The 57671-nt window shown below is 48.1% G+C and carries 48 protein-coding genes and 1 pseudogene (1 of these 49 running past the window's edge); 33 read left to right on the forward strand and 16 right to left on the reverse strand.

The genetic code is table 11. The features are described 5' to 3' along the window. The 5 genes and pseudogenes from AC1RVX_RS28895 to AC1RVX_RS28915 form a co-directional block, all read left to right on the forward strand. Window positions 1–1854, forward strand: a 1854-nt coding sequence (locus AC1RVX_RS28895) for a beta strand repeat-containing protein (RefSeq protein WP_493220045.1), incomplete at its 5' end; no start/stop codon positions are given. A gap of 111 nt (window positions 1855–1965) precedes the next feature. Next, window positions 1966–2472, forward strand: coding sequence for a hypothetical protein (locus AC1RVX_RS28900; protein WP_493220046.1), 507 nt, complete (start codon window positions 1966–1968; stop codon window positions 2470–2472). A gap of 462 nt (window positions 2473–2934) precedes the next feature. Next, window positions 2935–4068 (forward strand): annotated as a pseudogene (locus tag AC1RVX_RS28905) (ligand-binding sensor domain-containing protein); the annotation flags it as partial. Between the two features lie 111 nt (window positions 4069–4179). Further along, complete coding sequence (locus AC1RVX_RS28910) at window positions 4180–6951, forward strand: ATP-binding protein (RefSeq protein WP_493220108.1); 2772 nt, start codon at window positions 4180–4182, stop codon at window positions 6949–6951. Window positions 6952–7294: 343 nt separating this feature from the next. After that, window positions 7295–8098 (forward strand): beta/gamma crystallin-related protein, encoded by an 804-nt coding sequence (locus AC1RVX_RS28915; RefSeq protein WP_493220047.1) that lies wholly within the window; start codon window positions 7295–7297, stop codon window positions 8096–8098. Between the two features lie 137 nt (window positions 8099–8235). On the opposite strand, the gene AC1RVX_RS28920 is transcribed toward AC1RVX_RS28915, so the two are convergent. After that, on the reverse strand, window positions 8236–16995 hold the full coding sequence (locus AC1RVX_RS28920; protein ID WP_493220048.1) for a GH36-type glycosyl hydrolase domain-containing protein: 8760 nt from the start codon (window positions 16993–16995) through the stop codon (window positions 8236–8238). Between the two features lie 393 nt (window positions 16996–17388). On the opposite strand from AC1RVX_RS28920, the gene AC1RVX_RS28925 reads away from it, so the two are divergent. The 4 genes from AC1RVX_RS28925 (at window position 17389) to AC1RVX_RS28940 (ending at window position 19589) form a co-directional block, all read left to right on the forward strand. Next, complete coding sequence (locus AC1RVX_RS28925; protein ID WP_493220049.1) at window positions 17389–17724, forward strand: DUF4398 domain-containing protein; 336 nt, start codon at window positions 17389–17391, stop codon at window positions 17722–17724. Between the two features lie 72 nt (window positions 17725–17796). Next, the gene (locus AC1RVX_RS28930) at window positions 17797–18705 is read left to right on the forward strand and encodes an OmpA family protein (protein ID WP_493220050.1); all 909 of its coding nucleotides are present in this window, start codon (window positions 17797–17799) and stop codon (window positions 18703–18705) included. A gap of 101 nt (window positions 18706–18806) precedes the next feature. Further along, window positions 18807–19322, forward strand: a complete 516-nt coding sequence (locus tag AC1RVX_RS28935; protein WP_493220109.1) for a BON domain-containing protein — start codon at window positions 18807–18809, stop codon at window positions 19320–19322. 81 nt (window positions 19323–19403) lie between these two features. After that, window positions 19404–19589 carry a hypothetical protein gene (locus tag AC1RVX_RS28940; protein ID WP_493220051.1) on the forward strand — a complete coding sequence of 62 codons (186 nt, stop codon included), beginning with the start codon at window positions 19404–19406 and terminating at the stop codon, window positions 19587–19589. A 42-nt stretch (window positions 19590–19631) separates the two neighbouring features. Here AC1RVX_RS28940 and cls read toward each other — a convergent pair whose 3' ends face one another. The 6 genes from cls to AC1RVX_RS28970 all read right to left on the reverse strand — a co-directional run bounded on the left by cls (window position 19632) and on the right by AC1RVX_RS28970 (window position 23011). After that, on the reverse strand, window positions 19632–21029 hold the full coding sequence (cls, locus tag AC1RVX_RS28945; RefSeq protein WP_493220052.1) for a cardiolipin synthase: 1398 nt from the start codon (window positions 21027–21029) through the stop codon (window positions 19632–19634). 225 nt (window positions 21030–21254) lie between these two features. Next, window positions 21255–21587: a hypothetical protein gene (locus AC1RVX_RS28950; protein ID WP_493220053.1), complete on the reverse strand. Its 333-nt coding sequence runs from the start codon at window positions 21585–21587 to the stop codon at window positions 21255–21257. 31 nt (window positions 21588–21618) lie between these two features. Further along, window positions 21619–21771 (reverse strand): DUF3309 family protein, encoded by a 153-nt coding sequence (locus AC1RVX_RS28955; RefSeq protein ID WP_493220054.1) that lies wholly within the window; start codon window positions 21769–21771, stop codon window positions 21619–21621. A 114-nt stretch (window positions 21772–21885) separates the two neighbouring features. Further along, complete coding sequence (locus AC1RVX_RS28960; RefSeq protein ID WP_493220055.1) at window positions 21886–22188, reverse strand: sll1863 family stress response protein; 303 nt, start codon at window positions 22186–22188, stop codon at window positions 21886–21888. 70 nt (window positions 22189–22258) lie between these two features. Continuing rightward, window positions 22259–22780 (reverse strand): hypothetical protein, encoded by a 522-nt coding sequence (locus AC1RVX_RS28965; protein WP_493220056.1) that lies wholly within the window; start codon window positions 22778–22780, stop codon window positions 22259–22261. 48 nt (window positions 22781–22828) lie between these two features. Beyond that, complete coding sequence (locus tag AC1RVX_RS28970) at window positions 22829–23011, reverse strand: CsbD family protein (RefSeq protein WP_493220057.1); 183 nt, start codon at window positions 23009–23011, stop codon at window positions 22829–22831. Window positions 23012–23439: 428 nt separating this feature from the next. On the opposite strand from AC1RVX_RS28970, the gene AC1RVX_RS28975 reads away from it, so the two are divergent. Together AC1RVX_RS28975 and AC1RVX_RS28980 are read left to right on the forward strand one after the other, a co-directional pair. Further along, window positions 23440–23982: a hypothetical protein gene (locus AC1RVX_RS28975; protein ID WP_493220058.1), complete on the forward strand. Its 543-nt coding sequence runs from the start codon at window positions 23440–23442 to the stop codon at window positions 23980–23982. 85 nt (window positions 23983–24067) lie between these two features. Beyond that, window positions 24068–24379, forward strand: a complete 312-nt coding sequence (locus tag AC1RVX_RS28980; protein ID WP_493220059.1) for a BON domain-containing protein — start codon at window positions 24068–24070, stop codon at window positions 24377–24379. Window positions 24380–24607: 228 nt separating this feature from the next. Here the strand turns inward: AC1RVX_RS28980 and AC1RVX_RS28985 are convergent, their stop codons facing one another. Next, entirely contained in the window at window positions 24608–25645 is a 1038-nt protein-coding gene (locus AC1RVX_RS28985; protein ID WP_493220060.1) for an OmpA family protein, read from the reverse strand. Window positions 25646–26302: 657 nt separating this feature from the next. Between AC1RVX_RS28985 and AC1RVX_RS28990 the strand changes: the two genes are divergently transcribed. The 3 genes from AC1RVX_RS28990 (at window position 26303) to AC1RVX_RS29000 (ending at window position 28072) form a co-directional block, all read left to right on the forward strand. Next, window positions 26303–26887, forward strand: coding sequence for a Crp/Fnr family transcriptional regulator (locus AC1RVX_RS28990; protein ID WP_493220061.1), 585 nt, complete (start codon window positions 26303–26305; stop codon window positions 26885–26887). 113 nt (window positions 26888–27000) lie between these two features. Continuing rightward, the gene (locus AC1RVX_RS28995; RefSeq protein WP_493220062.1) at window positions 27001–27579 is read left to right on the forward strand and encodes a sterol desaturase family protein; all 579 of its coding nucleotides are present in this window, start codon (window positions 27001–27003) and stop codon (window positions 27577–27579) included. 37 nt (window positions 27580–27616) lie between these two features. Beyond that, on the forward strand, window positions 27617–28072 hold the full coding sequence (locus tag AC1RVX_RS29000; RefSeq protein ID WP_493220063.1) for a BON domain-containing protein: 456 nt from the start codon (window positions 27617–27619) through the stop codon (window positions 28070–28072). Between the two features lie 44 nt (window positions 28073–28116). Here AC1RVX_RS29000 and AC1RVX_RS29005 read toward each other — a convergent pair whose 3' ends face one another. After that, on the reverse strand, window positions 28117–30522 hold the full coding sequence (locus AC1RVX_RS29005) for a tetratricopeptide repeat protein (RefSeq protein WP_493220064.1): 2406 nt from the start codon (window positions 30520–30522) through the stop codon (window positions 28117–28119). Between the two features lie 359 nt (window positions 30523–30881). Next, complete coding sequence (locus tag AC1RVX_RS29010) at window positions 30882–32108, reverse strand: Yip1 family protein (protein ID WP_493220065.1); 1227 nt, start codon at window positions 32106–32108, stop codon at window positions 30882–30884. Between the two features lie 612 nt (window positions 32109–32720). Between AC1RVX_RS29010 and AC1RVX_RS29015 the strand changes: the two genes are divergently transcribed. Further along, the gene (locus tag AC1RVX_RS29015; protein WP_493220066.1) at window positions 32721–33554 is read left to right on the forward strand and encodes a GNAT family N-acetyltransferase; all 834 of its coding nucleotides are present in this window, start codon (window positions 32721–32723) and stop codon (window positions 33552–33554) included. Between the two features lie 129 nt (window positions 33555–33683). Here AC1RVX_RS29015 and rtcR read toward each other — a convergent pair whose 3' ends face one another. Beyond that, the gene (gene rtcR / locus AC1RVX_RS29020) at window positions 33684–35306 is read right to left on the reverse strand and encodes an RNA repair transcriptional activator RtcR (RefSeq protein ID WP_493220067.1); all 1623 of its coding nucleotides are present in this window, start codon (window positions 35304–35306) and stop codon (window positions 33684–33686) included. A gap of 646 nt (window positions 35307–35952) precedes the next feature. On the opposite strand from rtcR, the gene AC1RVX_RS29025 reads away from it, so the two are divergent. The 8 genes from AC1RVX_RS29025 (at window position 35953) to AC1RVX_RS29060 (ending at window position 44749) form a co-directional block, all read left to right on the forward strand. Next, window positions 35953–37479 (forward strand): vWA domain-containing protein, encoded by a 1527-nt coding sequence (locus AC1RVX_RS29025; RefSeq protein WP_493220068.1) that lies wholly within the window; start codon window positions 35953–35955, stop codon window positions 37477–37479. 151 nt (window positions 37480–37630) lie between these two features. Continuing rightward, window positions 37631–38029, forward strand: coding sequence for a hypothetical protein (locus tag AC1RVX_RS29030; RefSeq protein ID WP_493220069.1), 399 nt, complete (start codon window positions 37631–37633; stop codon window positions 38027–38029). Between the two features lie 161 nt (window positions 38030–38190). Beyond that, window positions 38191–38529, forward strand: coding sequence for a zinc-ribbon domain containing protein (locus AC1RVX_RS29035; protein ID WP_493220110.1), 339 nt, complete (start codon window positions 38191–38193; stop codon window positions 38527–38529). Between the two features lie 555 nt (window positions 38530–39084). Further along, window positions 39085–40320, forward strand: a complete 1236-nt coding sequence (locus tag AC1RVX_RS29040) for an RtcB family protein (RefSeq protein ID WP_493220070.1) — start codon at window positions 39085–39087, stop codon at window positions 40318–40320. Window positions 40321–40489: 169 nt separating this feature from the next. After that, window positions 40490–41536: an RNA 3'-terminal phosphate cyclase gene (gene rtcA / locus AC1RVX_RS29045; RefSeq protein ID WP_493220071.1), complete on the forward strand. Its 1047-nt coding sequence runs from the start codon at window positions 40490–40492 to the stop codon at window positions 41534–41536. A 448-nt stretch (window positions 41537–41984) separates the two neighbouring features. Beyond that, window positions 41985–43193, forward strand: coding sequence for an RtcB family protein (locus AC1RVX_RS29050; protein ID WP_493220072.1), 1209 nt, complete (start codon window positions 41985–41987; stop codon window positions 43191–43193). Between the two features lie 3 nt (window positions 43194–43196). Beyond that, on the forward strand, window positions 43197–43370 hold the full coding sequence (locus tag AC1RVX_RS29055; protein ID WP_422986409.1) for a hypothetical protein: 174 nt from the start codon (window positions 43197–43199) through the stop codon (window positions 43368–43370). A gap of 236 nt (window positions 43371–43606) precedes the next feature. After that, window positions 43607–44749, forward strand: coding sequence for an acetyltransferase domain-containing protein (locus tag AC1RVX_RS29060; RefSeq protein WP_493220073.1), 1143 nt, complete (start codon window positions 43607–43609; stop codon window positions 44747–44749). A 39-nt stretch (window positions 44750–44788) separates the two neighbouring features. Here AC1RVX_RS29060 and AC1RVX_RS29065 read toward each other — a convergent pair whose 3' ends face one another. Then, window positions 44789–45262, reverse strand: coding sequence for a YbaK/prolyl-tRNA synthetase associated domain-containing protein (locus AC1RVX_RS29065; RefSeq protein WP_493220074.1), 474 nt, complete (start codon window positions 45260–45262; stop codon window positions 44789–44791). A 434-nt stretch (window positions 45263–45696) separates the two neighbouring features. Here AC1RVX_RS29065 and AC1RVX_RS29070 point away from each other — a divergent pair, with 434 nt between their 5' ends. Together AC1RVX_RS29070 and AC1RVX_RS29075 are read left to right on the forward strand one after the other, a co-directional pair. Beyond that, on the forward strand, window positions 45697–47100 hold the full coding sequence (locus AC1RVX_RS29070; protein ID WP_493220075.1) for an MBOAT family O-acyltransferase: 1404 nt from the start codon (window positions 45697–45699) through the stop codon (window positions 47098–47100). Then, the gene (locus AC1RVX_RS29075; RefSeq protein WP_493220076.1) at window positions 47100–48107 is read left to right on the forward strand and encodes an alginate O-acetyltransferase AlgX-related protein; all 1008 of its coding nucleotides are present in this window, start codon (window positions 47100–47102) and stop codon (window positions 48105–48107) included. The genes AC1RVX_RS29070 and AC1RVX_RS29075 overlap by 1 nt, the downstream gene beginning before the upstream one ends. Before the next feature lie 85 nt (window positions 48108–48192). Here the strand turns inward: AC1RVX_RS29075 and AC1RVX_RS29080 are convergent, their stop codons facing one another. Continuing rightward, window positions 48193–49059, reverse strand: a complete 867-nt coding sequence (locus tag AC1RVX_RS29080) for a LysR substrate-binding domain-containing protein (protein WP_493220077.1) — start codon at window positions 49057–49059, stop codon at window positions 48193–48195. Window positions 49060–49163: 104 nt separating this feature from the next. On the opposite strand from AC1RVX_RS29080, the gene AC1RVX_RS29085 reads away from it, so the two are divergent. The 3 genes from AC1RVX_RS29085 to AC1RVX_RS29095 are packed head-to-tail and all read left to right on the forward strand — an operon-like array spanning window position 49164 to window position 50515. Beyond that, a complete protein-coding gene (locus AC1RVX_RS29085) occupies window positions 49164–49517 on the forward strand; it encodes a carboxymuconolactone decarboxylase family protein (protein ID WP_493220078.1) in 354 nt (117 codons plus the stop codon). Between the two features lie 3 nt (window positions 49518–49520). Next, complete coding sequence (locus tag AC1RVX_RS29090; protein ID WP_493220079.1) at window positions 49521–49925, forward strand: tautomerase family protein; 405 nt, start codon at window positions 49521–49523, stop codon at window positions 49923–49925. An 11-nt stretch (window positions 49926–49936) separates the two neighbouring features. Next, window positions 49937–50515 carry a DUF4865 family protein gene (locus tag AC1RVX_RS29095; RefSeq protein ID WP_493220080.1) on the forward strand — a complete coding sequence of 193 codons (579 nt, stop codon included), beginning with the start codon at window positions 49937–49939 and terminating at the stop codon, window positions 50513–50515. An 82-nt stretch (window positions 50516–50597) separates the two neighbouring features. On the opposite strand, the gene AC1RVX_RS29100 is transcribed toward AC1RVX_RS29095, so the two are convergent. Continuing rightward, window positions 50598–51020 (reverse strand): Ig-like domain-containing protein, encoded by a 423-nt coding sequence (locus AC1RVX_RS29100; RefSeq protein ID WP_493220081.1) that lies wholly within the window; start codon window positions 51018–51020, stop codon window positions 50598–50600. A 282-nt stretch (window positions 51021–51302) separates the two neighbouring features. Here AC1RVX_RS29100 and AC1RVX_RS29105 point away from each other — a divergent pair, with 282 nt between their 5' ends. Beyond that, window positions 51303–51956 carry an SOS response-associated peptidase gene (locus tag AC1RVX_RS29105; protein ID WP_493220082.1) on the forward strand — a complete coding sequence of 218 codons (654 nt, stop codon included), beginning with the start codon at window positions 51303–51305 and terminating at the stop codon, window positions 51954–51956. Between the two features lie 71 nt (window positions 51957–52027). Here AC1RVX_RS29105 and AC1RVX_RS29110 read toward each other — a convergent pair whose 3' ends face one another. Continuing rightward, entirely contained in the window at window positions 52028–52930 is a 903-nt protein-coding gene (locus AC1RVX_RS29110) for a LysR substrate-binding domain-containing protein (protein ID WP_493220083.1), read from the reverse strand. A gap of 103 nt (window positions 52931–53033) precedes the next feature. On the opposite strand from AC1RVX_RS29110, the gene AC1RVX_RS29115 reads away from it, so the two are divergent. From AC1RVX_RS29115 to AC1RVX_RS29130, 4 genes are all read left to right on the forward strand, one after another. Further along, window positions 53034–54269: an MFS transporter gene (locus AC1RVX_RS29115; protein ID WP_493220084.1), complete on the forward strand. Its 1236-nt coding sequence runs from the start codon at window positions 53034–53036 to the stop codon at window positions 54267–54269. A gap of 65 nt (window positions 54270–54334) precedes the next feature. Beyond that, window positions 54335–55168, forward strand: a complete 834-nt coding sequence (locus AC1RVX_RS29120; RefSeq protein ID WP_493220085.1) for a hypothetical protein — start codon at window positions 54335–54337, stop codon at window positions 55166–55168. Window positions 55169–55227: 59 nt separating this feature from the next. Further along, window positions 55228–56115, forward strand: a complete 888-nt coding sequence (locus AC1RVX_RS29125) for an alpha/beta fold hydrolase (protein WP_493220086.1) — start codon at window positions 55228–55230, stop codon at window positions 56113–56115. A gap of 138 nt (window positions 56116–56253) precedes the next feature. Further along, window positions 56254–56709, forward strand: coding sequence for a cache domain-containing protein (locus tag AC1RVX_RS29130; RefSeq protein WP_493220087.1), 456 nt, complete (start codon window positions 56254–56256; stop codon window positions 56707–56709). Between the two features lie 251 nt (window positions 56710–56960). Here AC1RVX_RS29130 and AC1RVX_RS29135 read toward each other — a convergent pair whose 3' ends face one another. Then, window positions 56961–57671: the 3' portion of an NAD-dependent epimerase/dehydratase family protein gene (locus AC1RVX_RS29135; RefSeq protein WP_493220088.1), read on the reverse strand. Its footprint extends 333 nt past the window's final position; the window shows 711 of its 1044 coding nt (coding positions 334–1044); its start codon lies beyond the right edge, outside the window — the gene reads right to left on this strand; the stop codon is at window positions 56961–56963.

Genomic DNA, 57671 nt, shown 5'->3' on the forward strand with positions numbered 1-57671 from the left:
ATCAACCTGGGTGCAGGTAACGATACACTGGTGACTTACGGTGCGATCAACCTGGCTGGTGCACAACTATCTGGTATTGAAGCGATCTCAGCCAATTCAGCATTGGTGATGACGGCGTCTGAATACAATGCCCTGGTGGCGGCACGTGCTGCATTGAGCCTGACTGGTCCTGTATTGACGTTCTCTGGCAATGCATCACATCAGTTGACGATTATTGATGATGTGGGCGGTATCAACAATATTGATCTGTCGCTGATCTCGATTACGGGGGGCAATCTGGTGTTTGATGTGACGTCGGCGTCGAATGCGAATGGTGGTGGCGTCAACAACATGACGACCACGAATGCGATCACCACGTCGGGTGGGGCGGTTGCCACGGCAGGGATTGTGGGTACCAACCCAGTCAATGGTGGGGGTATTGCATTGAATCCGACAGTGTTGACGGCGGGTGGGGTGTTTAACGGGGTGGCCGGGATTAATGAGAACTTTACCGGGACGGCTGCTACGCTGACTGGGACTACTGTTAATGGCAATGCTGGCGATTCGGATACATTGACGCTTAATGGGGGTATTAGTGCGGCACTACTTAATGACGGTGCAAGTGGCGGTACGATCTCGAATATCAAGACTTTAAATTTGACGGGAGGGATAAACAATATCGGTTTTTCGAATGCCACTTCCGGGATTACGACCGTTATTGGCGGCACCGGTAATGACTATGTTGATCTTACGAATTCAGGTTCCAGTTTGTTGGCGGGTAATATCAATCTGGGCACTGGTGTAAATACCCTGATTTTAGAAGGTAAAACATACACTGGTACTTTCATTTCTGGATCGGGCGTAGCAGATTGGTTGAGCTTGGGGTTTGGTGCGAACATTGCTGCCGCTAATGTTAGTGGCTTTGAAAATTTGTATGTTAACTCGAATGCATCTGTCTCCATGACGGCCGCGCAATATAATTCTTTTACCGGAACAGTATTTGCAGCTGGAACAGAAACAATTACCTATACTACGGCAGGTAATATAGTTGGAAATAGCAATATTGAAAACTATGTTTTAGCGAATGGTGCCAATTTTTTTAGTACGGCCAGTAACACTCTTGTATCTGTGACCGGCGGTACAGGAAATGATGTGTTTTACATGTCTACTTTTACTGTTGCTGCTGCTGCCAACAACGGCATCAATGGTGGTCAGGGTTCTGATACATTGAACCTTGCCATATTGGCAGGTGGTTCTATTGATCTGAGCGCCAAAGTTGTTGGTGTAGAAAATATCCTCATTACGGCAAGTACGACCGCGGCCTGGACAATCAAAAATGAAGATGGCATAGGTGCCACTTTATCGGTGACTAAAGATACTGGTAATGCTGATCTCAATAATGTTACCCTGGGTTCTGGTGGTCAAATTCTTTATTTGACAGGCACAGGAGCTGGTAATACTACAATCACTGGTGGCTCTGGTGCCGATACTATCAACCTGTCCACGACAGCGCTTGGCATTGACAATATTGCGTTAGGTTCTGTGATCTCTGCCATCGATACGGTGGTTAACTTCAAAGTTGCTGGTGCTGACGTGTTCAAGACAGGGACTAATGCAACAACATTGAATGCATTGAACATCGCTACCGCAGATACGGCGTCATTTGCAGCTGCTATCGCTACGGCAGCAAATGCCGCTGGTGCGACATTAGCAGCCAATACCCAGGCTTACCTGATTACGGTCAGTGCAGGTACTGCTGCCGGTATCTATGCCTTCCAGAACATTGGTACCGTAAATGGCACGGTGGATTCGACTGACTTTATTGTGAAACTCGTGGGAGCAAGCACCATCCTGGTGAGTGACTTTGTTGCTTAATTTTTTTGTTTGAATATTGAGACTGCAAGTTAGCAGATCCGTGACTGGATCTGCTGATCATTTACCTCAGACGATCAATGTCATCTGCATCATCCCTACCAGGAATTATCTATGGTCCCAATGTTTAAATGCTTGCTGGCAGCTGTCTCTTTTCTTTTTTTTGGTGTACAAGTACAGGCACAAGAGATCACCCATTTGGGTGTTCCTGTAGATCGTATGATTGCCATCACCGGTAATCAGTCTTTTTATGGCGGAGGCGTACCACAGTGGGGAGTGTGGAAGGGAGGGGTGTTGCCACCTGTGTTTTCCAGCACTTATTCTGTCCCAGCAGGTTATTCACTGGTGATACTGGAAGTCGCAACTGCGCATGGTCCATTAGCACTGAAGAGCATTGCTACACTATATCTGAGCCCTCCTGGACTACCAAGCTCAGGTATTGTCCATTTGTTGCGTATTCCCCTTGAGGCAAACACAGATTACGTTGATAAAACCCAGTTGTTGTCTGCAGGCATACGTATACCCGGAGGCTATGGCATGTTTTGGGGGGCGTATGTACCCCAAAATGGCGGGAACCTGAACATGCAATGGACAATACGTGGTTACCTCGTCAAGGAATGATCTGCGATAAAAAGGGATCATTTTGCTGACACTTCATGCCGTATTCACGCGGCGACTTCTCCTCTTATGAAGCACCTTTGTGTGCTATTCACTATCTGAATCACTCAAATCCGGCGCTCTAGATTGTCATGCGTTTGGTTAGTTGTGGTCAATCGACAGGTCAAGCAGGTATTAATCATATATTGGCTATTGATCCTACTAATACATAATTGGTGATAGTATGAATTGACAGGCCTTGCCTGCGAATGTGCTGAGAGTTTTTGCTGCACGCTTACAAATACGGACTGCATCCAGATTTGGATAGCTTCAGGATCTTGTATGGAGCGCGCTTCTTGCAAAAATTTGAATGGCCATTACAAAAACTTTTGACGAATTGTTTGTGCAGCGAAGTGATTTATTGTTAGTGCGTGCAGCAATGAAGCTTGAACATGAAAACAGGTTGTGCTGGTATATAAAGGGAAAATGACCTTAACTCCTGATCTCGCTGATATAACATCGAAGTCGCAAATTCAGCATTTGCTGGTCAAATTACGCCTGCTGATTGGCATATTACCTCTCATATCTGGTACGGTGTTTAGTCTGGTGCTGTGCTTAGGTTCCTCACCAAGTCATGCTACAAACGTATCGTTGTCTGCTGCAAGCGATCACCGCTGGTTATCACTTAATGATAGGGTATTTCAGAATCTGACGACTGACAACGGTTTGCCAGGCGTCGTTACGCAAGCCATAGCAGAAGATACTCAGGGCTTCATCTGGTTTGGAACACAAGGCGGGCTAGCACGTTGGGATGGTTATCGATTTCAAATTTACCAGCAGAACCTGAAGGACGTGAATGCTTTGCCAGAAAGTTTTATTCTGTCTTTGCATATAGACCGTTCTGGTCGTTTGTGGGCAGGTACCAACGGCGGTGGGCTCGTTCGTTATGATGCTGTTCACGACAATTTTGTGCGCGTACCAGTCGGTAAAAATGGTACTGGTGATGGCACAATTTACGATATCAAAGATGATGGCAAAGACGGATTATGGATAGCAACGACGCATGGGGTTGATCACTATTTTCCAGATGCCGGGAAGGTGTCACATTTCCGGCATGATAAAAAAGACCCGGGCAGTTTACCCAGCGATGTAGTTCGCTCCGTATTGCAGGACAATAATGGCACACTCTGGGTTGGCACACAGGAGGGGCTAAGCTATTTCGATGGGAAAACCAAAAATCTGAACCATATTTCTTTTTCGGCTGTGCTTGCGGAAAACCCCAATGTCAGATACCTGGAACAAAGCATTGACGGGAATATCTGGGTGGGAACGGCAAATCATGGTGTGTATATTATTGACCCCCATGTAGGTATTCCCATATCGATACAGGCAGCGGGATATCGTGGTGATGAATTGCTCAATGATATGGTTACCTTTATCAAGGAAGTGGCACCGGGACAGATGTGGATAGGCTCGGTCAATCATGGCATTGTCGTGCTGGACACAAAGCTTTTACAGGCGCGACGCCTGATTCATGATGCAGCTATATCTGGCAGCCTGATCGACAATACCCCAGAATCTATCCTGCGAGATCGTTCTGGCACGATCTGGATCGGTACTGATGATGGGGTGAGCCACCATAATCTGAATCAATCAGCGATACTGGTAATCAATGGAGGGCCCGCAGATATCAATCACATTAAGGATAAAAATATCACTACGGTATTTGAAATGAATGATGGAACGGTCTGGCTTGGTCTCAAGGGCAACGGCATTCATATTATTGATCCTGATGCGGCAACAGTAAGCTGGGTACGGCCGGATGCTCGACAAATCGGCGGTGCGCCATCTGACACGGTGATCACTGCGTTTACCAATCCGGTCAATCAAGTGATCTATATTGGCTCGCAGACGGGCTTGTATAGCACAGACCAACACGGGCAGCAGATGCAGCGATTGCATTTCCCCCCACTTGATGTGGTGATGCCGATTAATGCCGTCAGTCAGGACGGAAATCTGCTCTGGATTGGGGCAGAGGACGGGCTTTGGCGCATAGACTTGTCAGGTGACTTGCGCGTTACGACGGGAAGGGCGAAGAAAGTTATCAGCGACGGACCTGTCGAAGCGCTGGCCTTTGATGCGGAAAATATTCTGTGGGTCGGTACCCGTGGTAGTGGCCTTTACCGGCTCAATAGAGCTACGCTGACTCATACACATTTTTTGGCCGACAAGGCGAATGTTGTTGGTTTATCGTCCAACATTATCACTACGCTTTTAATTGACGCACGCAAGCGTCTTTGGGTTGGTACTTTGGGAGGTGGTATCAATATCAGTGTATTGCCAACTACCAGTAGCCAACTGGAATTCAGCCAATTGCAATCAATACATGGAATGCCCAGTGATCTGGTGGATACACTGATTGAAGACAAGTCAGGAAAAATATGGGGTAGCACTGATGGCGGCATCGTGCTGATAGATCCTGTCAATTTCAAGATCAAATCTTTGCAACGTGCCGACGGCGTGGCAAGTTCAACTTACTGGGCGCATTCCGGTGTGATTACTTCTCGCGGAGAAGTATTATTTGGTGGCGTTGGTGGCTTGACGATCGTGCGCCCGGAATTGCTGAAGCAGTGGGACTATGACCCGCAAATTGTGATAACCCATATTGACATAGGTGGAAAATCTGGACTGGTGCCACAACGATTGAGCTCGAATTTTAAGAACGAAATTTTGATAAATCCAGAAGGGAATAATATTTCCGTTGAGTTTTCTGCGTTAGATTATTCTGCGCCCGTGCGTAACAAGTATGCTTACCGGTTGGAAGGTTATGATACGTCCTGGGTGGAAGTGGATTCAAATCACCGCATCGCTAGTTATACCAATTTACCACCTGGTCAATACCGTTTGCATATCAAGGGGACAAATCGCGAAGGGCAGTGGGCGAAGCAGGAATTGTCCTTGCCAATTCGGGTTTTACCAGCATGGTATCAGACCTGGTGGTTTGCGCTGTTGGTTTTGTTTGTCATTGCCGTAGCGATATTTGGATTGATACAAAAGAAAACCAGTACCTTGCGGCGGCGCCAACGGCAACTTGAAATGCAGGTCTTGTTGCGAACGGCTGATCTGAATATCAAACAGAGTGAATTAAGCGTAGCGAACGGCGAATTGTTGGCAGTGAATGCCGATCTGAGTATCGCCAACGCCCAACTCGCCCAGACTAATGAAACAATGCGTCTTCTTGGCGATATTGGCAGAGGAATCACTGCCATTCTGGATGTTGAACTTTTGTATCGATCCTTCCATCAACATGTAAAAGATTTGCTGGATGTCAACCGCTTTTCAATATATAGAAAAGACAATGCAGGTGAATTTAAATTGGCATTTGAGAATGAAAATATTGCCGATGAGCAGGACCTGGTCCCATCCACAGAAGAATCCTATGTCGCAAGAGTTGCTTTGAATGGACAAGATTTGTTATTGGACACGACACCAAATTTTGTGTCTGAGCACATGCCAGGTCACATGCAAACGGTCTGTCTGGTGCCACTATTTGCATCAAATGCGATGCTGGGTGTTGCTTGCCTGTATTCAACTAAAGCAGATGCTTATGGTGAGCGTGAAAAGTTGATGTTTTCCACTATCTGCTCTTTTGCCGCAGTTGCTTTGGATAATGCTGAAGCCCACCAGCAATTGGCCCTCGCGATTGAAACCTTAAAAGACGCGCAGCAGCAATTGATTTTTCAGGAAAAAATGACGGCTCTGGGAACCTTGACCGCTGGAGTTGCCCACGAGTTTAATAATGCAGTTAATTTTTCCCATGTAGGCGCACAAAATTTGGAACATGATTTGCAGCGTTTTTATGTGCTGCTATTAAACATGGCTGGAAACGATGCCGATCAAACCGTCATCAAGCAATTTGAGGATAGTTTCACCGGCTTGCAGGCGCACGTGAAGAGCGTACTGGATGGCACCAGTCAAATTCGGCAAGTAGTGCGAGATCTATTGACGTTTAGTCGTGTTGACGTGACATTGAGGAAACCAGTATTGATTGTTAATAATCTGTTGACTTCAATTAAGCTGTTACACAGCCAGATCAATGAGACGATAGATGTTCAATGCGAACTGAAGTCTAACCCAATGATAGATTGTGCACCTGGTCAACTCAATCAGGTATTCATGAACCTGATTTTGAATGCCTACCACGCAGTCAGAGAAAAACAGCTTCAGACGGAAAATGTCACTGGCCTTCTGAAGATTCGCAGTTCGTCTGATTCACATTGGCTGCAGATTGAATTTGAAGACAATGGAATAGGCATTAAAGCGGAAAATATAGAACGTATTTTTGATCCCTTTTTTACTACGAGAGAAGAAGGCGTGGGCCTGGGGCTCTCAACATCCTACAGCATCATACGAGCGCATGGCGGTGAGATTTCAGTGCAGTCTGAATATGGAAACGGCAGTTGCTTCATCATTCGTCTTCCAATAAAAGCACAGCCCTTTTAGCGCTTCATTTGTATCTTATCAGAATCCGTTTCTACAACGGCAACGAATCAAAGTAGTCACCAGCGTCGCATTTTACCCTTGTCAGACACGGTTTTATTCTTGAATTCTCTGTAACCGCCCGCCGCTTCTCCCCAGCCATTACACACATAGACAGTGTAGCTGCCTGGCGTCTATGGCCAATGTTCGTCAGCGAACAGACTATAATATAATTTCAGTGGATTCTGATTACTATGGCGTTTGGGTGTGGACAATTTTCCATGTCGAAAAGGCTTACTTTAAGCCTGGCGAGGGAAGCGCTTTCATAGCGTCATTTCGCGCCTGGATTTCTACTCTGGAGAAATATATGAAACAGCAAATAAAATTGATATGTGGCTTGTCTGGCTTGCTTCTGGCTGCTCACGCGAGCGCCCAGATCACTTTTTATGAAGGCGAGGGTTTCCGTGGCCGCACTTTCAGCGTCAATGGACAACAGTCCAATTTTCGCAACAGTGGCTTCAATGATCTGGCCTCGTCTGTGGTTGTGACGCGTGGACGCTGGGAAGTCTGTGATGATGCCAATTTTGGTGGTCGCTGCATGGTACTGGGCAAAGGCAGCTACGATACGCTGTCAGGTATGGGCATGAATAATCGCATCTCGTCTGTACGCCCCATTAATTCGAATCGTCGTTATGACAACGAAACTGCGGCACCCATGGACGCGCCTAACTATGAATATCGTCGCCGTCCGAATGAAAGTATGTATGATGCTCCCGTTACATCGGCACATGCCGTTGTTGGCCCACCAAGTGAGCGTTGTTGGATAGAGCGCCAACAAGTTGGCCAGGAACGTAGTGAACCGAACGTTGGCGGTGCCATTGCCGGTGCATTAATAGGCGGTATTCTTGGTCACCAGGTAGGTGGGGGCACAGGGCGGGATCTGGCAACAGCTGGCGGTGCTGTCGCTGGTGGTGCACTGGGTGCAAATGTGGGACGCAACAGTGGTAACACCTATGAGCGTGACGTGCGCCGCTGTCAGACTACGGCCAATACCACGCCAGAATACTGGGATGTCACTTACAACTACCGTGGTGTAGAACATCGCGTGCAAATGAGTTCTCCTCCGGGATCAACCATTGCGGTCAATCGCAACGGCGAACCAAGGCAGTAATATTGCCGGATTATTGATCATGGCTCATTGTGCAAGATGGGCTGCAACATGCAAGGCCATATGCTGTTACCAGCATATGGCTTTTTTGTGTCAGGAAAAGAGGTAGTTCAGATTTGGCACAAATGTGCATTTCCAGGTTAGTTTGTTTTGACCACGGCTTTGGCAATGGGGCGTACATAATCCAGTTCCACCCTGTGTTCCAAGCCGTCATCCAACAAGGTCAGTGATAGATTCGCTGAGGCGACACCATCGATATACAACATGCTTTGTCCATATGCTGCTTCCCGCAGCCTGATGCTGATCTGGTAAAAACTGTTCATGTATTGATAGCGCATACTGAATTCTTTCCAGTCCGCCGGTACACAGGGTGTGAAGGAAAGATGATCGCCTTCACGCTTGAGTCCTAATAGCGATTCCATGATGAAGGTGTACATCCAGCCAGCCGAGCCTGTGTACCAGGTCCAGCCGCCGCGACCTATATGTGGATCAGCTGCATACACGTCGGCCGCAATGACATAGGGTTCAACCTTGTAGCGGCTGATAGCCTGCACAGAATTCCCATGGTTGATGGGATTAATGATTTGAAATGCGTCCCAGGCTCGTTCTGCATCCCCTATTTTGGCAAATGCCATGGCTGTCCAGATGGCAGCGTGGGTGTACTGTCCTCCATTCTCGCGCACACCAGGGACGTAACCACGGATGTAGCCTGGATTTTGGCCAGAATGATCAAAGGCGGGTTGCAGCAATTGTATGATCTGGTCCTGGCGACGTATCAATCGTTGATCAACCGCTTGCATGGCATGCAAGGCGCGCTGCGGATCAGCGGCTTCTGACATGACAGCCCAGCTTTGCGAAATTGAATCGATCTGGCATTCTATGTTTTGGGCTGAGCCCAAGGCGCTGCCATCATCGAAATAAGCACGCCTGTACCAATCACCGTCCCAAGCTTGCTCGTCAATATTTTTTGATAGCTGCTTGGCCTGAGTAAGGCACACTGTCGCAAAGTCATGATCTTGCTGCAGTCGTGCAATGCCGGCAAAGCGTGTCAATACCTGATGCAGGAAGAAAGCCAGCCAGACGCTTTCACCTTTTCCGAGATGACCTACCTTATCCATGCCATCGTTCCAGTCGCATGAGCCCATCAATGGCAGTCCGTGATTGCCAAAGCGCAACCCATGTTGTATCGCTTTTACGCAATGCGCGTACAGGCTGGCAGATTGTTCGGACCTGGCGGGTAAATCGTAGTAGGAATCTTCATCCTGATTGACTGCACGCGCTTCGATGTAAGAAATCTGCTCGCTCAAAATACCACGATCGCCACTGGAGCTTACATAACGTGCCACCGCCAGCGGCAGCCACAGATAATCGTCCGAGCAATGGGTACGCACGCCACGGTCAGATGGTGGATGCCACCAGTGCTGGACATCGCCTTCAATGAATTGATGGGCGGCTGATAACAGCAGTTGCTCTCTTGCCAGTTTTTGTTGTGTATGTACCAGAGCCATGCTGTCTTGTAGCTGGTCACGGAAACCAAATGCGCCACCAGACTGGTAATAGCCACTGCGTGCCCATAAACGGCACGCGATGGTTTGATACAGCAACCAGCCGTTGGCCAGCATGTTCAAGCCCTGATCTGGTGTGTTGACTTGCACTGCATTCAGCGTGTCGCGCCAATACTGATGTACTTTGGCAAGAGCATGTTCTGCCGCCACGATGCCGCGTCGTTCGAGTATCAGTGGTGCAATGTTACCCAATGAGACATTCGTCACGCCCAGCATGAAAACCATGACTTTTTCCTGGCCAGGGTTTAATTCGAAGGCAAGTTGTAGCGCTCCGCAGGGGTCGAGACCTGCGCCAGTTTTACCCGACAAACGAGTTCTTTCCAGCGCGGCTGGCTGTTGCAGATTGCCATTACGCCCAATGAATTCATTGCGGTCACCGGTGTAGCTGCGATTATTGCTGTCGATATCAAAGAAAGCAGTTCGGCCATGGAATTCAGTGTTGTAGGGATTACGTGCCACCAGGCATCCACTGGCAGGATCAATGCCGGTCACGATGTGCATGGCTGATTTCGGTCGCAGGTCACCCAGGACCCATTCGACATATCCAGTTACTGACAGATTTCTTTGTTCTTCAGATGCATTGTGCATACGCAAGATACTGTATTTTATTGCACAATCGAGAGCAACAAAGACGGTCAATTCAGTTTGTATATTATTTTCTTCGTGGGTGAAAATGCTGTATCCAAAGCCATGACGTGTAGTGTATTCACCATTGCCGCGACAAGGCAGTGCCGTTGGTGACCAGATCACTCCGGTATCTTCGTCGCGGACATAAAAGACTTCACCACTGCTGTCACTGACAGGGTCGTTGTTCCAGGGAGTGAGGCGGAACTCATGCGCGTTTTCAGCCCAGGTGTAAGCCTGGCCGCTTTCAGAGATGACACTGCCAAAATGTGGGTTAGCCAGTACATTCACCCAGGGGGCCGGTGTGACCTTTGCTGCACTGGTGGTGATGACATATTCCCTGCCATCTTTAGAAAAGCCACCAAGGCCGTTATCAGCATGCAATTGCTCTCTCGGCAGGACATTGTTGACTATCGTATTGCCATAGGGGACTGAGCGGGTCGGTATCAGTTTGGGTACTTTCACTTCCAGCAGGTCACGGCGATTCAGTTGTTCGGCCAGCGTGCCACGGTTGTCACTGAGTATGACGCGGGCGACAGATTGAAACAGTATTTTGTCTTCATTGGAAATTTGCTCGACCAGACGCACAAAGATGCCCCCTGGCCTCTCTATGGCATGTGTACCGATGACAGAAGAGATTAAACCAATAATCTGCTCTTGCAATGCCTGCCTGTAGTTGGCATGGTCTTCATTCCAGATCACCAGGTCAACTGCCAGGCCCTTGGAGCGCCAATAGGCATGTGCCTGCACCAGTTGCCGTACCAGTTCTATGTGATCCTGGTGGTTGATTTGCAGTAGTACGATAGGTAAGTCACCTGAGATGGCATAACTCCATAAACCTGACTGGCCACGATGATTGCGTATCAATATGCTGGCATCCGCACGTAATAATGGATTGACATAAATGACGGAGTTGGCCAGTCTGCCGTATAACTGGGCGTCAGTTTCTGTCGCATTCAACTGCCGCAACACAACCTGGCTGTGAGTCCATGACAGTTCTATCACACGATCAGCCAGATGCTGATCCTGATATTTTTCTATCAGTGCCAGACAGAGATCGCGATTTTCGGCAATACCTGTGACCACATCAATGGTAATAATCTGTTCGGCCTCCAACGTGACCTGGCAGCGTATGGCAACTATGGGGTCCAGAACCGAACCCTGGCTACCAGATAGCCTGCCGACACCCATTGCATCGGGTTTTTCCAGAGTGTTACCACGGCCTATGAATTTTGCTCTGTCCGTTTCATACGATAGTCTGTCCATGCTTGCTCCATGCAGCGCTATCAGATGGAACATGCTGGGTATTTTCTCATCTATCGAACGTGGCCGTCGGGTACATAAAATGGCATGTTGAGCAGGGAGGATTTCAGTTTCTACAAATAGTTTGCTAAAGGCTGGGTGCATGGCATCTGCCGCTGCGGGTGCCAGCACTACTTCAGCGTAGGTAGTGAAGTCTATGGTCCGACGGCTGCGCGAACGATTGATGATGCGGGTGCGGCGCAATTCGATATCATCTTCCGGTGACACCACAATTTCAGTGTGCATGTCGAGATTGTTGTCACTGCGACGGAATTCTGCCCGTCCTTCTGAAAAGATCACTTCATAATTGGGTGATGCAACCAGGCATGGCTGGAATGCTGTTGACCAGTAGCGCCCGCTTTCCACATCCCTGACATAACAGAACGTACCCCAGTGATCACGGGTACTGTCTTCTGCCCAGCGGGTAACGGCAAGATCATTCCAGCGGCTGTAACTGCCACCTGTGTTGCTGATCATGACGTGATAGCGACCATTCGACAAGAGTTGCACTTCAGGCGTTCTTGTGTTGACGTGATGCAGTATCCGTAGAGGCATTTCCTGACCCGCATGACCAGTGCGGATGTCAGCTAGCTCGGTGGTATTGGAATAGGTGGCACTGGCTTTCGGCACTCTTTCATGCAACAGAGACATGGTTGCCTGGAAAAAAGGATCTGATTCAAAACGCCTTTGTAGTGGCCGGTCCAGCAGCAAGTAAGCCAGTGATAATAATCCCATGCCCTGATGATGGGCCATGAAAGAACGGATGACCGTATATGTCTGGCCGCGTGGCTGGCGTGAAGGGGTGTAGTCTATTGCTTCAAAAAAGCCAAATTTACCTTCAAATCCTTGAGCAGATAATTGTTCCAGATTGCTGCATGCCTGTTCCGGCACGACCATCAGTGCCATCATCGATGCATAAGGTGCAATCACCAGATCATCACCAAGCCCGCGCTTGAAACCTAACCCCGGTACACCGAAGGCGCGATATTGATAATTTAGATGCGCATCAAAAGTGTTGTAGCCCGATTCGGAAATACCCCAAGGAACATTGCGCTGCTGTCCATATTCCACCTGTCGCTGGACAACAGAGCGGTAGGTTTGCTCCAGCAGTGTATTCTGGAAATTAGGCATGACCAGCAGTGGCATCAGGTATTCAAACATTGAGCCGCTCCACGACAACAGAATAGGCTCGCCGCCGGCGATGGTTAATTGTCTTCCCAATGCAAACCAGCTTTCCTGTGGAATTTGTCCTTGCGCAATGGCGACGAAAGTTGCCAGCCTGGCTTCTGAAGCCAGCAAATCGTAGCAACCAGCATCACGTCTGCGTTCATGCACGTTGTAACCTATGGTGAGCAAATGCGTTGGCGCGTCGTACAGGAATTCATATTCCATTCTTGCAAATTCACCAGCTTGTAATATCAATTGCTGAATTTGCAAGATACGCATGGTGGCGCGCTGACTGGCTTCGCTGACCAGTAAAGCCAGGCTTTTGTGTGAGCGCTCCATATTGCTACGCTGATCGACTGCAAGGCAGTCCTCTTCCAGAGGCGACAAAGTGTTGACCAGTGCCGTCAGGGTCTGCAAGCTGGGAATGATATCCAGGTCAGGATACGCCTGCATCCATTTTGCCGGATCAGGCAAGCTGACCCAGGGTGCGAGGTAGACGATTTCATCCAGTTGCGCATGGCATTGTCTGCTCAATGCAGATGCCCAGGTGTAAGTGGGTGTGTCGCTGACCAAGTTCAGGTGACTAAGATAGCAGTCAGCATGATGCGTCAATCTTTGCAGGCAATCATGAATGACGGTCAAAGAATGGGCAGAGGTCAGGCAAAGGGTGTGAAGATCTGCTGCAAAACTGCTCAACTGGTCAGGCAATTCATGATTGAGTTGTTGGCTTAAAATATGGAAAGTATCTTTCAAGCCGCAAAACAGTTTCGGATGGCAGATGGGGTCATCAATCAGCTCTCGCAGACCAGGGCGCAGTGTTAACAAATGGCCTGCAAGATTACCGCTATCTACAGTAGATATATAAAGTGGCAGAAGAGGGGTCAAGGTTTTGGTGTCATACCAGTTATAAAAATGGCCTTGAAAACGCTCCAGCTTAGCCAGGCTGCCAAAGGTGTTTTGTGTACGCGATAAAAGCTGCCCGGCAGGAATGTAAGCGAAGTCGTACGCGACCAAATTGGCCAGCAATGACAATCCTATATTGGTGGGCGACGTGCGGTGTGCGGTGACTGCGACGGGTTGAAATTGTACGTTGTCAGGCGGTAGCCAGTTATCTTCGGCATCGACGTGTGTTTCAAAAAAGAGCCAGGTTTTGCGTGACAAGGCATGCAGGAAGTTTGTTTGAGAAACTGATAACCGGGTATCACGTCTGATCTGAGCCAGGCTGATACGATAGGCCAGAATGGGCGACCCTGCCCAAAGTAACAAGATAGGCAATGCAGCTGACAATGCTGTACTTTTTTCCAGTATCAGCCCACCGAACATCAGCAGGGACAATACCGGTGCCACCCACATGCGGCGCATACAGTTCCATGCACCGTTTCCGTTCTGGTGATTGCTGACTACTGAAGGAGTCCATTCCAGCAAACGACGATGACTGACCACTACCCGCCATTGTGTGCGGATAATCGCATCTGCGTTACTCCAGGCTTCAAAAGGCAAAAAGATGAGGCTCAACGAGGCATGGATGAAGTGTTGGGTAGTAGAACGCAGCAGCGATAACAGATGCTGGCGGAAAAATACATCTTCAGGTTGCTGAAATAAACTCAACAGAAATGCACTGAATGAAGGCAAGAACAGGAAACCGATGATGGCAATATTCCAAAGCCATGCCTGGCTTAATCCACTCCACCCTAGTATCAAAAATATGGTGAGAGCAATCGGTACCAGGCTGCGTCTCAGATTGTCCAGCAATTTCCAGCGCGAAAGCAAAGACAGCGAATTGGGGCGGCGGTTATTCTTTCCTCCCGTCAGGTCTTTGCCAGCACCGGGTACTTTGGGCAGTAACCACGAGGCAATCTGCCAGTCACCGCGTATCCAGCGATGCCGGCGCCTGATATCTGCCAGGTAGGAGGACGGGTATTCTTCATACAGTTGCACATCGCTTAGCAAGCCAGCGCGTGCATAACAGCCTTCCAGCAAGTCATGACTAAGAATGCGGTTTTCAGGCATGCGATCTTTAAGTGCCTGTTCAAAGATATCGATGTCGTAAATACCCTTTCCTATGAATGAACCTTCACCAAATACATCTTGATAGACATCAGAAACACTGCGGGTATATGGATCTATGCCGGCTTCACCGCTACACAGTAATTCGTAGAAAGAGGCATCTTTTTCAGGCAGGCTGACTGCGACTCGTGGTTGCAAAATTCCGTAGCCTTCAATAACCCTTTGTTTTTCCTCATCATAGTTGGCACGGTTAAGTGGATGCGCCATGGCAGCCGCGAACTTGCGTGCGGTATCGCGGGGCAGTTCAGTATCAGTGTCGAGGGTGATGACATATTTCATTTTCTCCAGGCCATTGGCGTTGCCTGTGATGCATGTGAAATCCTTATCTCCGCCGCCGCGCAGATAGCCATTCAAGGCACTTAGTTTGCCACGCTTTCTTTCGTATGCCATCCACGTTTTTTCTTGCGCATTCCATACCCTGGGCCTATGCATTGCCAGAAAATGATCGCCATTCGGGCGAGGATATTTTCTGTTCAACTCAGCAGTGTTTTGAGTTATACGGGCCAGTAAACTATCGTCGTCAGGCATGTGCTCCTGACTGGCGTCGGTAAAATCGGTAAGCAAACAAAAACGCAGATTGGCATCACTGTTTGCCAAAAAACGTATTTCCATGGCATCACATAAATGATCAATATCCTGAATATCAATAAGCAACGATGGAACTACCACCAAAGTACTTGATTCTACTGGAATGCCTTTTGAGAAATCCATCCGGGGCAAAGGGCGAGGTAATGCAATCAGCGTCACTATCCAGTTCACCATGCTCAAGGCAAACTGGCTACTGGCCAGCAGGCTGACCAGGGTAAACACTATCAAAATGTAGACATTGGCAGCATACTGCCTGGCCAAACCAAATAGCAAGCTGGTGGTCAGCAAACTCACAATGGTGATACTGCCTATGTAAATACTGAATGCTGATTCTCGCCCTGCATGTTGAATCAACTCTGATAAAGGCAGATGAACGTTAGCTGAACGTTCCAGCTCGGCTACGCCTTTTCCGATCAAAAAATATCCCACATGGGCGGTCCGGTCAGTATTCCCATTTTTTACCGCGCATTCATGCGCATAACGTATGGCGTTGTGAGCGATATCTGATTCGGACATGGTACTGCGCTTAGCTATTTTTTCGACAGCGTGCCGGTACAGATCACGGGTGGCAAAATCCATCTTGCCATAGACACCCGCGGGGTCGTCATGCAGGCAGCGGTCAACGACACTCATATTTTCTACAAATTCACGCCAATCCATGGCGGTAAGGAAGCGCAGGCTGCCTATGCTATTGCTGATGGATATCTGGTCGGCAGCTTGTTGTTGCGATTCCAGATGAACCAACTGTTCTATTGTCTGACCAGTTTCTGCCAAACGCTGTGACAACCAATTCAAAGGCAGTGCCAAAGCAGGCCCCTGGCCTTGCAGACGCCTCACTATCTCCGCAATAAATGAGCTTTCCAACGGTGGATGTGAACGTGACATGTCAGCTACCAGCAATATCAGATTGCTGGGATCATTGTCGGCAGTTTCAGTCATCCGGTCTGCCCACGAGGCAGCCAGATCCCGGTTTTTGTGGGTATTGGCAAGGCGGGTGGCTACGCGCCGCAGATTTTCTATCAATGCCAGGCGCAACATGATGGGAATGGCCCATAACTCACCCAGCTTCAGGACAGAAACCAGTTGGTAGGCGTTGATGAAGCGACTCAGGTTTTCCGGATCAACCCGGCCATCACCATGTGAAATGGTCTCCAGAGCAATATCATATACCCGTGGTCTGCCGGCGGAACTGCCGCGCAGTAAACGCGGTAGTTCCTTGCTGTAATTTTTGGGAAGATGGCGTTTTGCCGTACGTATCTGCTCTTCAATCAGGTAAAAATTATCGAGCAGCCATGCGGCTGCGGGTGTGACCTGTTGGCCGTCTTTGATGGCTTCTGTCAACAGGCTGCAGGTGTTCATGATAATGAACTGATTGTCTGCCAGTCGCGATAGCAACTGATCTTGCCCGAACACTGAGCTCAGCTTGTGACTATTGGCAAGTATGCGTCCATGCTGTTCCATTTGCAGGGCGCTGTACAGATCTGCCCGCAATGGCAGTTCTGCCGCGCCCGAAGCGATGTAGGAATTCAGGCGTAACTGACCATTTTTCCAGCTATTTCTCAAGTAGCGCAGGCTACCCGAAAGCATTGTTTTTGCTGATTTCAAATCGCACACTTCTTTCTGTTTTGCAGAAGCTTCAGTTATTCAGACGATGTACGTCTTTTGTGCGATATACCTGATCTTCCTGCTTGTTTGATATTGCAGTCAGCTTTGGGTAAGTGAGCGGAAGGAAGGTGCTCTTGCTGTGCATAGGTGTTATCTACATGCTACAACTGACGACTATTTTTGTACGTGCGCTACCGTACATTACATAGCATTACTAACCCTTGGCCAGAATGTGTGTCAGCGCACAGACCGGAACCTGACCCAAGTTTATAAAGACAGTGCTGAAAGCCCAGAACGCATAAATGCGTATGTCCATATTTACGGGAGAAAATAATGAATAAAAATTTCAAATACTGCATAAGTGGTGCACTTGTAATGACAGCATTGCTTGGCTGTAGCAGCATGAAAACACCAGCCACTGCAGAGGTGGCAGTTGGCAAAGAAGCGGTGAATAACGCAGATGTGGCAGGCGGCACTGAATTTGCGCCAGCCGAGATGAAATCCGCGCGTGAAAAGATGGCATTGGCAAATAAAGCCATGCAAGCCAAAGACTACAAACTGGCAAGCGATCTTGCCGCACAGGCACAGGCTGATGCCAAGTTGGCGCAAGGCAAGGCGAATTCTGCCAAGGCAGAAAAGACAGCCAATGCTTTGCAGGACGATATACGTATTTTGCAGGAAGAGCTGAATCGCGCCAATAACAGCAAATAGTAAGCAGCAAGCAGTTTGGCGACGCAGAAATTAATCTCAGTTTTTCACTATTGAATTTTTCAGGAAACCATCATGAAAAAAATATTCTTGCCAGCAGTGTTGCTGACTACCCTTGTACTCGCTGCATGTAGCAGCATGCCAAAAACAACCAGCTTGCTGGAACAGACACGCATGGATTATCAGGCAGCACAAAATAATCCTAACGTAATTACTTTGGCACCGTTAGAGATGCGACAGGCAACTGTAGCGATGGACGATGCCAATACGGCTGCAAAGAACAATGAAAGCTCCGAGAAGATAGATCGCTTGGCTTACTTGGCAAAGCAAAAGATAGGACTGGCACAGGAATTGAGCAAACAAAAAATGGCAGAAGCCAGTGCCGCATCTGCAGAAAAGACACGTGATCAGATACGCCTGGATCAACGCACCAATGAAGCCGATCAGGCGAAAACGCAAGCAGAGCAAGCCAAACTGGCGGCGCAAATAGCACAGGCAGAAGCCAGCGATGCGCAAAAGCGCAGCATGGATGAGCAGGCCAAAGCCAATGAGATACAAAGCCGTAATGCTGCCCTGGAGGCACAGTTGGCAGATCTCCAGGCCAAGACGACTGACCGCGGCATAATCATTACTCTGGGTGACGTATTGTTTGGTATCGACCAGGCTAAATTGACGCCAGCTGGTATGCGTACGACACAGAAGTTAGCCGATATTTTGCAAAGTAATATGCAAAGAACAGTGTTAATTGAAGGCTACACCGATAACACCGGCTCAAAACCCCATAACCAGGATTTGTCTGAACGACGCGCCGGTGCTGTGCGCAGCGCACTGCTATTGATGGGTGTTGCGCGTGATCGTATTGCCATACGTGGTTACGGTGAAGCTTATCCGGCGGTAGACAACGACAGTGCGCAAAACCGCCAATTGAATCGTCGCGTCGAAATTGTTTTGTCAGATGCCAACGGCAAGACTACACCGCGCTAATTTGTAACTAATCCGAATACTCTGAATGTTAAGGAAGAATGATGACAAACTTTCGCCAAATCAGGTATATCCTGCCCGCCATTTCTATCAGCCTGCTGTTGATGTTAATGGCATGTAATAAAGGCGCAGATACCAATGGACCAAACGCAGCGACCACCATAGGTGCTGAAATTGATGATTCGGTCATTACTACCAAAGTCAAGACGGCCATGATGGCCGACCCCACAATTAAAAGTATGGACGTGAAAATAGAAACTCGCAAAGGTGAAGTACTACTCAGCGGATTTGCAGATAATCAGGCGCAAATCGATCACAGCATGGTAGTAGCGATGACAGTTGAAGGCGTAAAAAAAGTTGATAACAAATTGATGCTAAAAGAAGGTACACAGACTGTAGGCAACAAAATTGATGACAGCGTTATTACCGCTGGCGTTAAAGCGGCAATGCTGAGTGACGCCCAGATGAAAAGTATGGATGTGTCTGTTGTCACCCGCAAAGGCGAAGTTCAGCTCAGTGGTTTTGTTGATAGTGATACACAATCCCGGCGTGCCATTGATATTGCCAAAGCAGTGTCAGGGGTAAGCAGCGTTGTCAACAATTTATCCATCAAAAAATAAATGTAGCGGCCCGGTGCTTGTGACCGGGCCATTGTCAGAGAAGACTTGAATTTTTGAAAATTGACATGTGAAGGATAAAAAATGACTGATCAAAAAATGATGACGCCTGAAGAGAAAGAAAAATCTCACCAGCAGCCAACCCTTAGCCCTAAACACAAAGAAAAGAAAGAGGACGCCCTGGATGAAGCATTGGATGAAAGTTTTCCTGCCAGTGATCCAGTGGCCATCTCGATTACACCGTCTTTACCTGCAACCAATAAAATCTGATTTACTCTTGTATTTCGCCTGTAGTATGGAGGTAAGCCATTGTTAAAGCCAGTACTCAAGGCGTCTCGCCAGCCATTCCTTTAGCTTGTCTGCCATTGGCCGTTGTTGCCATTGTTCCATACGTATCTCGCGAGATAAGCGCAGGTCTTCGTTGAATGCATTTTCCATGGACAGCGCAAATTCCGTATCAATGACCACGACATTGATTTCCTTGTTATGTAAAAAACTGCGTGTATCAATATTGGTAGAGCCGACTGTCGACCATATCTGATCAATCACAGCAGTTTTTGCGTGCAGTACAGCAATCTGCAATTCATAAATCTTTATTCCTGCAGCCAGCATTTCAGTATAAAAAGACTGTCCCGCATGGAATACAAGTCCGCTGTCAGTGACGCCAGGCATAATAATTTTAACGTCAACACCGCGCTTTGCTGCGGCGATCAATGCCTGTAGAATTTGAGCATCGGGAACAAAGTAGGCTGAAGTTATGTGAATTGACGTGCTGGCCTCCTGTATTGCCAGCATATAGGCTTTATAAATTGCTGGATTGCTCTCAGGATCGCTGGCCAGCACCCTTACCATCTTGTTGCCATGGTTTTGTAATGGTGGGAAATAGGATTTATCCGGCAAGGCTGTGTCACTGGCATTTGTCCACGTATCCAGAAACACCCATTGCAATGCCGCTACCGCAGGGCCTTCTATCTTGATATGGGTATCACGCCATCCTACCGTGGCCTGATTTTTGTTTTTTGATCGGAACAGTGAGCTATTGGCATAGCTGGCACTGATATTGACACCGCCTGTGAAGGCAACTTCACCATCAACGATCAGAACTTTTCTGTGATCACGCCGGTTAGGTTCCCAGGTGCCACGCAATTTTCCTGGATTGACTGGGTTGAAGGCCAGCATTTGTATGCCGGCAGCCTGCATTTTGTCAAAGAAGGCTTGCGGTGTACCTATCGTGCCTACGCTGTCATAGATGATACTGACCTGTACGCCGGCTTTTTTCTGCGCAATGAGCAGGTCGGAAAATGCTGTTCCCAATTCATCCTGATCAAAAATATAGGTTTCCAGATGAATATGGTTTTTTGCCTTTTTAATGGCGTCCATCATCGCGGCCATGGTTTGCGGTCCGTCGAACAATAATGTAACCTGGTTGCCAGCTATTAAAGGGCTGCCGGTCACGGACTCTTCCATTGCAGCGAGTGCCGCCTGATCAAGGTTGAAGTTTTTCCAGCGCTGGTGCATCAGGGCGGACGTTTTTCTGTTGCTTAATACTCCTGTTGCATTTTTAATAGTGGGGGATGTTTTACCACTAATGGTCGCATCAACTGGCGATGTGTCCAGGTAATTGATTTCCGGTAAGGTCGAACAGGCATTCAGAGCGAGCGCCACAGTCAGGGTTACAGTGAACCGCGTATAGTTGATTTGATGCGCCATGCTGTTCGCCTGCCGTAAAAGGGAGATCAGGCATCCGCTTCACCTGAATGGAGTGAGCGGGTCTTCTGCAGTTGAATCTGCTTCAATTGGTTACATTTTGATTTATACCAGAACGTATCTGGTCTCCATGCATGATTTCACACAACGAGTTTCTTCCTTTTCTGCCACTTATGTCAAGGAGACCAAATGCGATCAGGGAGCGGTAAACTTCCCGTTTATGAGGCATCAACGCATCTTGATACCAGATTTGCTATATGCGTCTGCCATATCTTGCTGCAAGGTTTCCTTGGCAGCGCGCAGACACGGACCAGCCTGGCTTTTCCCCATTTTTTTGCACGCGATGGAAGATTCCTGATACACGGCTTCGGCCTCTTTTTTCAGTGTCTTGAAATAGGCCATAGGTGTCATTTCTTCCTGGTACCAGCGAACTGGGTCACCTTGCTGTGCGACAGCCTCATTTGGTTCTGCCCCGTGTGCTGTGCTCACTAATATTGCGGTACTGATCAGTGCCATAAAAATCAGTACACGCATAGCATTGATTTTTGTCGTCGTTTCCATACAAGCTCCATTAAGTGAAGATTCGATCAAATTACAAACGGCCAGTCAGCAGCAGTATGATAAGTACGACGACTATCAGGCTGGTAATGCCACTGGGACCATAACCCCAGGATTTGCTATGCGGCCAGGCAGGAAAAAGGCCGATCAAGACCAGGATTAATACGACAAGAAGAATGGTGCTCATCAAGGACTCCGTGTTGACCAGAAAGCTCGATCAATAAAATTAGTAATGCTTACAATGTCGGCTGATTGATATCCTTACGATTGCATTTTTCTGCCCGTCGAATGGATAGGGATATCATTCCTTCTTGTTTTTCAATTGTTCCTGAAAGAAATGGAATGAGTTGATAAAGGCATCTCTTATTTTTTCTGTTGTGCTTATCATGTCTTCCCACGTGTCTTCGCTAGCGGCTTTGATCTCATCCAATTGTTCACGAAGTTGTTGCGATTGGGTGTGGAGCTTCGCCATTTCTTCCTTGTACTGCAAATAAGCAGCTTCTTTGGTATTCGCAACTTTAATTTCTACTGCCGCGAGGTTGATGTTCAGCTCATCAAGCTGGGCTTTAATATTAGCTATATATGCTTCTCGTTTGGCTTTCATGGCTTCTCTCTTTCTTTTTTTAGTCAGGGTTCGTCGGAATAAAACGGCTTGTCTTATTTGTCTTGAAGCGTTAAATGCGGCTATATTTTCCGTGCTGCTCTTTCCACGCCGCAGCACGAAGTTCATCATTGAGATAGTTGGCTGACGGTTGCTCATGCTCTTGATTTGACTTGAGGTCCTGCTCAAATTTTTGGATTCTGGTACCGGAAATACACCAACCCAACAATGTGCCCGCCAGACCACCGCAAGCTATACCAAGTGCCGCACCTATGAGTGCCGCCTCCAGAGGTTGAGTGATGAGTAAATCTATTCCAGGGAAAAAGAAAGGGGATATCAATACAGCCAGCGTGGCATTGATTACACCCAGAGTGCCGCCTACGGCCATGCCAATACAGCTACCGCTTATCATATTCGATAACAGTTCAATTTCCCGATACTTGGTACCCGGTTGTTTGTACTGATCATCGACCATGCTGATGCTTGTTTGGATATCACCACGCCTGGTAGAAGGGCGTTTCAGCAGCATTGATGGCTCAGTCAAATTTTTTGGCTTGTCATTGATCGGCTGCAGATTTTCAATTGTTGTGGCCATGATCGCTTCTCCGTTGAGAGATTTGGTAAGCTTATTCAGTTTATTGGTTCATTTTTTGACGATATGCTTAATAGTTTCTTGTGCATCGCCCATATTTTTTTCAAATTTCCCAGCGCTTTGTTTCAATTTCCCTTTCATTTCCTGCTCTTTATTTCCCATCATTTTTCCGGTGCTTTCTTGCACTTTACCTGCAATATTTTTTGTGATGCCCTTGATTTGATCTTTGTTCATGACATGTTTCCTTGGTTGATAGCGTGCCGCCACTTCTCGAAAAGAAATGAATGGCAGTTTTTTAAAAAATAATGCGACTGCGGAAAAAATCAATCCGTATTAATGATGAGGCCATCATGGATATAAGGGCGATCTGCTTGCATTTCCATATCTGTTTTTACATGTATCTAAGTTATGGTTTTTCTTTTTTCTGGTCTGTGCGTTGCCGTACAAAACCTCAAATATCGACACGGGAAAACAATCCTGTTTTGGAAATATAAACATATTTATGTTCGATACCGCACGGAAGCAAACTATGGCCTATAGCACAATTCGACATCGGGCTTCTCCGACGCTTTATCAGGATCCATTTCGTTTTTATTGGTGAAATGAGTTCTACTATCCGGTAAGTTATTTTTTTTCGGATATTTACTCTTAAGAGGAAAAAAATGAACAAGAAATTGGCCATGTTAATGGTATGTTCGGCGGCTTTCTCCAGTGCCGCCTGGTCTGCTACGTCTGAAAAATCTGCTACTTATACAGCAGCGAAAGATGCTGCCGCCACTGAGTACAAACTCGCCAGAGCCAAGTGCGACACTATTACCGGTAATCCTAAAGATGTGTGTATTGCGGAAGCAAAGTCAGTGCGCATACATACAGAATCGAATGCCAAAGCAGAATATAAGAACTCTCTGGCCGCACGCACCAGCGCCACTAAAGACAACGCTGATGCCGACTATGATGTAGAGAAAACCAAGTGCGGCAGTATGACGGGTAATGACAAAGATGTCTGTGTCAAACAAGCCAAATCAAACAAGATTGCCGCGGTAGCAAATGCCAAGGCAGATAAGAAAGTCATTGATGCACGTGTTGATGCCAATGATGATAAGCGCAATGCTGAATACAAAGTTGCTATTGAAAAATGTGATGCCTTGGCAGGCGCAGTGAAAGACAATTGCGTTATGGAAGCAAAAACAAAATTTGGTAAGTAAATTGACCTGAAGGACAGGTACTGATTACTTGCCCTTCATTCTTTGTTATTTTTTTAATTCACTTTATTCATCCTGAAAGCACAAAATGAAAATCGCTCAACGCATCATTACATTAATATTCTCTGCATCTTTGCTGGCTATCGCTGGCTGTGCAGCCACTCCTACTCATGAAGGTACGGGAGAATATGTCGATGACTCTGTCATCACCACCAAAGTTAAAGCTGAAATATTTAACGAACCTACCCTGAAATCAATGGAGATCAATGTCGAAACTTTCAAAGGTATAGTGCAACTCAGCGGCTTTGTTAGTTCTAATGCCAACATTGATAAGGCGGTCAGCATTGCCCGTAATGTCAAAGGTGTTCGTTCCGTCAAGAACGATATGCGCCTGAAATAAGCTGTGAGTAGTATCCCGTTATTCATGCATAAGGAATAGCGGGATTTGCTTGAAGCGGAAGCAAGCAGCCATAAGGCTGCTTTTTTTTTGTTACTTCATGGCTTCGGATCATTGACAGAGCTAAATCTGAGCTGGTCTGCATCATTTACTCCTGTTTCATATAGACAAGAAAAGGAGCCTGAGCTCCTCTCGTTACTGCATGACGCTGTGCCAGATGGCCGGACAGTCTTACCTGGTACGCTGATCAAATGAAAATTGTTCAATTTCAACCCGACGATTAGGTTCCAGGCAGATAATCAAATCAGCTCTTTTCTTGTTGCTGCATTCGACCACTGGATTGCTTTCACCCTTACCGTTAGCACTCATGCGTTCGCTCGCGACACCTTTACCGAGCAAATAATCCTTGACTGAAACGGCACGTCTTTCTGACAGTTTCTGATTGTATTGATTTGATCCTATGCGGTCGGCATAACCGGTGATGACAATCTGATTGATCTGCATATTACTGTTGAGCGCGGTAGCAATATTATCCAGTTTTGGTTGCGGCGTACTTAATTGCGCACTGTTGAAAGCGAATAATTCGGTCGCAGACAGGGTAATTTTTTCATAGCGTGGCGCTGGTGGTGGTACCTGTGCTGCCGCAGGAGCCTGTACCACCACAGGGGCAGGTTCGTACGGTGCTGGCGCTGTATAGGATGCCACACGGGCCGGTGCTGCGGGCTTGTCAAAACTATAGTTCAAGCCGACGGATAATTGTGAGTTGCTGGCCTGACTGAAACCAAAATCATTACCGCGCAGATAGCCGTGAACCTTGCGCCATTCAGCCAATGCAGTCCACTGGTCATTTAATGCCAGTTGAACACCAAGCCCGGCGCTGACCGAAGGAGAGGTGCTATCTGCTTGCCTGAAGCGATTATTTGTCCTGTCACGTTCTGCTGCCACACCCATAACGAGATAAGGGCGCACGGTATTGCGAGAGAACAGATATAGTAAATCGGCACCCAATGTATTTTGCTGATAACGTCTGTCACCATCGCTGGCACGGGTATAGCTGGCACCCAATTGTATATCCCACATTTCATCAAGTGGTTTTCCTACGCGCAGACTGGCACCGTAACCGCGATTGCCGGCGCCAAAGGTTTCATCAGTTTCAGCAGCGTGGAGACTGCCACCGATGTACCAGGATGGATTATAGTCTGCCGCGATGGCGCTGCTCGTACAGAAAATGCTGGCGATGGCGAGAGGTAAGATACGTAAGTGGTTCATTGTTATTCTTTCTAAGGTAGGAAAAGAAAAGCGGGTAAATATCCGGACGGAACGTAAACGGAATACAGGAAGTGATTGATCTATACGAGATTAGAGGTATTGCAAACGGAAGAAATAAAATGCTCAGCTTGCTGACATAAATACTCTTTAAACTGCGGGTAAGAGTAGGTGAAAGCTAATTGCTCATCAGTGCGCCAGCACACGTAAAAATGCACTGTTGTTGAAGTGGGACAGTCAGAATCCACATCTGACGTGAAATTGAATTCCGCTGACACTGATGCATCTACAGCGGATTTTCCATGCAATAAATTAAACTTGTTTTTGCGTGGTGCAGCGTACATACATTTTCGCTGACAGCGTTTACTTTCACTTGAAGCACGTTTTAATTTCAGATGTGAAACGTATTTCGCAACAGAGAGAATGATGTGTATTCAGGCCTTGTTATGAAATGAGATCTAAGCATATTGATCCTGTGGCAGAGGAAACATTTTCTTATGTTATGCAGGTTTATAGAAACTGAACGGAAGAACCGTGGTGATGGCTGTTAAAAATCGCTTGCTAGCCCGCTTGCCTTTGGCGGAGCAACAACAACTTGCAGAAAAAATGTGCACACAGCCATTAGCACTTGGCCGTGTGTTGTATCAGCATGGAGAAAAAATGGACATAGTATATTTCCCTACTGATTGCCTGTTGTCTCTCATGGCGGAGGTCAAAGAGCACCATGTACTGGAAATTGCTTTATTGGGACGTGAAGGCATGATCGGGTACTCGGGGCAGATAAGCCAGCAGCAATCCAGCTTGCGTGTGATCGTGCAACAATCCGGTTGTGCTGAATGTATTAGTGCGGTGGATTTTAACCGGATTCGAACACAAAGTTGTGCAATACAGGAAATGTGCTTTTCTTATGCTGAAATGCTATATGCCGAAGCTAGTCAGATAGCAGTTTGCAGTCATTTTCATTTGCTGGAAGCACGCTTAGCCAGGTCTTTGTTGACCATGCGTGAACGGCTACAGTCAGATCATTTTTTCATTACCCACGAGTATCTGGCGTTAGCATTGGGCGTGCGACGTGTAGGCGTAACCAAGGCCGCCAGCGTCTTGCAAAAGCTTGAACTGATTTCATACAGCAGGGGCAAGGTATGTGTGCTTGATGCAGCTGGTTTGCTATCGGCATCTTGCTCGTGTTTTCAACGTATTATCGGACACACTGCATCCAAATCTTTTGCACATTCCGGGCGTTGACAGTGAACTCGTTTTCCTTACACGCAGTTTATGTACGCCAGCGTACTGACCATATTTTCTAATGAGACTATCCTGCCAGACATGAATCAATTTCTGAAGCGGATGGTATAAGTATGGCGTTTTTCTCTTTGGAACATAGCAAGGCAGCTTACCTGACTGATTTTATTTTATACGGTGTAGCAGTATCTGGTCTGATGCTTTTTCTGGGATGGTCTGCGCCTTTTATACATCCCTGGCAGATGCTGGCATTGCTTGGCGTCGGGTTGATCGCCGCTTCGTTGATTGAATATCTCTTGCATCGTTTTATACTGCATGGTTTGCAGCCTTTCAGGCGCTGGCATCAAACTCATCATGCGCGTCCAACCGCCCTGATAGGTACACCTACCATTTTAAGTATTACTTTGATTGTTTTTTTTGTCTTTTTCCCCGCAGTGTTATTGGGTAACGTGTTGCAGGCAAGTGCCTTGACACTGGGGCTGACTACGGGCTATCTGTTTTATACCATTACTCATCATGCGACACATCATTGGCAAGCAAATTTTTCGTGGCTGAAGCAAAGAAAAATACAGCATGCGCGCCACCATCATCTGGATGCACATCCCGTTTTCTTTGGTGTTACCACCAGTTTTTGGGACTATGTTTTTCGCAGCAATATCAATGATTGCACGAAGATTAATCAGAGCAGGAAGTAGTGCAGCTTTTCATTGAATGTAACCCGGAGAGCGGAGTATGAGACCGAATAATGAAATACAACTGAATATCTTATCCGAACTGGCTTGGGAAACGAGCCTCACTGCAAAGGACTTCAACGTTGAAGTGATCGATGGCGTGGTAAGTCTTAGCGGCAAGGTCACTAGTTTTTCCGAGAAGCGATACGCAGAAGCAGCGATCATGCGTGTTTTTGATGTGGTCGCATTGAATACTGTAGTAGAAGTACATCTGCCATTTTGTGATGCAAGGACTGACAAAGATATTGGTCAGGCACTCGAACAATTGATCCAGACCACAGATTATCTGAACCAGCACAAGATCAGCTTTGTTGTTGAAAATGGAGATGTGACTTTAACGGGTGAGCTGGAATGGGAATTCCAGCGCAACGCATTGGTGCATGGGGTTGCTGGTTTGCTTGGTGTGCGCGGTCTATGTAATCAGCTAAAAATAAGCTCCGAAATACGCACAATATGAAGTGAGTTGCAGAGCTTGTCCTGATGAGCGAAAACCTGATTACTTTAAGATATCGTAGTTTTTCTTGCGAGCAGATCTTCCAGCTGAATTTGAATACGACTGACAACGCTATCCCAGTCGCCATGTTCAGTTTGCCGGAACAGTCGCATGGTATTGGGATACCATGGTGTATCTTCACGATGGCGCATCCAGCGCCAGTCACTGCCAATTCTTGGCAGTAATACCCAGCACGGCTTGCCAAGCGCACCAGCGATATGGGCAACAGCTGTATCGACGCAAATGACCAGATCCAATTCATTGACAATGGCTGCTGTATCGGCAAAATCTGCTATATCCGTACCCAGTGGCAGGATAGGCTGATTGGCCGCTGGCTGTAGTGCTTCTGCCTCACCCTGACCTTTTTGGAGGCTGATAAAGCTGATTTGGGACAGCTTCCATAGCGGCGCCAGTGTTGTCAGACCTGGCAGTGAGCGATTGCTGTCATTTTTATGACCTTCACTTCCTTTCCATACCAGACCAAGCTTGAAACCAGCATCTGGTAGGCGACTACGCCACTTTGCCGTCCTGTCGGGCAAAACCTTCAGGTAGGGGACGGTGGAAGGGATGGTCTCCAGCGTGGTATCAAAATGGAAGGGCAGACTGAGTGCAAAACACCAGTAATCATGCGCTGGCAAGGTGTCACCATCAGTCAAAATACTGTCAATACCATCTGCGGTTTCCAATAATGCCTTGAGTGGCAGCTTGCAGAAGACGCTGATTTTGGCGACGCCGCTTTGTTTTAGCAATGTGACGTAACGGATAAACTGGATGTAATCACCAAAACCTTGTTCCGGCCAGATTATCAGTGATTTCCCGGACAGGGGCTCGCCCTTCCATTGAGGAAACGGGACATCCGGCATCATCGTGTTGGATTGTCTGGTGCGATTATCATAGCGATATTCGTGATAAGGCCAGGCATCTTTATAATGCCCCTTGGCCAATAACAATAGTCCGAGATTAAATGTGGCATTGGTCATACCAGGATCAAACTTTAGAGCCTGTAAATAACACTCTTGCGCTTCGTCCAACTGTTCGCTGTCATTCAATGCCATGCCGAGGTTATTGTAGGCCTCTGGCATATCTGGTTTGAGTGCCAGCGCACGTCGGCAGTTGACTATTGCTTCGTCAAGTTGGCCAAGTGCGTGCAGGGTGCTGCCAAGCGTATTGTAGGTTGCTGGCAATTCTGGATTGATTGCGAGTGCCTGGCGGCAGCAAGCAATGGCTTCTTCCGGTTTTCCAATATCTTTCAATACGATGGCCAAATTGTTCAACGTGTCCGTTGAGTGAGGATCGAGAGCCAGCGCTTTACGATAACTGCGAATGGCTTCTTCGTATTGCCCCAGTTTATGTTGGACGTTGCCGAGGTTATAAAGGGCGTCGGAAAAATCTGGTTGAATCCTTATCGCTTCAAGGCAGCTCAGCAATGAGGCATCAGGTTTTCCGGTTTCCAGTAAGGCAGTACCAATATTATTGTGTATGTGCGCCAGGCCAGGATTCAGTACCAATATTTTTCGCCAGGTGTCAATGGCTTTTTCAGGCCAGCCTTGGGCGATATAGTTCAAGGCCAGACTTTCATATGCCTCGATATTCTGGGGATGCATTGAAATCAAGTGTTCATAGCTGTCTGCTGCTTCGGTAAACATACCCTGGCTGTGCAACGCATTACCCAGGCAAAGATAAGCTTGGGGTAAATTGGGATTGAGCGTGACGGCTTTCCTGAGTGTCACAACCGCCTGCTCCAGATCATTCATCTTGAACAAGGCGTGACCAAGATTGCTCAGAATATCGGCATTGTCTGGCTGAATGCGCAGCGCGTTTTTAAAATTTTCTGCTGCCGACGCAAATTGATTGCTTTCGTAATCAATGTTGCCCAGATAATAATGTAGTTCAAGAGACTGTGGATTGACGGCAAGTGCCTTGACGATGACCTGCCTTGCTTCTTCTATCTGACCTGTCTGGAAAAGCAAGAGACATAATTCCCGGTAAACAAGTTCGAAGTCCGGTGCCAGTTCAATCACCTTTTCGTAGCTGATTTTTGCAAGCTCCACTTTCCCCTGTGCCTGATATAGCCCGCCCAGAAAATAATGGGCATCTGAGATGCCTGGGTCAAGGCTCAGCGCCGTTTGCAGGTGTGGTTCTGCTTCATCTATGCGGCCCTGTTCTTTAATCGCAAAGCCGAGATTACTGTGTGCCTTGGCCATACCTGGATCAAGGGTAATTGCGTGACGGTAGCTGGCTTCGGCGGCAGCAAGGTTTCCCTCTGCAAGATAAAGATCACCTTGCTTTTTGTGTTCCGACGCGTCTGTTCCTTGCCTTGCTGAAGACGGGCTGGCAGGTACCTGTGCCGGTAACGGTGCTGAATCAGGAATTGTCTTTTTGCCGGAAAAAAGTTGTTTGATCTTGTTCAGCATCGTCTTTGTCAATATATGCAAGATTAATGTGGGATCACGTCTGGGTGATTCGATTATGGTATTTTGTATCCGGGGCCTGGCAAACTCCTGTTCGGAACTCCGGGCCTTGTCGACGAGCAGTATAACCTGCGCAGATGTTATTTCGTTCTTTGGAAGGTCTGTATGGAGTATTTGATGCTGAAAACGAACCCATACGGGATTACGTTAGCAAATTCGGGGATGCGTTTCTTATGGTGAGATAAGCACAGCATTTGCGACGTGGGAGAATTGGGGGGATATTCTGATTCTCCGGAACGTCAGGAGGTTTTTTCTTTGTTGAGGGCGACACCTGCAGGTGTCGCCATGGGCGCAATCAAGGATTATTTCGCACCGTCGTTCTTCATCGCTTCCAGCTTGTCGTAACCGACTGCGGCAGATGCAGTCTTGATTGTAGCCATATCGACATTCTGGCCCCGGGTTTCGACAAGAAAGCGGCCTGCTACCAACAAGCTGTATTCGCCGGATGAGCCGTCTTTTTGAAATCTTTCATGGGTAGGTCGACCGTTAACCTTACCCATTTTTTCGTAACCACCATCGGTTTCCTTGTCTTGTTCCATCATCCCCCAGGCAAACATGGCACCGAACATCTTGCTGCCGCCGGTATCGGTAACGGTAACCTGAATCTGGCGGTTACTATCGTCGGTATAGCGTGCGTCTGCTTTGGAAATTTTGAATTCGCCCATGGCAGATTTTTCGCCCTCGATGCTGCTGCGTTTCAAACCAGCGATAGCATCAGGGAGCAAGGCTTTCAGTTTGTCCTTGTCCACCACTTCAGCTTGGGTGCCAGCACCCATGACAGTACCCAGCACTTCGGTAGCGGCTTTCATTTCAGCTTGTTGGTCGCCAGATTTTTTTGCAGCCTCCATTTTTTTATTGGCTTCTTCCATTTGCTGGCCCATTTTCGCCAGTTCGCCCAGCGCGCCGTTGGCTTCGCTGGATTTGGATACGGAATGCAAAGCACCTGAACCAAAAAATGAGGCTCCCCCTATGGAACTAACTACGGTAGATATCACCACCATGAGTATGATGGAACAAACAACAGAAACGGCTGTATAGGCAGCGGCTTTTTCCTTGGGCGCTTTCATCAATACAGGCAGCCCCAGGTATAAGACGTAAAAGCTGTAGAACGCGGCTATCAAGCCTATCATCCCTAATGAGGGAATGATGTTGAGTATGCCCGCCAGCCATGCTGGTGTAAATGCATAGGCAGTCACCTTCAGTGCTTGCATGGGATTTTTTTCACCACCGAAATTCGGGGCCAATGCATTGATGATGAGGGAGATCAGATAGGTAGCGACCAAACCCAGTACAAAACCCAATATCAGTGTTGTGATACCAGCCACGATAGGAGTGCGTATCGTACCGACAAAGGGAAGACTCATGCCTATGAAAGTCATACCGATGAAACTGGCCACTGCAGGTATGGCAGACAGTGGGGCAATATAGTTTTGGTAAAGATTTGCCGTACTGGTGCTTTCTTCCGCAATGACTGGCCATTCTGTTTGCGGAGTCAGTGTAATGTTTTTCGCACGTTCAATCAGGTTCATGGATTTTCCTTCGATAAGTAGGTTGCTGCGCTGGTACTTGTAGTGGAAAACAATAAAACGAAACGGATGCTACTTAGCTTTTGACTAACTGGCAAATTTTATTACAGTTTTTTGCAAGTTAGCCATTAAACGTGGGAAGATTGTGGCAGTTATCATGATTTAGATGTGAAATACAAGTTATAAGCCGCCATAAATATTAAAATAACAATAGAAATTGATCAAGAACTGATATTTTTAACGGGGGGACTTGCTGTGTATGATTCCCGGAAGTCAATCTGTCCCAGGAAGGGATGAAATCGCATGCTGGTTTTGTTTGTCAGACGCAAAAGAGACAGGTTTTTTTTTCGCATCTGGCAGTTCGATAAGCAAGCGAGGCACAAGATAGTATATTGGCCAGTTCTCTTGTTTTGGCGGTAACAAATTGAAACGTCTTTATTTAAGGAAATATGGCATATTTTCCGTCGTCTGCAGTGCTAGTCGTACGTAATTCGTATGTACGCATTCTTGCGACAAATTTCCCTTTTTTAAAGCGTCATGTCACCTCAGCTTTTCCTTACGGTTGTAAAAAACAGAGTTATCACACTAGATAAACGATGGGTGATACTGTGTCTGTTGTTAGTCGTCAGCCTGATTTATTGGCTGGATGAATATACAGGGCAGCTGACTTTCTTTGCACCGTTCTATATTTTCCCGGTAGCGACGAGCGCCAGCCTGCTGTCGCGCCGATGGACAATTTTCTTCGTGGTGTTATGTAGTCTGGCCAGAGTGCAGGTTTTCAGTCAAACCTTTCCTGTAGGTAGTTTTGGGTTGATGGCCTTTGACATTGCACAGAGTTTTGTGCTGTTCGCATCCATCGCCACACTGGTCATCATCATTCAAAAAATAAGTCAGCGTCAATCGAGATATGCTGATTTCCTGGAAACCCATCTGCGTCGGCAAAAGCGTATCAAAGCCAGCATCAGACGTGCCCTGCCAGAGGACGCGGACGAGATCGTTCAGGTCGCTGTCTGCGGTGCCAGAAGTGGGGGCTTATCAGAGGAACTGTCAAACACAGTGCTGCAAAAAAATCTGGCCCAGGCATTCAGGCAAGGCATTGTCGAGGGAAAAACGATACGGGATGTCTGGATAGGTGGGAAGCAAAAAGTGTCAGTTGAATTTTGGGTATCCATCATCAACGGGCGTGTTGCCGGGTTTTTCATGTTGTATGGTTTGGACAGTATGAATGGGGCAGAACGCGAATTGCATGCAATGGTGGTGAGGGATGACTACTTGGGCTTGGGCATAGGGTCAGCCATGACGGATTTTTTCTGTATGCATTTCAAAAATCGCCGCTTGTTTGCCGCCTGCAAGCCAGATTCCAAGATGATGAAAATGCTGAAACGCAGGGGCTTCAGTTTTTTCTGCACTACTGACAATGAATACATCATCATTGAGCGCCATAATTAGTAGGACTTACGCAAACTGCCCCAGCTGCGTTGCAGCTCCTCTCCTGGGAGCCGCGTACTATTCGTACTGTCTTCGTCGCTATACCTTGTTATGGCAATTGCGTGAGCGCCGATAAAAGAACAATTGCTTTTATGATTTGTCGGTTACTGGATGTAGCGCTGCCCAGCTTAAATCAAATTTGTTCAAATACTTTTTCAGCCTGTCAGCATCATTTGGATTCGCTTTATTGCTGCGTGAGGCGGCAAATAATTTTCTGCCTGCCTCTGACAGCGATTTACTATGCAGGCAGATACCGAGCACTGCCTTGAGCTGCAAGACATCGAATAAATCCAGTCCGGCGATTTGCTGTGTGTCCAGATAGGTGTGAAGGTCAGTCTCTGAAGCTACATTGCCCTTATCACCGGCATGCGACCATAAGCGTTGCAGGCGTTTGATTTCATCCTCGACGATGTCATCATTGATACGACCCGCATCTGCCAGGGTTGCCATGCGAGTGACGGATGCCGACAAGTCGCGGAAGTTGCCTGTCCATACGGCTTGCGCAGATGTGGCAAAGGCCATGTAGCGATCCCGGGCTTCTTTATTGAAGCGCACCATTTGTCCGTATTCGCTACTGAACTGTGCCAACTGATAATCCATGTTTGGTGCTATGTCCTCTGCGCGTTCACTCAAACCTGGCAATTCATAGGTCCATAAGTTGATACGGGCAAACAGGTCTTCGCGAAAGCGACCGGCTGCGACTTCCTTGCCCAAGTCGCGGTTGGTACCGGCCACCAGTTGGAAATCACTTTGCACTTCATGGTCACCACCAACCGGCAAAAAGCGTTTCTCTTCCACGGCCTTTAGCAGCATGGCCTGTTCATCCAGACCCAGTTCACCGATCTCATCCAGAAATAACAGGCCCTTGTTGGCCGCTCGTAGCAAGCCAGGCCTGTCTGACATGGCACCGGTAAACGCACCCTTGATATGGCCAAACAAGGTAGAGCCAGCGCCATCACCGCGCAGGGTGGCGCAATTGACTTCAACAAATTTTCCTTCCAGTTTGTGCCTGGCTTTCTTCAATTCAAATACCCGCTTCGCCAGAAATGACTTGCCAGCACCAGTTGGGCCCATCAGCAAGATAGGTGCGCGGGATTTGATGGCGACGCGCTCAATCTCATCAATCATGCTATTGAAGCGTGCATTGCGGGTGGCGATGCCAGACTTTAAAAAGGCTACGCCATCTTCCTTTTCGCGGGTAAAACGCTGGGCGATCTGGTTATAGCGTGACAGGTCCAGGTCAATCAGGGCAATTTCGCCAGTATTCCCCTTGATCTGCCGACGCGGTGGCGAGGTTTGCAATAACTTGCCAGGCAGGTAGTTAGCCTCTGTCATCAGAAACAGGCAGATTTGCGCCACATGCGTGCCAGTGGTGATGTGTATCCAGTATTCCTCAGTATCGGTATCGAAGCGGTATGACCTGGCAAAGTCAAACAGGCCGGCATACACCTCTTCAAAATCCCAGGGATCTTGAATTGCCAACTGATGTGTGCGCAATGCCGTGGTCGGCGAGGTGGCGGCGATATCGCTTCTTAATTGCTCTATCAATCCATCATGCTGACCGCTGTGCAGCAACTCTATGCGATCGATGACCATATCGTCGCGCTGCGTCAGCGCCACTGTAGGCCGCCACTTTTCCCAGCGGCCACTGCCTTTGCCATTGTCCAGTTGGGTACCGATAAATCCTATAACTACCTTGCTTTTGGGTTTCATATTTTGGATAAATATTTATCTATAAAGATAATTATAGTTTATTTTGAATTGGAAGGAAAAATTTACAAAACTTGGTCGTTAATAAAAATACTCATATGAATCAAAAACTTAAATAAATTTGGTAGTGATTTTTCGAAGCTGGCACGGCCATTGCAATACATTGGTGGAAGGGCATGCAGGCATGAAGGGAGTGCCACCACCGAAAACGATGATGACTGGGTGGGCTGGATAAAACCAGATGTGGTCTAAGTGTTGTGATGAGCAAGGTTGCAGATGCAGGTTGCCGCTCCCCGTAAGGGTGTCAACTGGCGCGCGTTTCCAATCATCACAGCGGCCGGAAGTAATGCTCTGGTTGCCACGTTTTGCGGGTTCGAATCCCGTCGTGTCCACCGGGAGATAGTTACAGGGCTTACACAAAATTGTCCCAGCAAGGCTAACGCTTTTGGTAAGCCGCCCTTGCAGGGGCGGCTCGTTAAGTTGGCAGACAACGTGTTGTCTGAAACCCCAACTACACCGCTGCGACGAAGACAGTACGAAAGTACGGCTAGGAGCTGCAACGCAGCTGGGGCAGTTTTGTGCAAGTCCTGAAAAAAAAAGGGAAATGAAAATGGTTAATACTCAATTGTTCCAAACTTTAAAAACATCCTTGGCAAACACATTTTTTCCAGCGACGGATACAGGAAATTTTTCAGGTGCACCTGCTTACAAGTTCACACCTGAACACAAACTGGCGCAATACGCAGCAACGGGTTGCCTGAACGCGACTTACTATGCAAGCGCAGAAGCGCAGTTGGCAACCGTGCTGGATTTGACAAAAGAAGTGTCACCGCTGTTTGTCGCACAGACCGCTATCTACTGCCGTGAACGTGGCTACATGAAAGATATGCCGGCTTTGCTGGTCGCAGCGCTGACCATGCGCAATGCGGTTGAATTGCCACGCACCTTTAAAAGGGTGATGAACAACGGCAAGATGTTGCGTAACTTTGTGCAGATCTTGCGTTCTGGTGCTATCGGTCGCAAGTCTTTGGGTTCACGTCCAAAGAAACTGGTACAAACCTGGTTGAACACCGCAAGCGAAAAAGAATTGCTGGCGGCAGCCGTAGGTACGACACCTTCTTTGGCCGATGTGGTGAAGATGGTGCATCCAAAACCAGTCGAAGCCTGGCGTGAAGCTTTCTTTGCCTGGTTGATCGGCAAGCCATATAAGGCTGAAGCTTTGTCTCCAGTGGTGGCAGCGTTTGAAGCCTACAAGAAAGACCGCAGCCTGGCTTTGCCGGATGTGCCTTTCCAGATGCTGACAGCGATGGATCTGACAACAGAAGACTGGGCACAAATCGCCCGTCAGGCTGGCTGGCAGATGTTGCGTATGAACCTGAACACCTTTGGTCGTCATGGTGTGTATGAATTGCCAGGCATGGTTGACTTGATTGCAGACAAATTGCGTAATGCCGAGGCAATTGCCAAAGCAAAGGTGTTTCCTTACCAGTTGATGGCAGCATACAAGGCAGCCAATGAAGGTGTACCGTTGCCAATCAAGAATGCCTTGCAGGATGCGATGGAAATCGCCCTGAGCAATGTGCCAGAAATTTTTGGAAAAGTCGTGGTGTGTGCTGACGTGTCTGGTTCCATGTCATCACCAGTCAGCGGTCATCGTGGTTCTGCAACAACGGCTGTCCGTTGTATAGACGTGGCAGCCCTGGTTGCTGCGGCGATGTTACGCAAGAATCCATCCACGCTGGTGTTGCCGTTTGAAAACCAGGTCGTGAAATGTGATTTGAATCCGCGTGACAGTGTGATGACGAATGCACAAAAACTGGCAGCGATAGGTGGTGGCGGAACTAATTGCAGTGCGCCACTGGTGAAGTTGAACAAGGACAACGCCAAGGCTGATCTGGTGATTTTTGTGTCAGACAATGAATCATGGATGGATGCAGGTCGTAGCCGTTCAACGGCAACCATGGTTGAATGGAATGCGTTTAAAAAACGTAATCCACAAGCGAAACTGGTTTGTATAGACATTGCGCCATATGGCACAAGCCAGGCAGCTGAGAGAGATGATGTATTGAACGTCGGTGGTTTTTCTGATGCAGTCTTCAAGATCATCGCCTCATTCGCTGCGGGTCAGTTGAGTGCAGAGCACTGGGTAGGTGAAGTAAAAGCAATTGATATTTAGAGAGCCGCTGGCAGGGCAAATGCTGTAAGTGCCTTACCAGTCCAGGTAGTAAAAGTTTTTGAACACGGCATGAATGCAAACGTGATTACATCTCAAAACTGTAAAATCACTTTTGATTTTTGTCATGCCGTGCTTCAAAGACCATTTGAACATGGGTTTGAGTTTTAAATGCTTTACGAATGCGCAGGCGATTACACCTAAATCAATCGCAGGCAAACCTTGTCGTATAGTATTTATCAATACCGTAATCAAATGTCGCAGTACAGGTTTTGAATACGGCATGAATGCTGACGTGATTACATTGAAACGTAACATCACTTTCTATTCTTGTTATGCCGCATTCAATAAATATCGTTGCTGTAGTTTTTTTGAATGCCATGTGAATGCTCATGTGACTACATTTGCAATGATCACATTAAATTTTGTCACTTGGTGGTTCAAAGAGATTTTTAGTAGCAAAGGTTTTGAACAGTGTAAGAATGCAGATGCGACTACATTTTGCGAAAATGAAGCGGTCGCTTCAAACTCTTGTCTTACACTTGTTCAATGAGGTTTTACCCGAATGCGATCAGGATTACATTGGTAAAAATTGGTTCGATTCCAATCTTGTTTGCTGTGTAGGTGAACAAGTAAATTCTGGTAACACTTGTCGGGGTTTTATTTAAAAGTATTGACGTAATGAAAAGCGTTAAACAAAGACGAGCAGAGATCATGGAAAGGCGGCGTGCCCGCATACCTGTGAAAGAAAGTTTTGATATCCATACTTTGCCAGCACCGCCTGGAGCAGTGTTAGCGGACAAGGATGTGCTGAGGCACAATAATACTTATGGTTTACTACCATCGTTTTATGTGGATTATGCCTTCAAATGCAGGGATTGCGGATGTGCGCAGATATGGACGGCCAAGCAACAAAAGTGGTGGTACGAGATTATGCGGGGCAACATCAATAGCATAGCCGTTCGATGCCATCCTTGCAGGAAGAAAGAGCAGCAAAGAAAGAAATCAGCCAGGGAAACTCATTTGAGTGGTCTGGCAGAAAAGCACAAATAGTGAAGTTTTCAGGCGAATGCTGGTGAACATTCAACGGTCCTAAGGTGGTGAACAGATGCATGAATGGTCTGGTGTAGCCTGGGTACTGACTCTTACAAGGGTCTCCTGGCCGTGCCGTTTCACGACTCCTTGTCGCCGCAAGTAATTGGAAGTGATGCAGTATCGTGTTGTGAGTAAAAGTTTTGGCGAATGCAGGTGAAATTACATCCAGATGGCGCTGGTCACGGGTTCAATTCCCGTTGCGGTATCTTTGGTATCGTATAGCTCAGTGGATAGAGCAGCGCTTTTATGTTTCATCGTTCCTTGTCGCCACGCAATAGAAAGGTGCGGGTTCTTCAGCCAGGATGTAAAGGCTGAAATTAATAACATTAGAAGTAATAAAGTTTAGGCGAATGCTGATGAAACTACATCGCTAAGGACGAAGAGGTCGTGGGTTCGATTCCCATCACGGTGTCATTGATGTCGTGTAGCTCAGTGGTAGAGCGCTTGTGGGCAACCACAGACGTTTCATCATCCCTTGTCGCCACCAAAAAATTGAAAATAAAAAGAGAAAATATGAAACACGAAGATTACGATGTAGTGCAATACGAAGGCGGTCGTCCTATCAAAATGTGGACCAAAGGGGTTCCGGTTGAGGATGAAGCCAAAAAACAATTGGCGAATACTGCACGTATGCCTTTCATCTATAAACATATCGCCGTGATGCCGGATGTACATTTGGGTAAAGGTTCCACCATCGGTAGCGTGATTCCTACCCTGGGTGCCGTGATCCCTGCTGCTGTCGGTGTGGATATCGGTTGCGGGATGATGGCTGCGAAAACCACTTTGCATGCCAATGATTTGCCAGATAACCTGGGCCCTTTGCGTACTGCGATAGAAAAAGCTATACCACATGGTATGTCGCCCAAGACCCGTAGCTTCAAAGGCCGTGATAAAGGTGCATGGGAAAGCCCACCAAGTGCCGTGGATGCTGCCTGGGCACAGTTGAAAGAGGGTTTTGATGAAATCTGCTTGAAAACTCCGCGTTTGAAAAACACCAATAACTACCGTCATTTGGGAACCTTGGGTAGCGGTAACCACTTTGTTGAAGTATGCCTGGATGAGGGCAATGCCGTATGGTTTATGCTGCATTCCGGCTCACGTGGTGTAGGTAATGCGATTGGTAGCCATTTCATTGAAATGGCCAAGCAAGATATGCGTACCCATTTCATTAATTTGCCTGATCAGGATCTGGCTTATTTGCCGGAAGGTACCCAGCATTACAATGATTACATCGAAGCCGTAGGGTGGGCGCAAAAATTTGCCCGCTTGAATCGTGAAGTAATGATGCAGAATTTGATTGCTGCCGTACGTACCGTGATCAGCAAACCGTTTGAAACCCACGTGGAGGCGGTGAACTGTCACCATAACTATGTGCAGAAAGAGCATCACTTTGGTAAAGATGTGCTGGTAACCCGTAAGGGCGCAGTATCTGCCCGTGCCGGTGAATTGGGGATTATCCCTGGTTCCATGGGAGCAAAAAGCTTCATCGTGCGTGGTAAAGGGAATGAAGAAAGTTTTAACAGCTGCAGCCACGGTGCAGGTCGTACCATGAGCCGTACCGCAGCCAAAAAACTATATACCGTTGCCGATCAGATCGCCGCAACCGAAGGTGTGGAGTGCCGTAAAGATGCCGATGTGATTGATGAAATCCCTATGGCATATAAAGACATCGACGCCGTAATGTTGGCCCAAAGCGCATTGGTAGAAGTAGTACATACCTTGAAGCAGGTTGTGTGCGTTAAGGGGTGATTTTGTAAGGTCAAGACCTCTCAACACAGAGACACAGAGAAATTCAAGAGAGAATCTATGCCTAGGAACTGCTTACGGAAATACAAAATGACCTAGCCCTTCTCTGCTTTTCTCTGTGTCTCTGTGCCTCTGTGTTGAGAGGTCTTGAACTTGATTTGAATTGAAAAAAATGAATAAGAAAATGATAGAGCTGGATGGCTCTTTGGGTGAAGGTGGTGGTCAGATTTTGCGCACTTCTCTCAGCCTGTCCATGATTACCGGTCAACCTTTCCGTATCGTAAATATCCGTGCCGGACGTGCCAAGCCTGGCCTGTTGCGTCAGCATCTGGTGGCCGTGCAGGCTGCAGTTGCCGTCAGTGGTGCCCTGGTGACGGGTGCGCAACTGGGTTCGACAATGCTGGAATTTATTCCATCCACCATCCGTGGCGGTGAATATCAGTTTGCCATAGGCAGTGCCGGTAGCTGTACTCTGGTGTTGCAGACCCTGGTGCCGGCCTTGCTGTATGCCGATGCACCAAGCACTATCCGTATCACAGGCGGTACCCATAACGACATGGCACCCCCCGCACAGTTCTTGCAAAAGGCGTATGGCCGTGTACTGGAACAGATGGGCGCTGAAGTCAGTTTTGAATTGAAACGTTATGGTTTTTTTCCTGCAGGTGGTGGTGAAATCATCGCCAGAATCTCGCCTTGTGTACAGTTAAAAAAACTGGATATTCTGGAGCGTGGTGAAAGGCTCAAAGGGTACGCAGAAAGTTTTATTGCTGGCGTACCAGCAGATGTAGCCAAGCGTGAATTGCAATGTGTAGGCAGTGACATGGGCTGGTCGCAAGATCAGTTGCTGATACGTGGCTTGAGCAATGATCAGGGACCAGGCAATGTGCTGCTGATTACGCTTGAACATCAGCATGTCACCGAGGTGTTTTGTGGCTTTGGTGAAAAAGCTGTCAAGGCAGAACATGTCGCCAAAAGAGCAGTGCAGGAACTGCGTGAATATGTCGCGTCCGGTGCCGCCGTAGGTGAGCATTTGGCAGATCAGATCATGTTGTTGTTTGCCTTGGCTGGTGGCGGTAGTTTTACGGCCAGCACAGTGTCTGAACATGCAAAGACTAACGCTGAGGTAATCGGCAAGTTTTTATCGATGAGCACCGAATTCGCTGCTCAGGAAAGAGCTTTCTTGTGCAGCATGCATTCGCCATCTTTGATGGTGGCATGAAAAAACATGAAATGCAAAAAACATGAAATGCAAAAAACATGATCTGAATTAATTGTATTGACACAGCGATTTCTTTTCATGCAGAATAGAAGTTCTTCGAGTTGCAGCAGTTTCACAATTCGATTTTTCATCAACCCCAATTCAAAGAAAGGAACGACCATGCCACGGAATACGGCTAACAACAATCAAGATTCTTAGCCCCGTGCGCGACGCTCGGGGTTAAGGCACAGCCTACCCGAGCCGGTCGTTTTTTTCGAAAACCCCGGTGAGGAAACTCGTCGGGGTTTTTCATTTTCCAGACCTGTATGGCGGTTTGAACAAGCAGCACTGTCATGGAATGATTCCATGACGGGGCGGGCCTCGCTCATCCCAAAGAAAACCATATCGGCGTCAGAAAATATTGCTAGATATAGCAAAGAGAAACACCGGCATCATAGAAAGAAAATGTATGCCTATAGCAAAGAGCCTGCACAAGGGACGTGTCCCAGTGCATATTTTTACGGACGATATAGATCACACTGCCTTGCAGCAGTTGCTCAATATCGCCAACCTGCCCATCGTTCACCCCCATGTGGCGGCTATGCCTGACGTGCATGCCGGTATAGGGGCGACGGTGGGGAGTGTGATACCAACCCGCTCAGCAATTATTCCTGCTGCTGTCGGTGTGGATATCGGTTGTGGCATGAATGCCGTGCGCACGACTTTGACCGCGAGCCAGTTGCCTGACAATCTGGCCAAACTGCGCAGTGCACTGGAAGCTTCCATTCCTGTAGGGTTTGAACAGCATGAATGGAACAAGGTACGTGGTTCTGCCCATGCCCGTGTCGGTCGTCCCCTGAACGACAGACTGGACCGGATAGTGGCCAGACACAAGGGCATCATGAAAATGCAACACAAGTTTGCCCAAACCTGGATCTGTCAGTTGGGTACGCTAGGTGGTGGCAATCACTTCATCGAAATCTGTATAGATGAAGAACAACGCGTCTGGATCATGCTGCATTCCGGTTCGCGCGGCATAGGAAATGTCATAGGACGCTATTTCATCTCTGCCGCAAAGAAGGATATGCTAAGACACCAGATACATTTGCCGGACAAGGATTTATCCTACTTCAGCGAAGGTTCTGAACTGTTTGACGATTATGTCGAAGCAGTTGACTGGGCGCAAGATTATGCTCTCGTCAATCGCAGCGAAATGATGCGTCGTGCGCTGGATGTGTTGGCGCAGCAGGTGATCAGCTTCAAGCTGGATGGTGAGGCGATCAATTGCCATCACAATTATGTGTCACAGGAAACCCATGCGAATGAGAAGCTGTTTATCACACGCAAGGGTGCCATTTCTGCCCGCGCAGGTGAGATGGGCATTATTCCTGGCAGCATGGGCGCACGCAGTTATATTGTCCGGGGCAAGGGTAATCCTGAATCCTTCTGTTCATGTTCTCACGGGGCAGGGCGCAGGATGAGCCGTTCTGAAGCCAAGCGAAAATTCAACCGTTTCGATCTGGCAGAACAAACTGCTGGTATAGAATGTCGTAAGGATGGTGGCGTGGTGGATGAAATTCCGGCAGCGTATAAAGACATCGATCAGGTGATGGCGCATCAGTATGATCTGGTCGAAGTTGTACATACGTTACGCCAGGTCGTTTGTGTGAAAGGGTAGAAGATGAAAATCCGTATTAAATTACCCAAACCCAGGAACCCCCTAGCCGTATTGGCAAAACAACGCCAGGCCGGTGCCCATGGCAGCTACCGTGTTGAACGTGCAGAACGTCGAAAAGCGAAGCAGAGTCTGCACAAGGTATTGAGTGGCCGCGCGAAGGATGTGGATGGCGACTGATTGGTTTGCCATACACTGATTTTATAGTTGATTGAATCAGCCCTCTGCCTGAACAGGATAGGGGGCTTTTTCTTTTCGGCAATCTTTCTTGCTGTAGCGAGGATATGCATAAAAGGAACAATACGGCCTGATTTGGCATGGCAGAACTGGAAATTCTTTGCAGTCTGGAGTCATACATCGGTAGAATCTCTGCACCAAAAAGCATAACTCTGCATTCAGTAAACGGGAAATCTCTCATGAATAAGCAATCTCGCTTGCAGGCAATCGATTTATTGCGTGGTTTGGTGATTGTGCTGATGGCACTGGATCATACCCGCGATTTTTTTGCACCCACGGCTTTCGACCCCCTGAACCTGCAACTCGGTTCACCGGGATGGTTCTGGACGCGCTGGATCACGCATTTGTGCGCCCCGATTTTTGTCATGCTGGCTGGTATGTCGGCGTTTTTGCGCAGCCAGCACAGGGACAAGAAAGACATGTCACGTTACCTGTTAAGCCGTGGTGCCCTACTGGTATTGCTGGAATGGACCTGGGTCAGCTTTAGCTGGCAATTCGGTTTTAATACATTCGTTCTGCAAGTGATCTGGGCCATTGGTGTCGCCATGATAGTATTGGCCGGGCTGATCTGGCTGCCACGCTGGGCCTTGATTGCCTGTGCTTTGGCGCTGATCCTTCCGCATAACCTGCTGGATGTCTTGCATGGCAAGGACAGCAGTGTGCTCTTTATGGCCTGGCATCAGGGTGGGTATTACCACCTGTGGGGGGATGTCGGTATTTATTTTGCCTACCCTCTGATGCCCTGGATAGGCTTGATGGCTGGTGGTTATGCCATCGGCCCGGTCATGTTGTGGGATGCAAGGCGCAGACAGCAATTCCTGTTTGCCGCAGCGGCGGTCTTGCTGATAAGTTTTATCATTTTACGTAGCGGCAATTTTTACGGTGACCCTGACCCTTGGAGTGTGCAGGGAAAAAACTTCTTTTTTGACCTGATGTCCTTTGTGAAGGTGCATAAATACCCACCTTCATTGCTGTATCTTTGCATTACCCTGAGCATAGGGCTGGGTGCACTGGCGCTGCTGGAACGTTACGTACAACGCCCCTGGTCAGTGCTGATGTTGTTTGGCAAGTCACCCATGTTTTTCTACCTTGTACATATTGCCCTGATCCATGCACTGGGCTGGGTATATATGCAGGTGCGCTATGGACAGCAGATTGATTTTCGCAGCAAAGGCGTAGTTATTCCTGATTATGAACCGTCTTTGCTGGTCTGTTATGCAGCCTGGATGTTGGTGCTGGTAATAATGTGGGTACTGACTAGTTGGTGGAACAGGAATCGTCAGAAGACCGGTCCAGGCATACATGCAGCATCCGCACAATGAGGCTTGTCTGCCAAAGTTGATTGGCTGTGGGATGCCGCGTCAGACGGTAGCACAAATATCACACAACATCGGTTTGGCTATGCGCAAATAGTCATCTGTGTTCAAAATAATGGACGTATCCAGACGACCGGCATTGAAGGCAATTTCTGTATAGCGTGCCACCAGTGACGGGTCCAATACCAACTGTATGTCTTCAGAAAACACAAATGGCGGTATCGCGCCGATCACGCAGCCAGTTTTTTGCATCGCTGCTTCTGGTGCTGCAAAGCTGGTCTTTTTCACTTGTACGGCTGCGGCTAGTTTTTTGAAATCTATCTTTTGGTCACCGGGTAAGATTGCCAATATCAAATTGCTGGGCTGCTCCTTGCTCTGGCATAGCATGGCTTTTGCACCCTGGCCAACTTCCGTGCCACGGATAGCCGCTACTTTTTCAGACTGTCCTTCAGCAGGATGTTCCACCACACGGAAGCGAGCATTGTGGGTTTGCAACAGTGCTTTCAATTGTTCGAACATCGTGGTCCTCAAAAAATAGTTGATTCTTAAAAGACGGGTGTAAATTCAAACTGCTGGCGTTACTCTGTCATGTCAAATTAATGCTGAACATGATAGCCAAGTTTGTGCAATACGTGTACGTCTCGTGCCGTTTTATCAAAATCACCTGTGTGGATAAAATGAATTCAGGTATGTTACGGGAATTTTGATACCGAAACATTGTTCATGCTTCTATGGAGTGATGTTAGACGGTAAAATGTATTTCTTTGCAAAGCGGATGTGATTTCGGTATCGCTCTACGTTTTAGCAAAAAAAATTGATGATCGCGCCAGCATGTTGAATTATTTTTGCACTTTTAAAAAGTAACTATGCTTTTTAACTCTTACGAATTCATTTTTGTTTATTTGCCCTGTGTCTTGGGTGGTTTTTTTCTTGCTGCTAAAAAGTCCCACTCAATGGCGATTTTTTTCCTCGCCATTGCCTCCCTGATATTTTACGGTTGGCTGACGCCGCAGCTGGTCCTGCTGTTGCTGGCCTCTATCATCTTGAATTATGGATTCGCCCGTTTTCTGATGGGGATAAAAAATCAGCGCACGGCCAAATTTCTTTTGATATTTGCTATTGGCTTAAACCTGGCGAACATAGGTGTTTTTAAATATGCAAAATTCTTTTTGCAGACAATTAATGTAGTTTCAGGCATAGACGTGCCTGTACCCGATATTGCGCTGCCACTGGGTATTTCATTTTTCACGTTCACCCAGATTGCTTTTCTGGTGGATGTCTACAGAGGCAAAGCACAAGAGGTCGATTTTATTCATTACCTGCTGTTTGTGAGCTATTTCCCTCATCTGATTGCCGGCCCCATCATTCATCATGCGCAAGTGATGCCACAGTTGTTGGATCCTGAGACTGGACGCCTGAAGTGGAATAATGTCGTGTTGGGTCTCAGCATTTTTACTGTTGGTTTGGCCAAGAAAGTTTTACTGGCAGATAATTTTTCTGCTTATGCTGATGCAGTATTTCAGTCAGCCAAAGATGGCGATGTGCTGGGACTGCAAACCAGCTGGATTGGTGTTTTGTCTTATACCTTGCAATTGTATTTTGACTTTTCTGGCTATTCAGATATGGCGGTCGGCTTGTCGCTGCTATTTGGCGTGCGCCTTCCGGTGAATTTCGCATCACCCTATAAGGCAGAAAGCATCATTGATTTCTGGCGGCGGTGGCATATAACTTTGTCGCAATTCTTGCAGCAATACTTGTATATTCCATTGGGCGGTAACCGTAAAGGATCAGGGCGACGTTATCTTAATCTGGGTATCACCATGTTGCTGGGTGGACTATGGCATGGCGCAAACTGGACTTTTTTAGTGTGGGGCGGTTTGCACGGGATATTCCTGATGGTGAACCATCTTTGGCGCTCCGTCGTAGCGAAATATGTGTCTGCTAACATTTTCTCGCCCTTGACTTCACGTGTATTGAGTTGTGGGCTGACCTTTATCTGTGTGATATTTGCCTGGATATTCTTCCGGGCCGACAATCTGTCTGCTGCGCTGGTTCTGTTAAAAGGCTGTATTGGCGAAGGTAATTCCTTTATTGTCACGCCCAGCATATCCATGCTGTTTTGGGATGTACCATATTTTTCTTTTCTGGCTTTCGGTTGCATCCTGATCTGGTGTGCGCCCAATACGCAAGAAATATTTTCTTATTCTGATCAGCATGACTTGCCTTGCAATACAGGAAAGAGATGGAATATTCGATGGCTTCCCCATCCTCTTGTAGGGCTGTTTCTTGGTTGTGTTTTTTGTCTGTCGCTGAGTAACTTTTATAAAGTAAGCACTTTTCTGTATTACCAATTCTGATGGAATCTGATCTGAAAACAAGACAATACCTGGTCGCCTTTCTGGCTCCAATATGCTTATTTTCGTTTGTGCTTTTGTCCCTGTCCTGGTACTTTGAATTCCCAGTCGATGATTTGTCCAGGATAGGTTTTTGGGCGCAAAAAGATTTTGGCGAGCATTCACAGCAACCAGTCATTTATCGCCGGGGAAATGGAAAAGGCATCGTTGATCCCGCCATTTTAGTATTGGGAGATTCTTTTTCACAAGCCAATAGCTGGCAATCGTTCTTACCGGACGATACGCAATTCAGGACGTTGACTTTTCATTACAAGAATGTTGTTTGCCCAAAAAACTGGATACGCTGGAATGTGCAGCAAGCATTTCCGACAGTGAAGACAGTTATTATTCAGGTGGTTGAACGTGATTTCGTCGAACGCTTTCGCCAGGTTGAATGTGCTGATGAAGTACCGAAGGCCGTAGAAATTTCATCGGATGTCGTCGCTGGACACGATGCATCGTTTGCCTTGATCAAGGATGTTGGTTTTTTACTCCGGGTGGCAAAAAATTCCTGGGAAATGAACCAGGTCCACGGGCGGATTGCCAGCAAAGATGTGGCTAACGTTCCACTTAACACAAGGAAGTTATTCTCGAACCAGAAACCTGATCGCTTGCTGTATTTTCGCAATGATGAGCGTAAAAGGAACTGGAACAAAACTGCTATTTCATCGAGCATTGCCAACTTGAAATTGTTGCAGGATACCGTGTTGCAACGGGGATGGAAATTTTTAATGGTCGTTGTTCCGGATAAATCGACTGTGTATAAACAGTTCATGCGCGATGCTGAAGACAGGATTGATTACCCGGACATCTTTGCCGACATGGATGCCGCAGGGATAAACCAGGTCAGGCTATTGCCTTATTTTGAACAACAGGCCAGCTTGGTAACGGACTTGTACAGTCCCGGTGATACGCATCTCAGTCATCAGGGATACCAACTTCTGGCAAAGAAGATTCAGGAGAAACTTTAGTCTTGTTGAGCGTCGCAAAAACTGAAGGGGCGATACATGCAATTGGGCTCCTGCTTCTTGTTTATCAGTGTTAACTCAAAATAATTCATGCCAGCGCCTCCACAATAATCTCCCGCAATCTTTGTATTGCCGCGTCTGGTTCTGCTTCCATACGATGTAAGGTCAGGCCCAGCATCGGCAATTCAGGTAGTGCCGGGTTGTCGATGATGCGCAGCTTGGCTGGCAGGCCGATTTCTGTACGTACTGTGATTCCCAAACCAGCCGCGACAGCGGCCCAGATGCCGCTGAGACTGGGACTGCTGAAGGCCAGACGCCAGGGAATGTGGGCGTGATCCAGTGCCGCCGTCGCGCAGCTGCGCATCAGGCAGGGTGCTTCAAAAGCGACCAGGGGCAAAGGATCGTCAGCCGTATTTATTGGTTGAAGTTGCACATCTGCAGCGCCTATCCAATGCATGGGATAACTACGCAAGTGCTCACTATACGGGGTGGTGATGCCACCATCCCACGTCAGCGCCAGGTCCAGCTGGCCACTGATAATGAGGTCCAGCAGTGTGACATTACGGGCGATTTTGGCTTCTATTCTGACCTTGGGGTGGGCACGGGCAAAGCGGCCTAATACCTCGGTGAGTATGCGCTCACCAAAGTCTTCCGGCATGCCCAGCCTGATCCAGCCTTCCAGTTCGACCCCTCGCACAGCAGCAGCAGCTTCGTCATTCAGTTCCAGCAAGCGGCGTCCGTAAGCCAGCAAGGTTTCGCCAGCCGCAGTAGGCAGCATGCCACGCCCGGCTTTGCGCAAGATGGGACTGCCGACCTGGTCTTCCAATTTCTTGAGTTGTGCGCTGACGGCAGATGTTGACCGCCCCAGTCTTTCTGCCGCCTTGGCAAAGCTGCCCAGCTCTATACCAGTCACGAAGGTGCGCATGACATCCAGGTCAAAAGTGATCTTGCTCATACAATCATCCTGTTTTTCTGAACTATTGGTTTGAAATTATCTGATTTTCAGGATGAAGATAGTCCGGTATCGTGACGTTGTCAATCACTCTCCAGGAGTCCAGCATGCAAGCAGCAAGTACTATCGCCCGTGAATTGATGGGCGACATCGCTCCCAAACTGGCTGAGCTGACCGACCAGGTCTTGTTTGATGATGTCTGGCAAAGGCCGGGTTTGCCCAGTCGTGAACGCAGTCTGATCACTGTCGCCAGCTTGATCGCCTTGAACCGTAGTGAGCAATTACCTTTTCATCTTGGTCGTGCCATAGACAATGGTGTGACCCATGCAGAACTGGCGGAAGTAATCACTCACCTTGCATTTTATGCAGGCTGGCCATGTGCAGCATCTGCCGTCACTGCGCTACGCCAGTTGTCCCCTGCTCAATCTGTCTTATCTGTCTCACTTGCCACGAAGGATTAAATCATGCCCATGAGCCGCCTGTCTTTGTTAAAAGGAAAATCGCCTGCGTATCTGCAAGCCCTGTCCGATGGCTTGCATCAAGCCCTGGTTGACGCGTTTGAAGTGCCACCCACTGACCGTTTCCAGATCATTCATCAGCATGAAGCGAATGAATTGATATTTGACCGCCATTATCTGGGTGGCCCCAGATCGGATGATTTTGTGCTGATCCAGATTAACGTTGCGCGTGTCCGCAGCACAGCCGTCAGGCGGGCATTTTACCAGCGTCTGGTCAGTCTGCTGGCACAGTCGCCGGGCCTGCAGCAGCAAGATGTCATGGTCATCATCAGTACCAGTGCAGCAGAGGATTGGTCGTTTGGCGGGGGCGTGATGTATGACGGTGTGCCCGCATTCACCTCCAGAACTTGAGGAACTTGCATATGATCGCCATGCAATACAACTTTGTCCTGCCAGCGGATTACAACATGGATATCGTCCGTCAGCGTATCGCCAGCAAGGGTCATATGCTGGACAATTTCCCTGGTCTGGTTTTTAAAGCCTACCTGCATGCCAGTAAGCAGGGAGCAAGCACACCATCCACGCACAACGTATACGCCCCGTTTTATCTGTGGGATAGCAGTGAAGGCATGAACGATTTCCTCTGCGGTGACGGCTTCGCGGCAGTCTCGCAAGCCTTTGGCTGGCCGGCTGTCAAACACTGGTCTGTATGGCATAGCCATGTGGATGACGAAATCCGCAGCGCCAGATTTGCGACGCGTCAGGTTATACCCATCGCGCCTTATAGTGCCCTGGGTATGTTGCGGGAGAATGAAACTACTCACGCAAAAAACACCATTCAGCAAGATGGCGTGCTGGCTGTACTGGTGGCTTTTGATCCTGATGAATGGGCGCTGGTACGCTTCACTTTATGGTCTGACGTCAACGCAGCACAGGCAGTGGGTTTGCCCGCAGAAGTACAATGCTATGACGTTGGGCATGTGTCGGCACCGGGCCGATAACTGGAGATGATATGGCAAGGGGGAGGGGCTTTTTTCCGGCCCGGAATCTCCCCACCGGGCATGGTAAGTTTTCAAAAGCCAGTTATTTTTTTGGTTCACTTTTCAGTACTGAAGTAGACCACATCAGGCGGACCTTCTTTCCTTCCGCATCGACGATGAACTGCACTTCGTCTACCCCGAAAAATCCCTTGGCCGGTGTATATTGATAACTGCCTCCGGCAAGCTGTTCCAGCTTGCCGTGCCCCGGTTTTTTCTCCACCAGTTTTACCTGGCAATCAGGGGCTTTCTTTTTGTAGGCAGGTTCACGAAACCAGCCAGCAGAACGCAATTCATCACAGGCTACTTTGGCCACATCCCAGGTCACAAATTTCTGTTTGGCGTCCACCGCAATAAAACCCCCTATGGTCAGGGTCTTGGCAACATCTTTTTTATCTGTGGCTTTGGCAATGATGGCGGGTGGGGATGCATGGGCACTTGCATCTTGCGGCATGTCGTAAAAAATCATCTATCGTCTTTCTGGTAATGGCAGTCCCCAGGGGAAAGCAGTGTCTGCAAGTATCGCACATAAGTTTTATTGTGCATATTTTGCCAGAACGGCTGATTTGTCAAGGCGGCACTTGAGATAGCAGTGGATTTTTCCAGTCTGGTATAAGATAAGGGCTTTTTCCGCAGAACATCTGTGCTGGCGTCAGAGTGCAGAGCAAGCTCAGGCAAAACGTCATGAAAGATTGTTGGTATGTGTATCAATTTCACTCCCTCTACAAAAACAGGACTTGGTTACTTTGACGTGAGCGCTAATCCGCTGGCCGAATGGGAAGGCGAAACCTGGCAAGACTATGATGCGCCTTTCATCATGCACGACGCCAAAGGGCAGCGGCAGGCATTGCTGGGTCAATACAGCATGATACCCAAATCAAAGATAGCACCTGGTGTGAAACGTTTCTCTACCATGAATGCGCGTGCAGAAACCCTGGGTGCATTACGTAGCTATGCACCTTCATGGCAGACCGGGAGATTATGCCTGGTCCCCATGCAGCATTTTTATGAACCCAATTACGAAAATGGTGTGGCAGAACGTTGGCGTATAGGGCTGAAAGATACGACAGATTTTGCCGTGGCTGGCTTGTTCAAGGAATGGCCAGAACCGGATGGGAGTGTCAGTTATTCCTTTACCCAGATCACCATCAATGCGGACGACCATCCGCTGATGAACCGCTTCCACAAACCAGGTGAAGAAAAACGTTCTCTGGTCATCGTGCCACCGGAAGATTTTGATGATTGGTTGTCATGCCGCGACCCCGAATTCGCCCGCGCATTTTTACGCCCTTATCCGGCTGAACATATGTACACCGAAGTCGTACCGAAAGAAAAAGTGGTGAAAGCCATCAAGCCGAAAAAACCAACAATCATTGTGCCAACAACGATGGATTTGTTTGATTGAGCACATCAGCAGATTTTGACGTGATATCTGTCAAACATCACGGTGTCACTTCTTTAAAGCTATACCACACATTAGGCCAATTCCGCCGCCAGCCTGACAAACGCATCCACCAGCGGTGACACCTCATCCTTGCGTTGTGCCAATAGCAGTGATGTGGTTGCCCCAGTATCGGCGACGGGTCGGTAACAGATGCCGTCGAAGTGGATGGTGTAAAACGAGCCGGGTAGTATGGATATGCCACAACCGGCAGCGACCAGGCCAATGATAGTGGATGCGTCATTGGCTTCTTGGGTTACCCTGGGGGCAAAACCAGCCGCGTGGCAAAGGCGCAAAATGTGTGGGTAAATGCCAGTGCCAGCGCTGGGGGGATACATGATGAAGGGCAGTTGCGCCAGGTCTTTCATCGGGACTTTTTTCTTTTTCGCCAGCGTATGCGTGGTTGGCAATACCACTACCAGCGGGTCTTCACGCAGAGGCTTGAAGCGCAGTGGTGAAGAAACACCGCGTGCCAGTTCGCCGCCTTCGGGCGGGCGTATGAAACCGACATCCAGGCCACGTTGGTTAATTGCTTCCAGCTGTTTATTCGTCGCCATTTCACGCAGAGTCAGTGTTACATCAGGATATTGCTGCCGGTAGCCATTAATAACGGCAGCAAACAAGGGTGTGAAAGGGGTGGAGAAAGTAAAGCCTATGCGCAGCTCTCCAGCCTCCCCGCGTTGTGCACGGCGCGCGGTTTCACTTGCTTGTTCGGACAGGGCCAGTATATGCCGTGCATCCTGCAGAAACAGCTTGCCCGCTTCCGTCAGGCGCACCCAGCGCTTGCTGCGTTCAAACAACTGCGCGCCGACATCAGCTTCCAGCATTTGTATGGCATGGCTTAATGGTGGTTGACCTATGTGCAGACGTTCTGCTGCACGGGTGAAATGCAATTCTTCCGCGACAGCGATGAAATACCGGAGGTGGCGCAATTCCATGTTGTTATCTAAAAAAAGTATTACTAATTACTTAAATATATATTGGACACTATAAAAGCGCAAATATAAGATGAGATCTCCCAGATAGTTCAGGTGTAACAACATGACGGCTACAAGTAGCAGTACTATTCATCAGATTAGCCAGATCAAGCGCATTGCAGCGGGTACGCCCGCATTCACGCGCATCAATCGCGCCATGGTGTTTGGTGGTTTTTCCACTTTTTCATTGTTGTACAGCATGCAACCGTTGATGCCCTTGCTGGCTAAGCAGTTCCACCTGACACCAGCGCAAAGTAGCTGGGCCTTGTCCATATCCACGTTGTCACTGGCATTCTCTTTACTCGTCAGCAGCGCCATCAGTGAACGCATAGGCCGCAAGCCAATGATGGTGACGGCACTGGTGCTGGCTGCGATTGCCACGGTCTTATGCTCGCTGACAGAGGATTTTTCTCAATTACTGGTTTTGCGTGCCTTGTTGGGTTTCGCCCTGGGTGGCATGCCTGCGGTAGCAGTGGCTTATCTGGGGGAAGAAATAGAAGCTACATCCATGGGCCTGGCCGTTGGTTTGTATATTGCCGGCAGTGCCATGGGCGGTATGGTGGGACGCTTGTTGACGGCAATACTCAGCGATTATTTTTCCTGGCGTACTGCGATGGCCGCAATGGGTGTGGCAGGCATTTATGCCGCGTGGGAATTTTGGCGCAGTCTGCCGCTGGCACGTAACTTCAAGCCTGCTGAAGATGTCTGGGGCACAATCAATAAGGGCTTGCGCATGCATCTGTCTGATGGCGGTTTGTGCATGCTGTTTTGCCTGGCGTTCATGCTGACTGGTTGCTTTGTCAGTATGTATAACTATATCGGCTATCGCCTGCAGGGGGCACCGTTTGGCTTTAGCCAAAGTACCGCCGGGACCATCGCCCTGATGTATGTGCTGGGTATGGGCAGCTCGGTCTGGGTAGGCCGCCTGGTAGACCGCATAGGCCGCCGCAGTGTGCTGTGGCTGGTCTTGCTGGTGATGTTGAGTGGCTTGCTGCTGACCTTGTCCAATTCATTATTCATCATGGTTCCCGGCGTAGCTTTATTCACTTTCGGTTTTTTTGCATCACATTCCGTCGCCAGCAGTTGGGTCGCCCGGCGCGCCCAGGCACATAAGGCTGTCGCATCGGCCTTATACCTGTGTTTCTATTACCTGGGTTCCAGTCTGATAGGCTCATACACTGGCGTCGTTTGGGCATCACACGGTTGGCAAGGTGTTGTCATGTTGCTGGGTGCGTTGCTTAGTGTCGGGTTGATGATTACACTGCGCTTGCGTACGGTATTGCCGGTGGCTGCGGTGTGACTTGGTTTTCTGTTGTGCTAACATGTCTTGCACTGGCATGATGGCATAACAGAAAGTAAAAGCAAGTGATCAAGAGCGATACTGACATTGAATTGAGTGGCAAGATCAAGCCTGCCGATATCCGCGGATTGCGTGCCAGAGGGCCGATAAGAGAACTCAAAATCACACAATTACCTACGCTGACGGTTGAATTGGCGCACCCTCTCAATACACTGCAATCTGTAGAGCGGCTGTGGCTTTGGTGTGATGTCACTCGTCGAGCCATGCATTATGTGATCCGCATTCCTGGCTTGCGAGTACTCGACATATTGGCAATCAAAGCTCCAGGGAAATTGGAGCATTTCGCAGATGCATCAAGTCTTGAGGTTTTTCGCGCTAACCACTATTTGTCTGAAGAAGATGCCTTAGAAGTTCTCAATTGTGCTTCCCTGCAAGAAGTTGGAATACAAGGTGCGACTTTATCGTCTCATGTTATTGCCAAGATGCTGGAGCATCCCTTTTTGTCTGCGCTGGATATAGAACAGACTGCGTTCGATGATTCCATGGCTGAAGCAATCAGCATCAGCAAACAAATACATACATTGCATATTGGGGCTACCAAGATTACAGGTGCAGGTCTCGCATATTTGTCCAATATGAGTCAATTGAAGGTACTTGATTTATGGGCGACGCAAATCACTATTGATGATCTGGACATGCTGACCCGCTTGCCACATCTGGAATATTTGTCACTTGGCAATTTTGAAGATGTGCCCACATTCAATGGTGCTGAGTTAATTCCAAAACTGGAAAAATTTCCTTCATTGAAAAACATCTGGCTTGATGGGATAGATTTGGATGAACTACAAACGGTGCGTTTACGTACCAGGTTTGAAAACGTGAAAGTTTCTTGCGTGTAGTCCGGATGTGTTTGTTGTAATTTATGCTACACTAGTTTTTTCTTTGTGGAATTGCTCCCATGTTTACTCGACGTCATTTGCTGGCTACCGCTGTTGCGGTTGGTTGCGTTGCCCTTACTCCTTTGCTTGCTTCAGCAGCCGGTTTTAGTTCGGACCGCATCAGCGTCAAAATAGAAGGCGAGGGCAGGGATGTGATATTGGTGCCTGGCCTGAGTTCTTCGCCGCGTGTCTGGGCTGAACTGATCAAGGCGGTGCCTGGTTATCGCTATCACCTGGTACAAGTATCTGGCTTTGCTGGTCAGGCAAAGGGCGGCAATACCGAAGGTGCTGTAGCTGCACCAGTAGCGGAAGAAATTGCCCGTTATATCCAGCAGCAGGGTTTGCAAAAACCTGTTCTTATCGGGCATTCCATGGGTGGTTCCATCGGCATGATGGTGGCCGCGCGGCATCCTCAGGCCATCAGCAAGTTGATGGTGGTGGATATGTTCCCCTTCATGGGGGTGGTGTTTGGGCCACCAGGTACGACAGCAGAAAGCATTAAACCCGTGGCGGATGATATGCTGCAAAAAATGCGCGATGCAGAACCGACAGCGCGTGCAAAAAAAACAGAGGTCACCATCAACAGCATGATCAACACGCTTGCCATGCGTCCCGCTGCACTGGAAGATGCGCAAAAGAGTGACCCTGACGTATCTGCCCGTTCTTATCACGAACTGATCATCACTGACCTGACGCCAGAACTGAAAAACATCCTTGTGCCTACCAAGGTCTTGTATGTACTGCCCAATGGAGTGCCACTTACTGAGGCACAGATAGACATGTTTTACAAAGGAGCCTATGCAAGTATGAAAGATGTCACACTCAAGCGTATACCGGCCAGTGCTCACTTCATCATGTGGGATCAGCCTGAGCAGTTTCAGGCTGAAGTCAAGGGCTTCCTCAATTGAACCTGAGGCTGTACGACCAGCGTATCTTGCTCACCAGGAAGCTAAGTCGGGTGATGTGAATGTTGCCACGTGACAGTGCAGCTTGTGTAAGCATGTATTTCTGTCTACACTGGGTTTTCCATCTATAAGGAGACATCTATGAAACAGTACTTGAAGTTTTTTCTGGCGCTAGTGACCAGTTTGTTTGTTTCCGGCGTGATGGCGGCAGACAATCCGTCTGATGCTGTAGATATGGTTGAAAAGGGCCTGGCCTATGTCAAGAAAAACAGTATTGAAGCTTTGATCAAGGAAATCAATAATAAAAATCCTGAATTTATCAAAGGTGATATTTATCTCTATGTGCGGGGGATAGACGGTACCACGCTTGCTCATCCAATCAATCCCAAACTGGTTGGCAAGAACATGCTTGTTCTGCCTGATGCTGACGGAAAAATGTTTCGCAAGGAAATCGTTGACGGTGCAAAAACCAAAGGCAAGGGCTGGGTGGATTACCGCTATAATAATCCGCTCACCAAAGAGCTGGAAAACAAGTCAACTTATTACACGCGCAGTGGCGATGTGATATTGGAAGCTGGCATCTACAAAGGCAAATAAAAATGCCTGGCTACGCGGCATGCGTAGCCATTTTCGATGCAGATAATCCGGGCAATAGCCACGTATTAGGACTTACGCAAAATTGTCCTGGCAAGGCTATCGCTTTAGGAAACCTCCCTTGCAGGGGAGGTTCGTTTCGTTGGCAGACAACATGTTGTCTGAAATCCCGACTTCACCGTAGCGACGAAGACAGTACGAACAGTACGGCCAGGAGCTGCAACGCAGCTGGGGCGGTTTTGCGTAAGTCCTACTTATTTCAGATCCAGAAAACCGGCGCGTTGGGCCGCAACATACCAGGGAATTGCCTCTTTGATGCCATCTGCGATTTTATATAGCGCCCGGTAACCCAGTAGAGTTTTAGCCTTGTCCACGTTGGCCTGGCTATGTCTGACATCACCAGCGCGAAATTCGCGGTATTGCGCTGCTTTTACATAGCTGACGCCATTGTCAGTCAGCGTATGTTTGATAGCGTCAAACAACTGATTCAACGTCGTCCGGTCACCTAGAGCAACATTGTAGACTTCACCCCGTGCTTCATCATTTGCCAGTGCAGCCAGCAAATTGGCTTCGATGGCATTGCGAATGTAGCAAAAATCACGACTGGTTTCACCATCGCCGTTAATAAAAATATCTTCCTCATTCATCATGGCGGCAACCCATTTGGGTATGACTGCGGCATACGCACCATTCGGGTTTTGCCGCTTGCCAAACACATTGAAATAACGCAGACCCGTGGCCTTGAACTGATAGGTCTTGTAAAACACATTCGCATACAGCTCATTTACCAGCTTGGTGACGGCATAGGGTGATAGCGGGTTACCAATTTTATGTTCGAGCTTGGGCAGATCAGGGTGGTCACCATAGGTAGAGCTGCTGGCGGCATAGGTAAAACTGGCCACCTGTGCGTCTCTGGCCGCCACCAGCATATTGAGAAAACCGTCAATATTGGTGGCATTGGTGGC

This window comes from Undibacterium sp. GW821-FHT11B02, from assembly GCF_058808955.1.

What these genes read in the sequence shown, in the direction of transcription:
- AC1RVX_RS28900 (WP_493220046.1), top strand. Translation starts at nt 1,966, where the DNA reads ATGGTCCCAATGTTTAAATGCTTGCTGGCAGCTGTCTCTTTTCTTTTT.
- AC1RVX_RS28950 (WP_493220053.1), bottom strand. Translation starts at nt 21,587, where the DNA reads ATGGAAACGACGACAAAAATCAATGCTATGCGTGTACTGATTTTTATG.
- AC1RVX_RS29095 (WP_493220080.1), top strand. Translation starts at nt 49,937, where the DNA reads ATGATCGCCATGCAATACAACTTTGTCCTGCCAGCGGATTACAACATG.
- AC1RVX_RS28910 (WP_493220108.1), top strand. Translation starts at nt 4,180, where the DNA reads ATGAATGATGGAACGGTCTGGCTTGGTCTCAAGGGCAACGGCATTCAT.
- AC1RVX_RS28975 (WP_493220058.1), top strand. Translation starts at nt 23,440, where the DNA reads ATGAACAAGAAATTGGCCATGTTAATGGTATGTTCGGCGGCTTTCTCC.
- AC1RVX_RS28925 (WP_493220049.1), top strand. Translation starts at nt 17,389, where the DNA reads ATGACAGCATTGCTTGGCTGTAGCAGCATGAAAACACCAGCCACTGCA.
- AC1RVX_RS29115 (WP_493220084.1), top strand. Translation starts at nt 53,034, where the DNA reads ATGACGGCTACAAGTAGCAGTACTATTCATCAGATTAGCCAGATCAAG.
- AC1RVX_RS28930 (WP_493220050.1), top strand. Translation starts at nt 17,797, where the DNA reads ATGAAAAAAATATTCTTGCCAGCAGTGTTGCTGACTACCCTTGTACTC.
- rtcA (WP_493220071.1), top strand. Translation starts at nt 40,490, where the DNA reads ATGAATAAGAAAATGATAGAGCTGGATGGCTCTTTGGGTGAAGGTGGT.
- AC1RVX_RS28955 (WP_493220054.1), bottom strand. Translation starts at nt 21,771, where the DNA reads ATGAGCACCATTCTTCTTGTCGTATTAATCCTGGTCTTGATCGGCCTT.
- cls (WP_493220052.1), bottom strand. Translation starts at nt 21,029, where the DNA reads ATGGCGCATCAAATCAACTATACGCGGTTCACTGTAACCCTGACTGTG.
- AC1RVX_RS28980 (WP_493220059.1), top strand. Translation starts at nt 24,068, where the DNA reads ATGAAAATCGCTCAACGCATCATTACATTAATATTCTCTGCATCTTTG.
- AC1RVX_RS29030 (WP_493220069.1), top strand. Translation starts at nt 37,631, where the DNA reads ATGGGTTTGAGTTTTAAATGCTTTACGAATGCGCAGGCGATTACACCT.
- AC1RVX_RS28965 (WP_493220056.1), bottom strand. Translation starts at nt 22,780, where the DNA reads ATGGCCACAACAATTGAAAATCTGCAGCCGATCAATGACAAGCCAAAA.
- AC1RVX_RS28985 (WP_493220060.1), bottom strand. Translation starts at nt 25,645, where the DNA reads ATGAACCACTTACGTATCTTACCTCTCGCCATCGCCAGCATTTTCTGT.
- AC1RVX_RS29100 (WP_493220081.1), bottom strand. Translation starts at nt 51,020, where the DNA reads ATGATTTTTTACGACATGCCGCAAGATGCAAGTGCCCATGCATCCCCA.
- AC1RVX_RS29035 (WP_493220110.1), top strand. Translation starts at nt 38,191, where the DNA reads ATGGAAAGGCGGCGTGCCCGCATACCTGTGAAAGAAAGTTTTGATATC.
- AC1RVX_RS29130 (WP_493220087.1), top strand. Translation starts at nt 56,254, where the DNA reads ATGAAACAGTACTTGAAGTTTTTTCTGGCGCTAGTGACCAGTTTGTTT.
- AC1RVX_RS28960 (WP_493220055.1), bottom strand. Translation starts at nt 22,188, where the DNA reads ATGAAAGCCAAACGAGAAGCATATATAGCTAATATTAAAGCCCAGCTT.
- AC1RVX_RS28915 (WP_493220047.1), top strand. Translation starts at nt 7,295, where the DNA reads ATGAAACAGCAAATAAAATTGATATGTGGCTTGTCTGGCTTGCTTCTG.
- AC1RVX_RS28920 (WP_493220048.1), bottom strand. Translation starts at nt 16,995, where the DNA reads ATGCTTTCGGGTAGCCTGCGCTACTTGAGAAATAGCTGGAAAAATGGT.
- AC1RVX_RS28940 (WP_493220051.1), top strand. Translation starts at nt 19,404, where the DNA reads ATGACTGATCAAAAAATGATGACGCCTGAAGAGAAAGAAAAATCTCAC.
- AC1RVX_RS29060 (WP_493220073.1), top strand. Translation starts at nt 43,607, where the DNA reads ATGAATAAGCAATCTCGCTTGCAGGCAATCGATTTATTGCGTGGTTTG.
- AC1RVX_RS29110 (WP_493220083.1), bottom strand. Translation starts at nt 52,930, where the DNA reads ATGGAATTGCGCCACCTCCGGTATTTCATCGCTGTCGCGGAAGAATTG.
- AC1RVX_RS29040 (WP_493220070.1), top strand. Translation starts at nt 39,085, where the DNA reads ATGAAACACGAAGATTACGATGTAGTGCAATACGAAGGCGGTCGTCCT.
- AC1RVX_RS29065 (WP_493220074.1), bottom strand. Translation starts at nt 45,262, where the DNA reads ATGTTCGAACAATTGAAAGCACTGTTGCAAACCCACAATGCTCGCTTC.
- AC1RVX_RS29085 (WP_493220078.1), top strand. Translation starts at nt 49,164, where the DNA reads ATGCAAGCAGCAAGTACTATCGCCCGTGAATTGATGGGCGACATCGCT.
- AC1RVX_RS29080 (WP_493220077.1), bottom strand. Translation starts at nt 49,059, where the DNA reads ATGAGCAAGATCACTTTTGACCTGGATGTCATGCGCACCTTCGTGACT.
- AC1RVX_RS29050 (WP_493220072.1), top strand. Translation starts at nt 41,985, where the DNA reads ATGCCTATAGCAAAGAGCCTGCACAAGGGACGTGTCCCAGTGCATATT.
- AC1RVX_RS29070 (WP_493220075.1), top strand. Translation starts at nt 45,697, where the DNA reads ATGGCGATTTTTTTCCTCGCCATTGCCTCCCTGATATTTTACGGTTGG.
- AC1RVX_RS29055 (WP_422986409.1), top strand. Translation starts at nt 43,197, where the DNA reads ATGAAAATCCGTATTAAATTACCCAAACCCAGGAACCCCCTAGCCGTA.
- rtcR (WP_493220067.1), bottom strand. Translation starts at nt 35,306, where the DNA reads ATGAAACCCAAAAGCAAGGTAGTTATAGGATTTATCGGTACCCAACTG.
- AC1RVX_RS28995 (WP_493220062.1), top strand. Translation starts at nt 27,001, where the DNA reads ATGGCGTTTTTCTCTTTGGAACATAGCAAGGCAGCTTACCTGACTGAT.
- AC1RVX_RS29000 (WP_493220063.1), top strand. Translation starts at nt 27,617, where the DNA reads ATGAGACCGAATAATGAAATACAACTGAATATCTTATCCGAACTGGCT.
- AC1RVX_RS28935 (WP_493220109.1), top strand. Translation starts at nt 18,807, where the DNA reads ATGTTAATGGCATGTAATAAAGGCGCAGATACCAATGGACCAAACGCA.
- AC1RVX_RS28990 (WP_493220061.1), top strand. Translation starts at nt 26,303, where the DNA reads ATGGACATAGTATATTTCCCTACTGATTGCCTGTTGTCTCTCATGGCG.
- AC1RVX_RS29125 (WP_493220086.1), top strand. Translation starts at nt 55,228, where the DNA reads ATGTTTACTCGACGTCATTTGCTGGCTACCGCTGTTGCGGTTGGTTGC.
- AC1RVX_RS29005 (WP_493220064.1), bottom strand. Translation starts at nt 30,522, where the DNA reads ATGCTGAACAAGATCAAACAACTTTTTTCCGGCAAAAAGACAATTCCT.
- AC1RVX_RS29075 (WP_493220076.1), top strand. Translation starts at nt 47,100, where the DNA reads ATGGAATCTGATCTGAAAACAAGACAATACCTGGTCGCCTTTCTGGCT.
- AC1RVX_RS29090 (WP_493220079.1), top strand. Translation starts at nt 49,521, where the DNA reads ATGCCCATGAGCCGCCTGTCTTTGTTAAAAGGAAAATCGCCTGCGTAT.
- AC1RVX_RS29010 (WP_493220065.1), bottom strand. Translation starts at nt 32,108, where the DNA reads ATGAACCTGATTGAACGTGCGAAAAACATTACACTGACTCCGCAAACA.
- AC1RVX_RS28970 (WP_493220057.1), bottom strand. Translation starts at nt 23,011, where the DNA reads ATGAACAAAGATCAAATCAAGGGCATCACAAAAAATATTGCAGGTAAA.